56 protein-coding genes and 1 pseudogene (2 of these 57 running past the window's edge) are annotated in these 55954 nt (G+C 62.6%); 16 read left to right on the top strand and 41 right to left on the bottom strand.

The window, feature by feature from the left end; genetic code table 11:
• The 9 genes from arcC to hemA form a co-directional block, all read right to left on the bottom strand.
• Positions 1-877 carry the 5' portion of a carbamate kinase gene (arcC, locus tag MJ8_RS23440; protein ID WP_201411076.1) on the bottom strand. The gene continues 26 nt to the left of window position 1, outside the view, so 877 of the gene's 903 nt are visible here — the first part of the coding sequence; it begins with the start codon at positions 875-877; the stop codon falls past the left edge of the window.
• A gap of 1 nt (position 878) precedes the next feature.
• The gene (argF, locus tag MJ8_RS23435; protein ID WP_201411075.1) at positions 879-1880 is read right to left on the bottom strand and encodes an ornithine carbamoyltransferase; all 1002 of its coding nucleotides are present in this window, start codon (positions 1878-1880) and stop codon (positions 879-881) included.
• Between the two features lie 11 nt (positions 1881-1891).
• Positions 1892-3106, bottom strand: coding sequence for an arginine deiminase (locus tag MJ8_RS23430; RefSeq protein ID WP_201411074.1), 1215 nt, complete (start codon positions 3104-3106; stop codon positions 1892-1894).
• Positions 3107-3117: 11 nt separating this feature from the next.
• Entirely contained in the window at positions 3118-4587 is a 1470-nt protein-coding gene (arcD, locus tag MJ8_RS23425) for an arginine-ornithine antiporter (protein WP_201411073.1), read from the bottom strand.
• Positions 4588-4699: 112 nt separating this feature from the next.
• Entirely contained in the window at positions 4700-5944 is a 1245-nt protein-coding gene (locus tag MJ8_RS23420) for an MgtC/SapB family protein (RefSeq protein WP_201411072.1), read from the bottom strand.
• A gap of 88 nt (positions 5945-6032) precedes the next feature.
• Positions 6033-6482 carry a pyridoxamine 5'-phosphate oxidase family protein gene (locus MJ8_RS23415; protein WP_201411071.1) on the bottom strand — a complete coding sequence of 150 codons (450 nt, stop codon included), beginning with the start codon at positions 6480-6482 and terminating at the stop codon, positions 6033-6035.
• A gap of 11 nt (positions 6483-6493) precedes the next feature.
• Positions 6494-7207 carry a phosphoribosyltransferase gene (locus MJ8_RS23410; RefSeq protein ID WP_201411070.1) on the bottom strand — a complete coding sequence of 238 codons (714 nt, stop codon included), beginning with the start codon at positions 7205-7207 and terminating at the stop codon, positions 6494-6496.
• Between the two features lie 3 nt (positions 7208-7210).
• A complete protein-coding gene (locus MJ8_RS23405) occupies positions 7211-7675 on the bottom strand; it encodes a DUF2267 domain-containing protein (protein ID WP_225248007.1) in 465 nt (154 codons plus the stop codon).
• A gap of 39 nt (positions 7676-7714) precedes the next feature.
• Positions 7715-8992: a 5-aminolevulinate synthase gene (hemA, locus tag MJ8_RS23400; protein ID WP_201411069.1), complete on the bottom strand. Its 1278-nt coding sequence runs from the start codon at positions 8990-8992 to the stop codon at positions 7715-7717.
• A 249-nt stretch (positions 8993-9241) separates the two neighbouring features.
• Between hemA and MJ8_RS23395 the strand changes: the two genes are divergently transcribed.
• Positions 9242-9436 (top strand): hypothetical protein, encoded by a 195-nt coding sequence (locus tag MJ8_RS23395; RefSeq protein WP_201411068.1) that lies wholly within the window; start codon positions 9242-9244, stop codon positions 9434-9436.
• Positions 9437-9496: 60 nt separating this feature from the next.
• On the opposite strand, the gene MJ8_RS23390 is transcribed toward MJ8_RS23395, so the two are convergent.
• Positions 9497-10039, bottom strand: a complete 543-nt coding sequence (locus MJ8_RS23390) for an Hsp20/alpha crystallin family protein (protein ID WP_201415555.1) — start codon at positions 10037-10039, stop codon at positions 9497-9499.
• A 379-nt stretch (positions 10040-10418) separates the two neighbouring features.
• On the opposite strand from MJ8_RS23390, the gene MJ8_RS23385 reads away from it, so the two are divergent.
• Complete coding sequence (locus MJ8_RS23385) at positions 10419-11171, top strand: SDR family NAD(P)-dependent oxidoreductase (protein WP_201411067.1); 753 nt, start codon at positions 10419-10421, stop codon at positions 11169-11171.
• Positions 11172-11497: 326 nt separating this feature from the next.
• Here MJ8_RS23385 and fixJ read toward each other — a convergent pair whose 3' ends face one another.
• A complete protein-coding gene (gene fixJ / locus MJ8_RS23380; RefSeq protein WP_201411066.1) occupies positions 11498-12109 on the bottom strand; it encodes a response regulator FixJ in 612 nt (203 codons plus the stop codon).
• Positions 12099-13586: a PAS domain S-box protein gene (locus MJ8_RS23375; RefSeq protein ID WP_412177126.1), complete on the bottom strand. Its 1488-nt coding sequence runs from the start codon at positions 13584-13586 to the stop codon at positions 12099-12101. Before MJ8_RS23375 ends, fixJ begins: the two co-directional genes overlap by 11 nt.
• 264 nt (positions 13587-13850) lie before the next feature.
• On the opposite strand from MJ8_RS23375, the gene MJ8_RS23370 reads away from it, so the two are divergent.
• Together MJ8_RS23370 and mgtA are read left to right on the top strand one after the other, a co-directional pair.
• Positions 13851-14660: a universal stress protein gene (locus MJ8_RS23370; RefSeq protein WP_201411064.1), complete on the top strand. Its 810-nt coding sequence runs from the start codon at positions 13851-13853 to the stop codon at positions 14658-14660.
• A gap of 50 nt (positions 14661-14710) precedes the next feature.
• Complete coding sequence (mgtA, locus tag MJ8_RS23365; RefSeq protein WP_412177125.1) at positions 14711-17335, top strand: magnesium-translocating P-type ATPase; 2625 nt, start codon at positions 14711-14713, stop codon at positions 17333-17335.
• Positions 17336-17386: 51 nt separating this feature from the next.
• Here mgtA and MJ8_RS23360 read toward each other — a convergent pair whose 3' ends face one another.
• Complete coding sequence (locus MJ8_RS23360; protein ID WP_201411062.1) at positions 17387-17854, bottom strand: DUF2231 domain-containing protein; 468 nt, start codon at positions 17852-17854, stop codon at positions 17387-17389.
• Positions 17855-17907: 53 nt separating this feature from the next.
• Positions 17908-18174 (bottom strand): hypothetical protein, encoded by a 267-nt coding sequence (locus tag MJ8_RS23355; protein ID WP_201411061.1) that lies wholly within the window; start codon positions 18172-18174, stop codon positions 17908-17910.
• 137 nt (positions 18175-18311) lie between these two features.
• Between MJ8_RS23355 and MJ8_RS23350 the strand changes: the two genes are divergently transcribed.
• Genes MJ8_RS23350 through MJ8_RS23340 form a run of 3 tightly spaced genes read left to right on the top strand, consistent with a single transcriptional unit; the run spans position 18312 to position 20631 of the window.
• Positions 18312-18629, top strand: a complete 318-nt coding sequence (locus MJ8_RS23350) for a PepSY domain-containing protein (RefSeq protein WP_225248324.1) — start codon at positions 18312-18314, stop codon at positions 18627-18629.
• On the top strand, positions 18626-19291 hold the full coding sequence (locus tag MJ8_RS23345; RefSeq protein ID WP_201411059.1) for a response regulator transcription factor: 666 nt from the start codon (positions 18626-18628) through the stop codon (positions 19289-19291). The genes MJ8_RS23350 and MJ8_RS23345 overlap by 4 nt, the downstream gene beginning before the upstream one ends.
• On the top strand, positions 19291-20631 hold the full coding sequence (locus tag MJ8_RS23340; protein ID WP_201411058.1) for a sensor histidine kinase: 1341 nt from the start codon (positions 19291-19293) through the stop codon (positions 20629-20631). Before MJ8_RS23345 ends, MJ8_RS23340 begins: the two co-directional genes overlap by 1 nt.
• 3 nt (positions 20632-20634) lie before the next feature.
• Here the strand turns inward: MJ8_RS23340 and MJ8_RS23335 are convergent, their stop codons facing one another.
• The 3 genes from MJ8_RS23335 to MJ8_RS23325 are packed head-to-tail and all read right to left on the bottom strand — an operon-like array spanning position 20635 to position 23661.
• A complete protein-coding gene (locus MJ8_RS23335; protein ID WP_201411057.1) occupies positions 20635-22146 on the bottom strand; it encodes an FAD-dependent oxidoreductase in 1512 nt (503 codons plus the stop codon).
• Complete coding sequence (locus MJ8_RS23330) at positions 22143-22862, bottom strand: FAD:protein FMN transferase (protein ID WP_225248006.1); 720 nt, start codon at positions 22860-22862, stop codon at positions 22143-22145. Before MJ8_RS23330 ends, MJ8_RS23335 begins: the two co-directional genes overlap by 4 nt.
• Before the next feature lie 25 nt (positions 22863-22887).
• Complete coding sequence (locus MJ8_RS23325; protein ID WP_201411055.1) at positions 22888-23661, bottom strand: FMN-binding protein; 774 nt, start codon at positions 23659-23661, stop codon at positions 22888-22890.
• Between the two features lie 258 nt (positions 23662-23919).
• Here MJ8_RS23325 and MJ8_RS23320 point away from each other — a divergent pair, with 258 nt between their 5' ends.
• Positions 23920-24615, top strand: coding sequence for a VIT family protein (locus tag MJ8_RS23320; RefSeq protein ID WP_201415554.1), 696 nt, complete (start codon positions 23920-23922; stop codon positions 24613-24615).
• A gap of 128 nt (positions 24616-24743) precedes the next feature.
• Positions 24744-25004, top strand: a complete 261-nt coding sequence (locus tag MJ8_RS23315) for a DUF6455 family protein (RefSeq protein WP_201411054.1) — start codon at positions 24744-24746, stop codon at positions 25002-25004.
• Between the two features lie 177 nt (positions 25005-25181).
• Here the strand turns inward: MJ8_RS23315 and MJ8_RS23310 are convergent, their stop codons facing one another.
• From MJ8_RS23310 to MJ8_RS23265, 10 genes and pseudogenes are all read right to left on the bottom strand, one after another.
• The gene (locus MJ8_RS23310; protein ID WP_201411053.1) at positions 25182-25883 is read right to left on the bottom strand and encodes a CBS domain-containing protein; all 702 of its coding nucleotides are present in this window, start codon (positions 25881-25883) and stop codon (positions 25182-25184) included.
• A 65-nt stretch (positions 25884-25948) separates the two neighbouring features.
• Positions 25949-26116, bottom strand: coding sequence for a cbb3-type cytochrome oxidase assembly protein CcoS (gene ccoS / locus MJ8_RS23305; protein WP_201411052.1), 168 nt, complete (start codon positions 26114-26116; stop codon positions 25949-25951).
• The gene (locus MJ8_RS23300) at positions 26113-28392 is read right to left on the bottom strand and encodes a cation-translocating P-type ATPase (RefSeq protein WP_201411051.1); all 2280 of its coding nucleotides are present in this window, start codon (positions 28390-28392) and stop codon (positions 26113-26115) included. Before MJ8_RS23300 ends, ccoS begins: the two co-directional genes overlap by 4 nt.
• Positions 28389-28904 (bottom strand): FixH family protein, encoded by a 516-nt coding sequence (locus MJ8_RS23295; protein ID WP_201411050.1) that lies wholly within the window; start codon positions 28902-28904, stop codon positions 28389-28391. The genes MJ8_RS23300 and MJ8_RS23295 overlap by 4 nt, the downstream gene beginning before the upstream one ends.
• Complete coding sequence (gene ccoG / locus MJ8_RS23290; protein ID WP_201411049.1) at positions 28901-30460, bottom strand: cytochrome c oxidase accessory protein CcoG; 1560 nt, start codon at positions 30458-30460, stop codon at positions 28901-28903. The genes MJ8_RS23295 and ccoG overlap by 4 nt, the downstream gene beginning before the upstream one ends.
• 169 nt (positions 30461-30629) lie before the next feature.
• Entirely contained in the window at positions 30630-31493 is an 864-nt protein-coding gene (gene ccoP / locus MJ8_RS23285; RefSeq protein WP_201411048.1) for a cytochrome-c oxidase, cbb3-type subunit III, read from the bottom strand.
• A 2-nt stretch (positions 31494-31495) separates the two neighbouring features.
• Positions 31496-31645, bottom strand: coding sequence for a CcoQ/FixQ family Cbb3-type cytochrome c oxidase assembly chaperone (locus tag MJ8_RS23280; protein ID WP_041005791.1), 150 nt, complete (start codon positions 31643-31645; stop codon positions 31496-31498).
• A 13-nt stretch (positions 31646-31658) separates the two neighbouring features.
• Positions 31659-32390: a cytochrome-c oxidase, cbb3-type subunit II gene (gene ccoO / locus MJ8_RS23275; protein ID WP_201411047.1), complete on the bottom strand. Its 732-nt coding sequence runs from the start codon at positions 32388-32390 to the stop codon at positions 31659-31661.
• Between the two features lie 10 nt (positions 32391-32400).
• Positions 32401-34011: a cytochrome-c oxidase, cbb3-type subunit I gene (gene ccoN / locus MJ8_RS23270; RefSeq protein ID WP_201411046.1), complete on the bottom strand. Its 1611-nt coding sequence runs from the start codon at positions 34009-34011 to the stop codon at positions 32401-32403.
• 248 nt (positions 34012-34259) lie between these two features.
• Positions 34260-34973: pseudogene (locus MJ8_RS23265) on the bottom strand (Crp/Fnr family transcriptional regulator).
• A gap of 106 nt (positions 34974-35079) precedes the next feature.
• Here MJ8_RS23265 and hemN point away from each other — a divergent pair.
• The gene (gene hemN, locus MJ8_RS23260; RefSeq protein WP_201411045.1) at positions 35080-36456 is read left to right on the top strand and encodes an oxygen-independent coproporphyrinogen III oxidase; all 1377 of its coding nucleotides are present in this window, start codon (positions 35080-35082) and stop codon (positions 36454-36456) included.
• A gap of 15 nt (positions 36457-36471) precedes the next feature.
• Here the strand turns inward: hemN and MJ8_RS23255 are convergent, their stop codons facing one another.
• The 5 genes from MJ8_RS23255 to MJ8_RS23235 all read right to left on the bottom strand — a co-directional run bounded on the left by MJ8_RS23255 (position 36472) and on the right by MJ8_RS23235 (position 40203).
• A complete protein-coding gene (locus tag MJ8_RS23255) occupies positions 36472-36903 on the bottom strand; it encodes a potassium channel family protein (protein ID WP_201411044.1) in 432 nt (143 codons plus the stop codon).
• 92 nt (positions 36904-36995) lie between these two features.
• The gene (locus MJ8_RS23250) at positions 36996-37436 is read right to left on the bottom strand and encodes a group III truncated hemoglobin (protein ID WP_225248005.1); all 441 of its coding nucleotides are present in this window, start codon (positions 37434-37436) and stop codon (positions 36996-36998) included.
• A gap of 22 nt (positions 37437-37458) precedes the next feature.
• The gene (locus tag MJ8_RS23245; protein ID WP_201411043.1) at positions 37459-38322 is read right to left on the bottom strand and encodes an SUMF1/EgtB/PvdO family nonheme iron enzyme; all 864 of its coding nucleotides are present in this window, start codon (positions 38320-38322) and stop codon (positions 37459-37461) included.
• 70 nt (positions 38323-38392) lie between these two features.
• Entirely contained in the window at positions 38393-39496 is a 1104-nt protein-coding gene (nirK, locus tag MJ8_RS23240) for a copper-containing nitrite reductase (RefSeq protein WP_201411042.1), read from the bottom strand.
• Positions 39497-39756: 260 nt separating this feature from the next.
• Positions 39757-40203: a pseudoazurin gene (locus MJ8_RS23235; RefSeq protein ID WP_201411041.1), complete on the bottom strand. Its 447-nt coding sequence runs from the start codon at positions 40201-40203 to the stop codon at positions 39757-39759.
• Positions 40204-40425: 222 nt separating this feature from the next.
• Here MJ8_RS23235 and MJ8_RS23230 point away from each other — a divergent pair, with 222 nt between their 5' ends.
• Positions 40426-41130, top strand: a complete 705-nt coding sequence (locus tag MJ8_RS23230; protein WP_201411040.1) for a Crp/Fnr family transcriptional regulator — start codon at positions 40426-40428, stop codon at positions 41128-41130.
• Here MJ8_RS23230 and MJ8_RS23225 read toward each other — a convergent pair.
• Positions 41127-41411, bottom strand: a complete 285-nt coding sequence (locus tag MJ8_RS23225; protein ID WP_318528190.1) for a DUF1858 domain-containing protein — start codon at positions 41409-41411, stop codon at positions 41127-41129. The genes MJ8_RS23230 and MJ8_RS23225 overlap by 4 nt on opposite strands.
• A 212-nt stretch (positions 41412-41623) precedes the next feature.
• Here MJ8_RS23225 and MJ8_RS23220 point away from each other — a divergent pair, with 212 nt between their 5' ends.
• The 3 genes from MJ8_RS23220 (at position 41624) to MJ8_RS23210 (ending at position 45779) form a co-directional block, all read left to right on the top strand.
• On the top strand, positions 41624-44005 hold the full coding sequence (locus tag MJ8_RS23220) for a phosphoketolase (RefSeq protein ID WP_201411039.1): 2382 nt from the start codon (positions 41624-41626) through the stop codon (positions 44003-44005).
• A gap of 62 nt (positions 44006-44067) precedes the next feature.
• A complete protein-coding gene (locus MJ8_RS23215) occupies positions 44068-45243 on the top strand; it encodes an acetate/propionate family kinase (protein WP_201411038.1) in 1176 nt (391 codons plus the stop codon).
• A gap of 140 nt (positions 45244-45383) precedes the next feature.
• On the top strand, positions 45384-45779 hold the full coding sequence (locus tag MJ8_RS23210) for a response regulator (RefSeq protein WP_201411037.1): 396 nt from the start codon (positions 45384-45386) through the stop codon (positions 45777-45779).
• A gap of 95 nt (positions 45780-45874) precedes the next feature.
• On the opposite strand, the gene MJ8_RS23205 is transcribed toward MJ8_RS23210, so the two are convergent.
• Together MJ8_RS23205 and MJ8_RS23200 are read right to left on the bottom strand one after the other, a co-directional pair.
• Entirely contained in the window at positions 45875-46390 is a 516-nt protein-coding gene (locus MJ8_RS23205; RefSeq protein WP_201411036.1) for a GNAT family N-acetyltransferase, read from the bottom strand.
• Positions 46391-46434: 44 nt separating this feature from the next.
• Entirely contained in the window at positions 46435-47073 is a 639-nt protein-coding gene (locus tag MJ8_RS23200) for a helix-turn-helix domain-containing protein (protein WP_201411035.1), read from the bottom strand.
• A gap of 550 nt (positions 47074-47623) precedes the next feature.
• On the opposite strand from MJ8_RS23200, the gene MJ8_RS23195 reads away from it, so the two are divergent.
• Positions 47624-48607 (top strand): zinc-dependent alcohol dehydrogenase family protein, encoded by a 984-nt coding sequence (locus MJ8_RS23195; RefSeq protein WP_201411034.1) that lies wholly within the window; start codon positions 47624-47626, stop codon positions 48605-48607.
• A 21-nt stretch (positions 48608-48628) separates the two neighbouring features.
• Here MJ8_RS23195 and MJ8_RS23190 read toward each other — a convergent pair whose 3' ends face one another.
• From MJ8_RS23190 to MJ8_RS23170, 5 genes are all read right to left on the bottom strand, one after another.
• Complete coding sequence (locus MJ8_RS23190; RefSeq protein ID WP_201411033.1) at positions 48629-49219, bottom strand: NAD(P)H-dependent oxidoreductase; 591 nt, start codon at positions 49217-49219, stop codon at positions 48629-48631.
• A gap of 30 nt (positions 49220-49249) precedes the next feature.
• A complete protein-coding gene (locus MJ8_RS23185; protein WP_201411032.1) occupies positions 49250-49636 on the bottom strand; it encodes a hypothetical protein in 387 nt (128 codons plus the stop codon).
• 81 nt (positions 49637-49717) lie between these two features.
• Positions 49718-50167, bottom strand: a complete 450-nt coding sequence (trxC, locus tag MJ8_RS23180) for a thioredoxin TrxC (protein ID WP_201411031.1) — start codon at positions 50165-50167, stop codon at positions 49718-49720.
• A 5-nt stretch (positions 50168-50172) separates the two neighbouring features.
• The gene (locus MJ8_RS23175) at positions 50173-52041 is read right to left on the bottom strand and encodes a heavy metal translocating P-type ATPase (RefSeq protein ID WP_201411030.1); all 1869 of its coding nucleotides are present in this window, start codon (positions 52039-52041) and stop codon (positions 50173-50175) included.
• A gap of 11 nt (positions 52042-52052) precedes the next feature.
• Positions 52053-52439, bottom strand: a complete 387-nt coding sequence (locus MJ8_RS23170) for a DUF302 domain-containing protein (protein WP_201411029.1) — start codon at positions 52437-52439, stop codon at positions 52053-52055.
• 149 nt (positions 52440-52588) lie between these two features.
• On the opposite strand from MJ8_RS23170, the gene MJ8_RS23165 reads away from it, so the two are divergent.
• On the top strand, positions 52589-55270 hold the full coding sequence (locus MJ8_RS23165) for a bifunctional acetate--CoA ligase family protein/GNAT family N-acetyltransferase (RefSeq protein ID WP_201411028.1): 2682 nt from the start codon (positions 52589-52591) through the stop codon (positions 55268-55270).
• 14 nt (positions 55271-55284) lie between these two features.
• Here MJ8_RS23165 and MJ8_RS23160 read toward each other — a convergent pair whose 3' ends face one another.
• Positions 55285-55954: the 3' portion of an AAA family ATPase gene (locus tag MJ8_RS23160; protein WP_201415551.1), read on the bottom strand. The gene runs 890 nt beyond the window's last position; the window shows 670 of its 1560 coding nt (coding positions 891-1560); its start codon lies beyond the right edge, outside the window; the stop codon is at positions 55285-55287.

The raw sequence follows: 55954 nt of genomic DNA, 5'->3' as shown, positions 1-55954 counted from the left end.
GGCCTTTGACGATTTCCACCGCGTCCTCCAGCCGGCCGATCGCCGCCGGATTGCCGGTCGCCTCCACGAACTCGGTCGCGGCACTGATCTTGGGCCCCATCGAGCCGGCGGGGAAATCCTTTCCCGCGAGCTCCGTCGCTCCGACATTGCGCAGCGCGCGGGCATGCGGCGTGCCGTAGCTCGCATAAACCGCATCCACATCCGTGAGCATCAGCAACATGTCGGCCTTCAACTGCCGCGCTAGCAGCGAGCTGGCCAGGTCCTTGTCGATGACGGCTTCGACGCCAATCAGGCTGTCGTCCTCACCTGCGACGACCGGGATGCCGCCGCCACCACCGCAGATGACGACGACGTTGCGGTCCACGAGAAATGAAATGACGGATGCTTCCAGAATCTCGGTGGGCCGCGGCGAGGCGACGACACGGCGCCACTTGTCGCCGTCGCGGGCGATTGCCCAACCTCTCTTTGCTGCCAGTTGCCGTGCAGTCTCCTCATCATAGACCGGGCCGATTGGTTTCGTCGGCTGCGCGAAGGCTGGGTCGCTTGGGTCGACCTTTACCTGCGTCAGCAATGTTGCGAACAGTCTCGAACTGATAAGGTTGCGGAGCTCCTGCTCGATCACATAGCCAATCATCCCGGCACTTTCTGCGCCGAGCACGTCGAGCGGAAATGCGCTGCCATTCATTGCGCTGGCCTGTAGCGCCAGCAGGCCGACCTGCGGACCGTTGCCATGCGTGATCACGAGCGAATGGCCTTCGCCGGTCAGCGCGGCGAGGGCGGACGCGGCGCGCTTGACGTTGTTGCGCTGGTTTTCGGCGGTCATGGGCTCGCCGCGCCGCAACAGCGCGTTCCCGCCGAGGGCCGTCACGATCAGCATGTCAGTTGCCGATCGTGGCGACGAGCAGCGCCTTGATCGTGTGCATGCGGTTCTCCGCCTGGTCGAAGACGATCGAGGCGCCGGACTCGAACACCTCGTCGGTCACCTCCATACAGTCGATGCCGAATTCGCGCGCTATATAAGCGCCAACCTCGGTTTCGGTGTCGTGGAATGCCGGCAGGCAGTGCATGAATTTCACATGCGGATTGCCGCTGGCCGCCATCACGTCTTTCGTCACCCGATAGGGCGTCAGAAGGCGGATGCGCTCCGGCCAGCCGGACTTGTCCTCGCCCATGGACATCCAGACGTCGGTGTAGATGAAGTCGGCATCCTGGACGCAATCTTTGATGTCTTCGTCGAGCCGGAAGCGGCCCCCGCTGCGCTTCGCGAGTTCCTTGATATGATTACAGAATTCCTGGTCTGGCCAGAGCTCCTTCGGCGAGGCAATGCGCATGTCCATGCCGACCTTGGCGGCCCCCAGTGCCAGCGACTGGGCGACATTGTCGCGTCCCTCGCCGACGAACGCGACCGTCATGCCCGACAGATGCTTGTGCGTGAACTCGCGCATCGTCATGAAATCGGCGAGGATCTGCGTCGGGTGCGCTTCATCCGTCAGGCCGTTGTAAACAGGAACGCCGGCGTGCGCCGCCACCATTTCGGCCTGGTGCTGGGCAAAGCCGCGATATTCGATCGCGTCATACATCCGCCCGAGCACGCGCGCGGTGTCCTTCATGGATTCCTTGTGACCGATATGGCTGCCGGAAGGACCGAAATAAGTGACATGGGCGCCCTGATCGTAGGCCGCCACCTCGAAGCCGGTGCGTGTGCGCGTCGAATCCTTTTCGAAGATGAGGGCGACGTTCTTGCGAACCAGGCGGGGTATCTCGTGACCCGCCTGCTTGGCGGCCTTCAGATCGGCCGCCAGCTTCAGGAGAAAGCGGATTTCTTCGGCCGAAAGGTCATCCAGTGAAAGCACAGAGCGGCCGTGAAGGTTGATCGACATTGGATGTCCTTTCAGATGGGATCGCGGGCGACCGGGCAGGTCATGCAGTGACCGCCGCCGCGGCCGCGGCTTAGCTCGGCGCCCTCGACGGTGATCACCTCGATACCGGCGCGCCGCAGAAGCGTGTTGGTGTAGACGTTGCGGTCGTAGCCGATGACGACGCCCGGCTCGACCGCGACAACATTGTTGCCGTCGTCCCATTGCTCGCGCTCGGCCTCGTAGCGGTCGCCGCCGGTGGCGATGATGCGCAGCGATTTAAGGCCGAGAGCCTCCGCCACGACCTTTGTGAAGGGGGCGTTCTCTTCCCTGACCGAGACCGCCGCATCGTCGTCTCCGGGCCGGATCGAGAAGGTGCGCAGCCTGTCGACCACGGGCGGATACATGGTTGCAAGGTCACGGTCGCAGAAGGTGAAAACGGTGTCGAGATGCATGAAGGAGCGGTCGCGCGGCATCAGCGCCGCGAGCACATGTGTGGCTTCACCGGCGGCGAATAGGCTGCGGGCGAGATCGCCGACCGCTTGCGGCGTCGTGCGTTCTCCCATTCCGACCAGAACGACGCCCCCGCCGACAGGCATGACGTCGCCGCCTTCCAGGCTGATACCGGTTCCTGCCTGAGGCGATACGAACGGAATGCCGCTGTCGCGGAAGCGCGGGTGGAAACGATAGACCGCCTCGACATTTGCGGCTTCGGGTCGTCGCGCTGGCCAATACATCGGGTTGACCGACACGGAGCGATAAATCCAGCAGGAGCTGTCACGGGTGAAGAGCTGGTTGGGCAATGGCGGCAGGACGAAGTCCTGAGGCGCGAGCGTTCTTCCGGTGAGCCCCTTGGGCTCGAACGGCAGCTCGGCGCGGGCGATACCGCCGACCAGGCATGTTGCCAGCAGGCCGGCCGACATCTCGTTCAGCCAGCCTCGCATCTCGTCGACCATATCAAGGCCGACCACTCCGGCGTGCACCCGGCGGTCAAGCAGCCAGTCGCGCGCCTTGCCGACCCCCATGGTCTCGGCAAGCAGTTCGCCGAACGAATGAACCACCACGCCGCGCTCACGCAGGGCATCGACGAAGACATCGTGCTCCTGGCGGGCCCGTTTCACCCACAACACGTCGTCGAACAGCAGCGACTTGCAGTTATCAGGCGTCAGCCTGCGCAGGCTGAGATCAGGCCGGTGGACCATCACCTCGCGCAGGCGGCCGACTTCCGAATGAACCCCCAGATTTGCCATGGGACCGCCTCTCAAAGCGCGCGGACGGCGCCGGTCCACATCTCGTAGGCGGCAAGGATTGCGACGGCGACGAGCGCGACGGCTATGAGGGCCTCCACCGGGTTGAAGGCGCGCTGATTGGCCTCGCGGCGGGCCCAGACGTAGAAGACGATGCCCGGTGCATAAAGGATCGCGCACATGAACAGATACGCTGGTCCCGCCGCATAGACGAGCCACAGCCCGTAGATCGTTGCCAGCACGCCAGCGAAAAGTGGGCCGGAACGCCGCTCGCCGCTCTCATAGCTCTCCCCGGTCATTGCAAGCTTCGCGGCAAAGGCGCCGGAGAAGATGTAGGGAACGAGAATTGCCGCCGAAGCGATGTAGAACAGCGCCTGGTATGTGCTCTGGGCAAAGAGTGTGATCACCAGGAAGGCCTGGACAAGCAGGTTGGTGATCAGCAGGGAGGTCGAGGGGACGCCGCGTTCGCTCTCGTGGCCGAAGAATCTCGGCATCGTCCCGTCCTTGCCGGCGACATGCGGGATTTCGGCGGCAAGCAGGGTCCAACTGAGGAAAGCGCCGACGACCGAGACGACAAGCGCAACATTGATGAGCACCGCCCCCCACGGCCCGACGACCGCCTCCAGCACGCCCGCCATGGATGGGTTCTTCAGGGCGGCGAGGTCGGGTTGGCTCAGAATGCCGAGCGAAAGCAGCGAGACCAGCGCGTAAAGCCCAAGGCAGGTGAAGAAACCGAGTACGGTTGCCGTCGCGATGTCCTTGCGCCGCTCGGCTCGCGCAGAGAAAACGCTGGCGCCTTCGATACCGATGAAGACCCACAACGTCACCAGCATCGTGCTCTTGACCTGAGCCGCGATGGTACCGAGCGAGGCATTGCCAAGACCCGTGAAGTCGAGCGACCAGACTTTGAGCCTGAAGGCAACGGCGACAACGCCGACAAAGAGAACGACCGGAGCAATCTTGGCCACGGTCACGAGGGTGTTGACGACTGCAGCCTGGCGAATGCCCGCGAGGATCAGAAAGTGGATGGCCCACAGCAGGATCGAGGCGCCGAGCACCGCCTGCCAGGTGTTCCCGTCACCGAAAGCAGGGAAGAAATAGGACAGCGCGCTGAACACGACCACCGCGTAGGAGACGTTGCCGACCCATGCGCTGATCCAATAGCCCCAGGCGCTGTTGAAGCCGATGAAGGGACCGAAGCCGGCTTTGGCGTAAGCGTAGGGGCCGGCATCGAGCTCCGGCCGGCGCACCGCCAGCGACTGGTAGACGAACACGAGTGCCAGCATGCCGACCGCGGTGATGGCCCAGCCGATCAGGATTGCAAGCGGGCCAGCGCCGGCCGCCATGTTCTGGGGCAGGCTGAAGACGCCCGAGCCGACCATGGAGCCGACCACGAGCGCTGTCAGGGAGCCCAATCGCAGCTTGGCCGTAGCCGGGCTGGCAGCTTCTGCCCGGGCAGGGAAATTGATGTCTGTCGTGGCCATGAGGCCCTCCCACCTTTGGAACGATGGGAGCAGTTCAACAGGAATTAGGCTTGCCAGCCTTGACGGCGGTCAAATCTGAAGTGACGCTGGAGCCGACCGCCAATCGAGCTCCCTAAAGGAGCTGCATGGTGCAGTAGCCTGCAGTCGCGGCGATCAAGGTCGTGCCGGCCAGTGGCAGCCAGAATTTCACCGGACCTGCGAATGCCGCCAGGGACAGGCGTCCGATCGCGTTGGCCATCAACGCGGCCAGCACGGCATGCCCAATGGTTTCGATGGAAATCGAGTGCCCGGCCAGCCGCACGGCGCTAAGCACCGAGGCATCGACATCAAATGCTCCCGCAATCGCGGAACTCGCCAGCAGACCTTGTTCCTGAAACTGGGAGGCCAACGCAGCGCTTGCCGTCGAGGCGGATGCGAACATCAATGCAAAGATTATCAGCGGTATGACTTCGAACGGATTTCTTGAGGGCGTGGCATTGTCCTCTTTCCCGCCCGCGACTGCCAACATGATCGCTGCGCAGGCCGCAAACGCGACCGCAGCAAAAAGTGCCGGCATGGCGATGAATGCCGCAACGTCGGGCGCCAGCAGCAGGACCACGAGGCAGACACGCAGGATTGATACCATCGCGGCCAGGGAGGCTGAGCCCGATAGCGACAAGGAATTGTTCGACGCGGCGGCAATACGAGCCAGTGACAGGGTGACAGCAGTTGATGACACCACGGCGCCGGCAAGGGCGCTCACAATCAAACCACGAGCGTTGCCGAGGATGCGCACGGCGACGTAGCCAGCGAAAGAAATCGAGGCCATCAGAACCGTGAGCAGCCAGATCTCGCGTGGATTAAAACCACCCCAGGGATCATAGGCGCGGTCAGGCAGCAGGGGCAGGACTATGGCGGTCATCGCTGCCAGGACCAATGCCGAGCGAAGCTCGATCCAAGTGAGGCGCTTCAACAGACCATGCAGGATTTCGCGGCTGGCAAGGAGCGCCGCCAGCGCCGCGCCGCCTGCGGCTGCAACGCGGAAATCGCCTGCTACGCATAGCGCTCCAAGCACAAAGACAGCCAAGCCGGCAATGACCGTGGTGACGCTGAAATCCTCGTCATGCACGGCTTCACGCGCCTTGTACCATGCAAGGATGCCGGCAAATGCGAGGAAGCCGGCGATCAATACGGAAATCTCATTGAGCGCTTCGGCCAACGCCGTGCTGACGCCGCCGAGAAGCCCCGCAATGCCGAACGTCCGGATGCCCGCCGTGCGGCTATGAGCCGCCGCGTCGCGCTCCTGCCAACCACGCTCCAGCCCGACGAGCAACCCGATCGCCAAAGCGACGCTAAGTTGAAGGATGAGCGCGTCCATGTGGGCTTGCCTTTGACCGGGATTGCGGATGCGTCCACCGGGAGTCGACCTGTGGCGTTGCAACCTGCTTTGCGGCACCGCGCCTCAGTCAAGTCTCCATCGCCTCGCGGCCCGACACTTCCGCGATGAATATCCTGAAGAACACATGCGGGCGATGCTCGGCGACCGAGGACGTTGCCGGCTTGAGCGCGCCAGGCTCCCACCAGTCGGTGTGCCTGCTCAGCAACGACCAAGCGTGATCGAGCTGCACCTTGTGTCCGATCCGATCTGGAAGCTCCTCGTAACGGCCATTGACGATGACGCTCTTCCAACCTCGGTTAGTACCACGCTCGTCGACTTGCACCGAGACCAGGGGGTTGGCGCGCATCCAGTCGATCTTCTTGCCCAGCATGGAAAAAGCGTAAAGGTGATTGTCGGCATGGGCATAGTAGAATGGCACGATATAGGGTTGCCCGTCCTTCGCGCAGGCCAGCCGGCCGACCCTGTTGGCCGTCAGAAGTTTCGTGCATTCCAGAGTGGAAAGCGTGCGGATCTCCATGGCTAAAACTCCTAAGTTCCGGCTTCGTGCCGTGATTTGCTTGCGGCGTTTGTGCCGGAGCTTCTTCTTTCGAAGGCAGGATGGCGATCCTGGCGAATCTGCGCCATCACATCGAGCACATCCTTGTCGGAAAGCTGCGGAAAGCTGCCATAGTAATAGCTGAGCGCCCGGAAGCGCGCCGGCTGGTTGAGACAGATCGTCAAATCCGCTTCTTGTGCAAGTTCGTCCACTGTTTCCGGTGGGGCAACGGGGAGCGCCACGATGATCTTTCGGGGGGAACGCCGCTTCAACGCCCGGATGGCCACCTTCATCGTCGTTCCGGTTGCCGCCCCGTCGTCAACGACAATCACCGTTTTGCCGGCCACCGACTGGGGCGGCTCCTTGCCGCGATATAATGCCCGCCGCCGCTCCAGTTCCGGCCGTTCCTGCGCGATCAAAACACGAAGGGCGCCATCATCGAGAGCATAGGCCTCCACGATCTCACGGTTAAGAACGACGTCCGGCGGATCGCCGTCCACGATGGCGGCCACGGCAAGTTCCGGATTGCCAGGTGCTCCGACTTTTCGGACGATGACCAGATCCAGGGCTGCCTGGAGAACCTTGGCCACTTCGGCCGCTACAGGAACGCCGCCCCGCGGCAAGGCGAGTACAATTGGATCCTGCAGCTGGAGGCGCTCCAGCGAGGTACCGAGCTTCTGTCCGGCATCCTGGCGATCGCGAAACATCGGTCATCCCTCCGGCCAGAGCTGGCGCAGCGACTTCTTCATCGAGTTTCGGACCTGGACGATCTCGCCGTGGGAGATGTGACGGTCGAGAAGCCGGAACACTGCTCCAATAGCCTTGTCGACGTCGATCTCCGGTTCGTAGCCAAAGCGGTTGCGCACGCAAATGACGAAGTCGCGCTTCTTGCGCTCCCGGGCCGGTTCGGCCGGGTTCCAGCCTTCGAAGTAGATGCCTCTGATCAGCGTCGGCAGCTGTGCGGACAGATCGGCCACTTCTTCGGGCGAGAGCCAGTCACGCAAAGTGTGCAAGACCGCCTTCAACAGCCGGAACGCACTTTGTTCGTTCCAATCCAGATCCTTGGCGAGCTCGTTTACCCATTGCTGCGCCTGCTCGGCGGCATGTGTGATTGAAGTATGCGAGACGGAGTGTGTCATGGCTGCAATCCCTGAACGTGTTTCCTTTTCCTCCATGGAAGCGCGGCGCGTTGCGTCGGATCTGGGGCCCTCGATTCAGCCCCCTGACGTCGCCGCCAGCAGCGGGATGATCCGGTCGGTCTTGGCGACGGCGGGACGGCCGGAGCTGGCATAGGGAATGCCGAGCGCGTCCCAGGTCTCGACCAGCGCGTCCTGCAATTCGGCGATCAGCGCGTCGGAATGGAAGGGCGTGGGAGTGATGCGCAGCCGCTCGGTGCCGCGCGGCACCGTCGGATAGTTGATCGGCTGGATGTAGATGCCGTGCACGCCAAGCAGCCGGTCACTCGCCATCTTGCAAAGCTCGGGATCGCCGACCAGCACCGGCACGATATGGGTGGCCGATTCCATCACCGGCAGGCCGGCCGCGGCAAGCACCTGCTTGGTGCGGGCTGCCTGGCGCTGCTGCGCGTCGCGCTCGGCCTGCGAGCGCTTCAGATGCCTGATCGAGGTGGTGGCGGCAGCCGCGATCGCCGGCGGCAGCGCGGTGGTGAAGATGAAGCCCGGCGCATAGGAGCGTACGGCATCGATCACGGCACTTGTGGCGGTGATATAGCCGCCCAGCGTGCCGAAGGCCTTCGCCAGCGTGCCCTCGATGATGTCGATGCGGTCGGCCAGGCCTTCGCGCTCGGTAATGCCGCCGCCGCGCGGGCCGTACATGCCCACCGCATGGACCTCATCGATATAGGTCATGGCGTTGTAGCGCTCGGCGAGCTCGACGATCTCCTTGATCGGCGCGATGTCGCCATCCATCGAATAGACGCTTTCGAAGACGATCAGCTTGGCGCGTTCGCGGCCCGCCGCCTGCAGCAGGCTTTCCAGATGCGCGACGTCGTTGTGGCGGAAGATCTTCTTCTCCGCGCCCGAGCGCCGCACGCCTTCGATCATCGAGGCATGGTTGAGCTCGTCCGAGATGATCAGGCAGTTGGGCAAAAGCCTGGCAATGGTCGAGATCGAGGCCTCGTTGGAGACGAAGCCGGAGGTGAAGACAAGGGCTGCTTCCTTGTCGTGCAGGTCGGCGAGCTCATGCTCCAGTTCGACCACCGGGTTGGAGGTGCCGGAGATGTTGCGGGTGCCGCCGGCGCCCGAGCCCATCTTGCCGGCAGCATTCTGGAAGGCGGCGATGACATCGGCGTTCTGGCCCATGCCGAGATAGTCGTTGGAGCACCAGACGGTGATTTCCTGGGCGCGGCCGTTGGAACGCCAGATGGCGCGCGGGAACTTGCCCACCATGCGCTCGAGGTCGGCGAAAACGCGGTAGCGACGCTCGGCGTGAAGCTGGTCGATCGCATCTTCGAAGAACCACTGGTAATTCATGTCCGAATCCTGTTCGAGAAACCGGGGCAGATCCTTCAGTTGCTTTTGCCGCGGGAGCGTCGCCCTCACATTGAGCCAGATCAAATTCCCATGCGCAGGCCGAGATGGCGATCGCTCCCGGCGCTGCGCCAACGCTCGAGCGGGCACGGGAAGTGAACAAGCTGGGGGTAGGACACAGGTCACGTCCGATGTAGAATGAAAGCGTCGTAGCGACATTCGAGGGGTCGTAGCGACATTCGAGGGATTGTCGTGGACCGGTACATCGCAAGGGCGAACATCGCCCATTTCGAGGATTTGCTCGCCCGGGAGACCGATCCGGAAAAGCGGCGGGTCATCGAAGGCTTGCTTGCGCGCGAGCGGCAGAAACTCGAAATCGCGGAACGTCAGGCCGACACAGAAACGAAGCCGAATAACGCTCAGAAGCCCAACGAACGGTCAATTTGAACCCGACGAGACTGGACCCCAGCGCTTGCGGCACAGGGGCCCGTTCATTCCCTCAGGCCCTCAGGCGGCTTTGACACTGATCTTCTTTTCGGCCTTCTGCGCTTCGGCCGTCTTGGGCATCTTCACGGTCAGTACGCCCTTGGAGAAGCTGGCGTCGATCTTGTCGGCGTCCACGCCCTCGGGCAATTGGAACGAGCGCTGGAAGGAGCCGTAGCGCCGCTCAGAGAGATAATAGTCCTTCTCCTTCTCTTCTTTTTCCTCGTTCTTCTCGCCCTTGATGGTCAGGACGTTGTTGGCGAGCTTGATATCGACGTTCTTTTCGTCGATACCCGGGAGCTCAGCGGTGATTTCGAACCTGTCGGCCTTTTCGACCAGGTCCATCGCCGGCGCTATCGACCAGGCCGCGCCGCGGAACACGGGCAGGTTGCGGCCAAAAAACGAGCGGGTGGACGGCAATCGCAAGTCGAAGGGATGAAAGTCATCGAAAAGCCGATCGACCTCGCGCCGCAAGCTCTCGAACGGCGTGGTCCAGTTGTCGGATCTCGGCGACGTAGGAGCGGCTTTTTCGGTTTTCACGGGCAGTTTGGTGGCAGCTTCGGCCATGATTCTCTCCATAAAACAGCTTTGATCGGCAGGTGCCGCTGCCTCCGCTCTTCCCACCAGGATTGCCACGAGGCGTAGAGCCGAGGCCAGCGGACCCGCTCGGCAGGCAGCCATGCGAAACTGGTCCATCACTTCGCAATTTCCGCGTTTGGCGCGGATCGTCGCGCCCGCGTGGCCAATCATGCTCGACCTGTCGAGGCCTGCATCAAAGCACCGTTGTGGACGGCGGTCTTTGACCCGCGTCAAAAAGCGCGAAGATGGCTTCCAGGGGACTGAGACCGCATGATGCACGGCAAACGACCGTGATCTCATTTGACGGCAGTCAAGGCAAAGCGCGACGGCGATCGCTATTGGCTGCTCCATCAACGGAGTCACGACCATGGATTTCAAAGGCAAAACGGCGATCGTCACCGGAGCTGGATCCGGAATCGGCGCAACGATTGCCCTCGATTTGGCCAGCCGTGGAGCGCATGTCGTCGTCGCGGATGTCGACCGTTCTTCAGCGGTCGATACCGTTACGCGGATCGCATCTACGCTCGGAAGCGCGCTCGCTTTCGAAGTTGATGTCGCGGACGCCACCTCGGTAAAAAAGATGGTCGACTTCGCCGTACAGAAGTTCGGCGGGTTGCATCTTGCGGTCAACAATGCCGGCATCGGCGGACCAAGCGAAACCACAGCCGATTATCCGCTGGAGGACTGGCACAAGATCATCGATGTCAATCTCAACGGTGTCTTCCATGGCCTGAAATACGAGATTGCCGCCATGCTCGAGACGGGAGAGGGCGGGGCCATCGTCAACATGTCGTCGATCCTGGGTTCGGTCGGATGGCCGAAGGCTTGTGCGTACGTGGCGTCCAAACATGCGCTGATAGGCTTGACGAAGGTTGCGGCGATGGAATTCGCCGAGCGGAACATCCGGGTCAATGCCGTCGGTCCTGCGTTCATCAACACGCCGCTGTTGACCAAGAATCTGGAGCCCGAGGTGATCGAAAGCCTTGCAGAACTGCACCCCATTGGCCGGCTGGGCACACCCGCCGAAGTTTCCGCGCTTACCTGCTTTTTGCTTTCAAGCCAGGCGAGCTTCATAACCGGCAGCTACCACCTGGTTGACGGCGGATACACCGCAAGATGATCCGCCGAAAGCCCGTGCACTGCAGAACCGACGCGCGGCGGAAAGCGGCGCCGTCCGAAAAATGATTCAAGTCAAAGCGCTGAACCCTGCACTGGATCAGACTGGTCCAATGTGGAATCCCATCGCGAGCGCGCCGTTCGGCGCCAGCCTTCAACTGGCCGTATTTGATCAGGACGGTGTGCACGTGCTTGTCTTCCCGTGCAGGAAAGAGCCGATGGGTTGGAAAAATGTCGCGACCGGCGCCCGCGTCGATGTCCATCCCACCCACTGGCGGCCTTGGGATCCCGAGAATAGCGAGTGGGATCCAATGCGAAATTCACGTTAAATTAGCCTTTCAGGTCGGCAATCAAAGCCATGCGCACCAGGTGCGACAGGCTCCCGGCGCCCATCTTGCTCATCACGTTCGCGCGATGGATTTCCACGGTGCGCGGACTGATGCCGAGGTCATAGGCGATCGTTTTGTTCGGCAATCCGGAGACAAGACCGTCGAGTACCTGGCGCTCGCGCTCCGAGAGCTTGGACAGATTTGCGCGGATGTCCGCTGCTTGCGGATGTGTGACAACAGCTTGACTGCGATTGTGCACGGCCGATCGGATGGCCTCGATCAGGACCTCGTCGTCGAACGGTTTCTCGATGAAGTCGGCAGCTCCCTCCTTCATCGCCTGGACCGCTAGGGCAACGTCCGCATGGCCTGTCATCACGATAACCGGAACGGCATGCCCGCGTGCTCTCAGTTGCCTTAGGAACTCGATGCCGTCTATGCCTGGCATCCGCACATCGGTGACGACGCAACCCTCAATTTCCTTCGGCGCTGACGCCAGAAATGCAGTAGCGGATTCGTGGAGGCGCACGGCAAAGTCGGCTGTCGCAAGCAGGAAACCCAGCGACCTGCGCACATCGACATCGTCGTCGACCACATGCACGACATCACTGGCCACGGGTAACCTCTTCCTTTCCGACGGCGCGCAACGTGAACCGGAACGCGGTACCTCCGCCGGGAACCGCCTCAGCCCAGATATGCCCACCGTGAGACTCCACGATAGTGCGACAAATGGACAGCCCCACGCCCATTCCTTGTTTCTTGGTGGTCACGAAGGGCTGGAAGAGTTGGGCTGATACCTCCGGCGCCAGGCCCGGACCGGTGTCGACGACGCCAACTTCAGCCATGCCATCTTGGCGGGCCGCCGTGACGATGTGCAACTCGCGGCGCGGCGCGCCCTGCATGGCCTCCACCGCGTTTCTCATCAGATTCAGCAACACCTGTTCAATCTGGATACGATCGGTCAAAACGAGTTCGGCGGCCGGGTCGAGCTCGTAGGTGACGCGCACATCCGCTTCCCGGGCGCCCACCAGTGCAAGCGAGGAGGCGTCTTCGATCAAGGACGGAAGGCGTTCGACCTGGCGCTCGCTCTCGCCGCGCGCGACAAAATCCCTGAGACGACGAATAACGTCGCCGGCGCGCAAGGCTTGCTCCGCCGCTTTTTCGACCGCGTCCCTAAGCAGGGCCGCATTCTGATCATTGCTCTTTTCCAAGAGGCGCCGGCTGCCCTTCAGGTAGTTCGTAATAGCCGTCAGCGGCTGGTTTATCTCATGGGCCAGTGTCGAGGCCATTTCGCCAAGCGCGGTGAAGCGCGCCATATGCAGCAATTCCTGCTGCTGCTCCTGCATCCTGGCTTCGGTTCTGTGGCGTTCCGTCAGGTCGCGGCAGAAGCCAGTGAAGAAGCGGCCTGTTCCCGGATGCATTTCGCCGACACTGAGCTCCATCGGAAAAGTCGATCCGTCCTTGCGCATACCGGTTACCGTACGGCCGAGTCCTATGATGCGGCGTTCTCCGGTCGTCAGGTAACGCTGCATGTAGGTGTCGTGCTCTTCTCGATATGGTGAGGGCATCAGGATCTTGACGTTTTGGCCAATGACCTCGCCAGCCTTGTAGCCAAACAATGTCTCGGCTGCCGTGCTGAAGGACTGGATGTTCGCGCTCTCGTCGATGACGACCATCGCATCGGGAACTGTCGCCAGGATCGAACGCAGGTGATCCTCGCGCAGCTGCAGCGCGGCGTTAGCGAAGGACAGCTCGCTGACATCCGTCCCTTGGACGAATATAGCCGTGATTCGGCCATCCTTCGCTCTAATGGGCTGATAGACGAAATCTAGGATGCGTTCTTCCGCACCGCCCGTCTCTGCGTTGCGGTACACGACCTTGACGCTTCGGCCCACATAGGGTTCGCCCGTCTCGTAGACGCGATCCAGCAATTCGAAGAAGCCTTGGCCTTCGAGATCGGGAAAGGCCTCGCGCATCGATCTGCCGATGACGTTTCGCTGGCCGACCATTTGCTTATAGGCGGCATTTGCGAGCTCGAACACATGCCCGGGCTCTCTTAGCAAGGTCATGAAACCCGGTGCCTGCTCGAACATCAATGCAAGCAACTCATGGTCCGGCAAATCGTCACTTCGCGACGAGCCGCCTGGCGAGGCGAGCGCGTCAGCGATGATTTCGGCGGACACTGGGTTCTTCTGGGTCACATCCGTTCTGCATCAGGAGGAAGACTGGCGATCGCTGGTTTAGCATCCATGCAGGCGTTCGCAAACATAGAGCTATCCCAGTTTGATCAGCATCAAGGTCATGCACCCCGCGCAATGGCACTCGTCAGTCGGTCATCATGTCCTGAAGGTGCCCGCATGTCCTACAAAACGATTGTCGTCAACTTGGCCGCCGACGCGGAGCCTGGGCCAATCGTGAAGCTCGCGGCGGAAATGGCGCATCGCTTCAATGCTCACCTCATCGGTTTCGCTGCCGCGGACGTCCCGCCCTTGGTGTCCACCGGTGAAGGCCTGGTCTATGAAGGCGAGGTCATGCAGGTCAAACGCCAGGAGATCGAGAAGCGTCTTGCCGAACTGCGCGACAGCTTCGAGAAGTTCGTTCCCCACTCCATCAGCAGCCAATGGAGACAATATATTTGCGGTCCGACCCGTGCTCTGGGGCTGGTGGCCCGTTCCGCTGATCTCATCGTGACCGCCGATGGCGGCGAGGATGTCTTCCGCGCGCTCGACATAGGAAGCCTGGTGCTGGGGGCCGGCCGACCCGTCCTGGTCCTGGGGGGCAACGCCGAACACCTGGTTGGGAAAACCGTTCTGGTCGCTTGGAAGGACAGCCGGGAAGCAAGACGAGCCTTGTCGGATGCCTTGCCGCTCCTCGCCAAAGCCAAGGAGGTCGTCGTCGCCACAATGGAAGCCGGTTCGGGAACGGATGTTCAAGACAGCCTCGCCGACGTCGCGGTGTTTTTGGAGCAGCATGATATCAAGGCGCGGACGGAAATGGTCGCCGGCGCCGCCGACGGCGAGGGGCTCGTTGCGTTTGCTCGCGCGGTCCACGCCGATCTGATCGTTTCCGGGGCTTACGGCCACAGCCGGCTCAGGGAATGGGCCTTTGGCGGCATCACGCGATCGCTGATTGGTGAGAAATCCATCAGCCGCCTGTTTTCGAATTGACTGCGACCGTGGCGACCAGGACTGCAGATGGGCCGGACCGGCTGCAGGTCATTCCAGGTGACGAGCGGCCGGCCAACCACTTTTCCAGCCATGTCGAGCCCGCATACTGGTCGCTCGAAACGGGGGAACTGATCGGCCGGTTGGAGACCTCCACTTCCGGCCTGCTCAGCGTCGATGCGGCAGTCCGGCTGGCCAAATTCGGTCGCAATGAACTGGCGCCCCGGTCCGGCGGAACGGCGCTAAGCGTGTTCGCGCGGCAGTTTCGCAGCCCGTTGGTCTTGATCCTGGTCTTTGCTGCTGCCGTTTCGGCGTTCGTCGGAGAGGGGCATGAGGCTGCAATCATCGGCGTGATCGTGCTTGCCAGCTGCGTTCTCAGCTTCACTCAGGAATATGGCGCCTCGCGAGCGATGGAGGCGCTGCGGAACCGAATCTCCCGAAAGGCGACCGTGCTTCGGGACGGCTTCGAACGCGCCGTCAATGTCGAGGAGATCGTTCCCGGCGACGTCGTCTGGCTGTCGGCTGGCAATCTGATCCCCGTCGACGGCGTCATCCTGGAGTCGCGGGATCTCAATGTCAGCGAATCCGTTCTGACCGGCGAGACTTTTCCCGTCGTGAAGTCCGCCGGCCGCTCCGCGCCCGAAGCCGGCATCGCGCAACGTAGCAACGCCGTGTTCACCGGCACCTCCGTTCGCAGCGGAACGGCAAAGGTGCTGGCCGTCGCTACGGGGGTGCGGACCGAATTCGCATCGATCGCCGAGGCATTGGAGCGACGGATACCTGAGACCGAGTTTGCCCGCGGCATCAGGATGTTCGGATATTTGATGACCGAGATCATGCTTGTGATCGTCATCCTGGTGTTCTTCGCCAACGTGATGCTCAGCCGGCCCTTCATCGAATCGCTGTTGTTTTCATTGGCGCTGGCTGTTGGTCTGACGCCGGAACTGCTTCCGGCGATCATCAGCGTGACCCTGGCCCGGGGCGCCCGGACGATGGCCGCCGGCGGTGTCATTGTGCGCCGTCTCGACGCGATCGAGAATCTCGGCAGCATGGACCTGCTGTGCACCGACAAGACCGGGACGCTGACTGAGGGCGTCATTCACCTCGATGGATGGTTCGACATCGAGGGCAATTCGTCGACCGACGTCCTGCTTTTCGCCCGGCTCAACGCGACTTTGCAGACGGGCCTGAAGAATCCACTCGACGAGGCGATTGCGAGCGCACCACAAGAGGATTTGTTCGGGTTCATCAAGATCGATGAGATCCCCTACGATTTTGTGCGCAAGCGCCTGTCGATCGCCGTGCAGGACAGCAAGCGCGAACAAATCCTTATCACCAAGGGAGCCGTGCAGAACGTTCTCGATGCTTGCGGCTTCGTGCAGGGTTCGCATAGCTTGACGCCCCTCGGCGCGACCGAACGCGAGGCGATCGACGAACGATTCAGAAGCTGGAGCGCGCAAGGCTATCGTGTTCTCGGCCTGGCGACACGGCGATTTCAAGGCAAGGCGGGCTTCAGCCGTGACGACGAGACCGAAATGGCGTTCGCGGGATTCCTGCTGTTTCTCGATCCGCCAAAGGAAGGGGTGCGGGAGACGCTGTCGGCGCTTGCCGACCGAGGCATCGGCGTGAAGGTCATCTCCGGAGACAACCGCTACGTCGCCGCTCATCTGGCCGAAGCGGTGGGCCTGCGGGCCGACCGGATCATGACCGGCGAGGATCTGTCGAAGCTGACGAAGAACGGGCTTCTCGCTGGCGTCCGCAACACCGATCTCTTCGTCGAGATCGATCCGAACCAGAAAGAACGTATCGTCGAGGCGTTGCGCCGGAACGGCCACGTGGTCGGCTATCTAGGCGATGGTATCAACGACGCGCCGGCGCTTCATGAGGCAGACATCGGCATTTCAGTCGATACCGCCGTCGATGTGGCGCGCGAGGCCGCGGACATCATCTTGCTCAAGCGCGACCTGGGCGTGCTGGTGAGGGGCGTCGACGATGGCCGCAAGACCTTCGCCAACACGATGAAGTATATTTCCATCACGACGAGCGCCAATTTCGGCAACATGATCAGCATGGCCGCCGCCTCGCTTTACCTGCCGTTTCTGCCGCTGCTGGCCAAGCAGATCCTGCTGAACAATTTCCTGTCCGACATTCCATCGCTGGCGATCGCCGGCGACAATGTCGACGTTGAACAACTGCGCAGACCGCGGCACTGGGACATCCATTTCGTCAGACGTTTCATGGTCAGTTTCGGACTGGTGAGCTCCGCGTTCGACTTCGCGACCTTCGCCTTCCTGCTGCTGGCAGCCCATGCCGAAGCAGCCACGTTTCAGACGGCCTGGTTCATCGAATCTGTGCTGACCCAACTTGCCATCCTGTTCATCGTGCGCACCCGTATGAGGCCATGGAACAGCCGTCCCAGCCGCGTGCTTGCGGGCCTCGCCCTCTGTGTCGGCGTTATCGCTATTGCCATTCCTTACGCCCCCTTCGCCAATTGGTTCGGATTTGGACCCTTGGCAGGATCGGTGCTGACCGGGCTCGTTGCGATCACGGCGCTGTATGTGATTGTCTCCGAGATTACCAAGGGCCTGCTTTTCGATCACGGCAGCCGCGGCAAGCCCGGAAGAAGAGTTCCGGGCTCGAATCCGCGCCGGGCCGCGTCAATCCGCATCCCGGGCTGAGCCGAAGGATGCGGTTCGATGCGCGGCGGCTCAAGGTCCAAGTTTGCGACGTCAACCACCAGCGGCGGCCTTGGCGACGTTCACACCAAGGTCATAGACCAGCTGGCCTCCATAATAGCCGGTTGCCGTGACCAGGGCCGCGCCGGCTACTTCAATGACTGGAATGGCAAAGCGCAGCGTTCCGAGTTCGCGATTTCGTACCCACAGCGCGAGCCGGATGACGCCCCAGCCCAAAAAGGTAAAGGCGCTGATCGTGCCCAGGCTCTCATGTATTTCGGCTATTTCGCTGCTGAAGCCCGCGGCCTCGGCGTAATCAAGGGCCATCCCGCCGAAGAGCCAGGTGACGACGGCGAACAACCCCGCGGCGACGGCAACGAAGGTCGAAATCGTTCCTACGCCGGAGCGCATCGTAACGGCGTTGCGGCCGGTAAGCGCGGCGATATCGATAATCACCAGCGTGTAAATGAGCACAATGGGGAAATGCACCAGAATGGGATGGACGTGCTGAATCGCAGGCATCGGAAATTCTCTCCAGGAACAGTGAAAGGGGCAGCGTCAAACGTTCAGATCCGTCAGTCGTCGCTGTCGTCCAAACCTTCGTCTTCCCGATCTGCGCGAGCGCCGGACAAGGATTTGCCGCCCTCACACTCGTCGTCGCCGACCCCTTTGACCGACTTGGGGCCGGCAGCGCTCATCATCGGGATAGCCTGTAGGTCGATGGTTGTCGCGGAACCGGCCGGTGCGGCCGCGCATAATGCCTGGCTGGATTCAGCGGCAGCGGGTATGGCGAAAGCGGTGAGACCCCCGAGGGCGACAAACAACAAAGGAAAATTGCGCATGATGTTCGTATCCTTTTCTGCGCACCCAGCATCGGGCGCGGAGGTTCTTGATAGAGACCCCGCGCTTGCCGCCGGCTGACGATGACTGACAGCGTTTTGACAGCTTTCGCGTGCGACAGCTCTCTGCCATGAGAACCGTGTTGACGCGCCTGGCAATTCTGGGGGTGGCCGTGCTTGTACTGGCCAGTCCCCTCGCGGCCCGCGCACAGGACGACGACGACGATCATGATCGGGCTCGCGACCTCCATGAGCGCGGCGAGATCGAGGGCCTCGCCGATATCCTGGCCGTCGTCCGCGCCAAGGCTCCCGGTGAGATCGTTGCGGTCGATCTCATACGGACAGGGGGCAAGTGGGTCTATCGGTTCCAGGTGATCGCTGCCGACGGCAGGCGAAGGATCGTTGACGTCGATGCCGGGGTGGGCGGCGTCTCGAGTGGCGAAGGCGACCGCAAATGAAAATACTCCTGGCCGAGGACGAACCGCGCATCGCGGCCGATATCGCGGCAGTCCTGAAGGCGTCGGGCATGGCCGTCGATATCGTGACCGACGGAGAAGCGGCCTGGTTTGCCGGCGATGTCGAGAACTACGACGCAGCGATCCTCGATTTGGGATTGCCGAAGCTCGACGGCCTCACCGTGCTGAAGCGCTGGCGCGGCAATGGCCGGCGTTTTCCGGTGCTGATCCTGACGGCGCGGGGCCTATGGACCGAGCGCGTGGAAGGCATCAACGCCGGCGCCGACGATTACCTTCCGAAGCCGTTCGAAATGGAGGAACTGCTGGCGCGGCTGCGCGCCATCCTGCGCCGGTCAAGCGGGCAAGCAGCGCCGGTGCTGAAATCCGGCCCTTTGCTGCTCGACACGCGGCAGATGCGCATCTCGCTGCGCGGCGTCCCTATGGCGCTTTCGCCGCTGGAGTATCGCCTCCTCGCCTTTCTCATGCATCATGCCGGCCGTGTGGTCGCGCCGACCGAGCTGGCGGAGCATCTGTACAGCTCCGACAACGACCGCGACCCGAATACGATTGAAGTTATCGTTGCGCGTCTGCGGCGGAAGCTCGGCAGCGATGTGATCGAGACACGACGCGGGTTTGGATACCTCGTGCCCGACGGACCTGACTGATGCGCAATTCGATCCGGTTCAGGCTGTGGTCGGCCGCGGCCATATCGATCGTGATCGCGCTTGGCATAGCCGGCGTTGGGCTGCGTTATCTGTTCGAGCTGAATGTCGAGCGTCGCGTTGTCAGCGAGCTGACCGTCGACCTAAACGAGCTGATCGGCGCGACGAGCTTCACGGCCGATGGCCGCCTGTCGGTCGCGTCGACGATATCCGACCAGCGCTTCGCCATTCCGCTGTCCGGGCACTACTGGCAAGTGGAGGACCTGGCCACGCACAACCTCGTCCGATCCCGCTCGCTGTGGGATGCCACGCTCGCCCTGCCTGACCAGGCGACCGGTGGCGAGCTGCGCAAGGCGGAACTCACCGGGCCGGGCGGTGAGCTCACTGTTGCCGTCTCGCGCACGATCACCGATACCGACGGGCGGGCGTTCCGCGCCGTCGTGGCGGAAGACCATCGCAACGTGGAGGTCTCGGTGGGCGAATATGTCCGTGATCTGGCGCCAGCGCTCATGGTCCTCGCGCTCGCGCTGATGGGAGCCTTCTTCATCCAGATCACCGTCGGTTTGGCGCCGCTGGAAGGCTTGCGGGTCGCCGTCAGAAACGTGATCGCGCAGCGCGCCGCTCGGCTCGACGTGGCCGCACCGGCCGAGGTGCAGCCACTCGCCGACGAAATAAATCGCCTGCTCGATGCGCAGGAGAAGGCCCTCTCGCGCGCCCGCTCGCGCGCCACCGATCTCGCGCACGGCCTCAAGACCCCTCTTCAGGTGCTGTCCGCCGATATTCGAACCCTGCGCAAAAAAGGCGAAACCGAGCTTGCCGACGAGATCGAAAGGAGCACCGGCGCCATCCGCCGCCATGTCGAGCGGGAATTGGCACGCGCCCGTCTGGCGCCCGGAGTCTCCGGCAAGGCCGCATGCCGGGTCCGGGAGGTGGCGGCTGGCGTGGTCGCCGTCGTCAAACGCACGCCACAGGGCAAGCAGCTCTCGTTCGAGATTGAGAGTCCTGAGGATTTCATGGCGCCTATCGACGAAGGCGACCTGTCGGAGATCCTTGGCAACCTGGTGGAAAATGCCGCGCGGTTCGCGAAATCCTTCGTCCGCGTCAGCGCATCCGCAACCGCTCGCGAGGTGATGGTTGCCGTTGTCGACGATGGCGCCGGGATCCCCGAGGCCGCGCGGCATGCCGCCCTGGCCCGCGGCGTGCAGCTCGACAGCAGGGGCGGCGGCAGCGGTCTCGGCCTGGCGATCGTCTCGGATATCGTCGAGGCATATGGCGGTCGCCTTGCGATGGCAAACGCCAGCCCTGGCCTGGCGGTAACGATCCACCTGCCTCGGCATGGTTGAGCGTCAGGCAAAACCAGGAAAGTAGTCGACCTTTATCCTCGAACGGCTGACGCCCATGGCCACAAGCTTCTGGCGCAACGCCTTGACCATCGCCTGGGGGCCGGAGACGTAGAAGGTGCGCTCGAGATAGTCGGGCATGGTGAGGCGCACCAGGCGGGCGTCTATGTAGCCGGGATACTGGCCGCGTACGGCGCCTTTGGCCACCGCGTGGTAGGTCCTTATGCCCAGCTCGCGTCTCGCGGATGCGAGCACGTGTCGATAAGCGATGTCTTCCTGGCCTTCTGTTCCATAGAGAACGACGATAGGTCGCGCTTCCTGGCGATCGATGAGATATTGCAGCATCGAGCGGAACGGCGTGATGCCGATGCCGCCCGCCAGGAAGGCGATCTTGGTTTTCGGATCGGACGGCAGCGTGAAATCGCCGGCCAGTTGCGAAGCGTGGATCGTGGCGCCGGGCTTCATAGCGCCCAGGGCCCGCTTGAAAGCGCTCGATTGCGGATAGAACTTGACGCCAAGCCGCACCGATTGCTCGGTAGGCGATGAGGCGACGGTGAAATAACGCCGGTTACCGCGATTGTCGGAACAGTCGAGGCTCAGCGTCCACTCCAGATACTGGCCCGCCCGGAAGGCAAGCCTTCGCGACGGTCTGAAGACGAAGTCGTAGCTGTCGACGGCGATTTGCTCGATGCGTTCCAAAGTCAACACGAACCGGCCCTTGGGGCTCACGGCGTAAGCGAAGAGGTTACCCGCCAGGAGAGCGAGTTCGGGCGTGAAGTAGAACGAGCCGATATGGATGTTGGGCGCGAACAGGAAGCCGACGATGACGGCAAAGGCGATCCGCGGCCAGCGCTGTGCAGGGGCCGTCAGCGGCTCGGTCAGCATCACGAAAGCGAAGAAAAATAGCGGCGATGAGCCCAGCGTTTCCTTGATGGCCGCACCATATTGCGCCGGATCTGTTGTTGCCAGGACGGCGGCCAGGGCCACGACCAGAAATGCCGCGACAAGATCCAGACGGCGCAGCTTCCGCACGACCAGAACCCCGCCGACGAGGACGAAGGGAAGCAGCCATGGATTGCCTCCGACCCACCAGGTGGCGGGCTGGTTCAGCAACAGCGCCGACAGCGCGACGCCGAGTGCCGCTGGATTGAAAAGGTGTTTTCGGCCGACGGCCAGGATGTATTTCGACGAAATCGCCCAAACAGAGGCGAAAGCGACAGCCCCGATACCCTTCAAGTCCGTGAATGCGACCGGATCGAGGATGAGCGTGAGTATGAGGGCGGTGATATAGACGGATTCGCTGTTTGCCGGAACCTCGAAGACCAGCGCGAAGGCCATGTTGGTGATCCAGCAGGTAGCGACTGTGAGGGCAGCGGTGAAAGCGAGCGCAAGCGGATCATGCGGCACCAGCTTGACGAAGCAGAAGGCGAACGCCGCGCTCAGCAGCGCCATCAGATAGTAGAGCACCAGCCGGTACATGGTCACGTGATCGAGGAATCGGTCGACTGCCTTGATCATGGTTCGCAAAGGTCTCCGAATCCGCTTGTCGGCGTGGCACGGCCATTGACGTCGACGACATACCCTTCCAGCCCGGAAGTCTGCTCGATGAAGAGGATGCCGTCCCGGCCCATGGCGAAGGCTGCCGTGGCGAAGCGATCGGCTTCGAGCACATCGGATCCGATGACCGTCAGGCTGACGATGTCGGCGATAGTCTCCGAAGGCTCATGGGGATTGTAGATGTGCTGGCCGCGCGCATAAGTGCCGGACGTGGCGACGCCGCGACCGCGCGGATAGATGATCTTGATGATCTCGTCCTTCTTGAAGGGGTTGCGAACGCCGACGCTCCAGTCTCCGCCGGAGGCATTCCTGCCGCAGGACTGAATGTCGCCACCCGCCTCGATGAAGAAATCGCCGATGCCGGCTCCACGGATGAGGGCGGCGGCATTGCGGATCGCCCAGCCTTTCACGATCCCGGACGGGTCAAGCGAGCCGTCGACCCTGCGGATGTCGAAATATCCGTTCGTCTCGTTTCTTGTCCGCTCTGCGAGCGCAAGCACTTCCATCATCTCGCCGCTCCAATCCTTGACCGGAACGTCACCCCGGTTGATGGCGGAAATCTCACTGTCGCTCCTGTAGGTGCTGAAGCGCCGGTCGATCCGCTCGAAATAGTCGAACACGGACTCGACCAGCGAGCTGCCGGCGCCTCCGACATCGATCGTGATGGGCATTCCCATCAGAATTCGGGTTTCGCGCATCGAGTCAGGAAGAAGCCTTCTTCAGGGCTCCGCCGAGCGACTGGATGAAGGCCTTGCTGGTCAGCGTCGCACCCGAGATGATGTCCACATCGGCGCTCTGCGCGCTGATCGCTTCGTCACGCAGCATCGGCAGCGCCTGCCGGTTGATGCTGACGGAGGTGCGGCGGTCATTGGGGTATTTCAGCACCTTGAGTGCCGTTACGCGGCCCCCTTGGACAAGTGCCTGGATCTGAATGATGCCGTAGTAGGCGTCGGCCGGAGGACCGGTGTAGACCCCGTCGGTGTAGCCGTGCGCCGCGAGCTTCATGCCTGCATGGATAATGCGCGCTGGAGGATAATCCGGTCGCGGCTGCGGAATGGGAATGTAGACGGCGGGCGTCACCGCGAATGACCGTGCCTGCAGCGGTGCGGCATCCGCCCGTGGGAGTTCCGCTTTTGGCGCTGATGGCGGCGGAGGCTGTGTGGTTTCCGGCTGGCTGTCAGCAAAGGTGGACTGTGGTGCGGGCGTCGCAATCGTCGAGTGGACCCTGGCTTCGAGCGTTGCGCGTGGCGCCAGGGTTCTTGGTACATCCAACCGAGAAACTGCCGGCAGGGTCGAGGCCGGCACTGGAACCGGATCGGCAGGAGGCGGCGGAGCCACAGGGGGCAAGGTCTGCTCTGTCGCATTGGTGGCCCCTTGTGTATCGAGCAGATCATTGTCGGCAAGCTTGCCCGCCTGATCCCAGACATAGGCTCCCGACGAGGCGATCACGAAGAGAGACAGAGCGATCTGTTTCATGAACACAGTTCCGGTTTTGAGCGCGGCCCGGCCCGAGCCGTTCCCTGCAGGTTGGAGCAATATCTCACGAGCTAGCTGACAACTGGCTGTCAGCGCTCCGGCTTGCGAAAAATGGCGGATCGACGGGCCGGGTGTCGCCGATTGACTTCGATCAAGGCATTTGTTCGGATCCAAGGGCAATCAACGGGCGGGCTGCCCTCCCGGCTTGCCGATGCGGACGCAAGCCATGATCAAACCGACAACTTTCCTTTTGCTCAGATGAGTCGCCTTCATACCGAAAACCACCTGGTGTCACGCGTCGGCTGGTTGCGCGCCGCGGTGCTCGGCGCCAACGACGGCATCGTCTCGACCGCCAGCCTGATCATTGGTGTTGCAAGCGCCAATGCCACCACCGCCAGCGTGCTGGTCGCCGGCGTCGCCGGCCTGGTAGCTGGCGCCATGTCGATGGCCGCCGGCGAATATGTGTCCGTCAGTTCACAGGCCGATACCGAGCACGCCGATCTCGCGCGCGAGCGAAAAGAACTTGCGAGCCAACCCGAATTCGAGAGGCACGAGCTTGCCCAGATCTACATCGACCGAGGCGTGGAGCCTCAATTGGCGTTGCAGGTGGCTGACCAGTTGATGGCCAAGGACGCCCTTGGCGCACATGCCCGCGACGAACTTGGTATTTCCGAGGTGACTGCTGCACGACCGATAATGGCTGCGCTCGCTTCGGCGGCGGCGTTTTCAATAGGCGCGATCATGCCTTTGGCAATGGTGCTGCTTTCACCGCCCTCCCGACTTGTTGCCGTGGTTTCGATTGCGTCGCTGCTGTTCCTCGCGGTGCTCGGTGCGATCGGCGCGAGGGCTGGCGGCGCTAATGCATGGAGGGCCACCATTCGGGTTACCTTTTGGGGAGCGCTGGCAATGGCGCTTACCGCGGGTATCGGTGCGATATTCGGTACCGCAGGCTAGGTTCATGGGCGAGACAATCGATCCCTTTGGCGAAAGCAAGTTCACGAAATGGACAGCGCTCCTTGATTGAGATCAACGTCGCGCGCCGCTTGAGATGGCAATGAATTGTCATCTGAGGAGTGTGCCACATGAGCTTTCTCGAATATCTGATCGGGGCTGACGCCAGAACTGCCTTGATGGAACGCATGATGCAGAAGATGGGCGTCGACAGGCAGCTGAAGGTTGTGGCGGATCACGCAGCCGTCACCAGTCGTGCCGTCGACCGGTGCCGGTCTTGCGGCCACCAGGACGAATGCGCAGCCTGGCTCGACGAAACCGCGCGTGCCGACCATCCGCCGGCCTATTGCCGCAACAGCGACCTGATCACTCGATTGCAGTCCATCCGTTGATTGAACCTTGACGCTTGGCGCAACGAGCTGCATGGCGAGCGGCCGGCAAGCAAGCTCGGCCGGGCACATGGCGGCTCACATCCGGCTATGGGAGCACGGCGGTTTCCGGCTTTGTCGCGTCTGCGCTGCATCCCAGGCTCGGGGCGAGCTTCGAGCGATACGCGCCGCGCTCGCTCATCACGAGACGAGCACGACCGACAACGGTCCGGCGTAGAAGAGATGGTCAGTTACTTTCTTGACCCCTGCGACGTTCTCCGCTGCAACGACAGCGGCCTTTCGCTGGCGCTCGTCGAAAATGGCGCCATTCAGTTCGACCTCTCCTTTTTTGACAGTGACGCCGATAAGGTCGCCGCCAACGCTCCAGGACTGCCCTCGCAGCTCGGCAAGGATGTTCCTGCGGATGACCTCGTCGTCGACAGTCGCGGAGCCTGACTTGGGCAGGGTGCGAAGCAGGATGCGCATCAGATCGGAGCGGCTGACGATGCCGACGATCTTCCCCGCGTCGAGAATCGGCACGTTCTTGATGTCGTGGGTTGCCATGAGATCCACGATCTCGGCGAGCGAGGCGCCTGGCGCTGCCGAAACGACGCCGGTCGTCATAACCTCGCCCACCCGGCGGCTGCTCGAACGGACATACTCCTCGGCGAGCTTGCCCGGACCGAGAAGAAATTCGAGCCAGCGAGGCCGCGCCCGTCTGGTGCCGAGTTCGCCCCGGCGCAGGAAATCGCCTTCGCTGACGACGCCGGCCAGTGATCCATCCTCTCCCAGGACCGGCAGGCAGCGGATGTTCCTGGTCAGCATCAGATCGGCCGCTTCGGCGACCGAGGCGGAGGCGCCGATCGTGACCACCGGCGTCGTCATGATGTCGCGAGCGTGCATCGAAATCTCCCGCTTTCGTCAGCCTTATTTTTGGGACGTCGAGAACAACGGTGCCTTGATTTACGTCAGTTTTGCCGACCTTCGCCGTCTCGCTGATCAGGCTCGATCAGTATTCGCTCGGCAGCTCCATCGAGATCCTCGTACTGGCCGCTGCGCAAAGCCCATAGGAAGCCGGATAAACCGAGCGCTCCCAGAAACAGAGCCACGGGAATGAGATAAACGAGCGTGGTCATGGACGGGCCGCTTCGATGACATCGGTGCGGCGCCGGGCCAGCGGAGCTTCAGGCGCCGCTTTCGCCGTTGCGTCAAGCCGCATCGCATTTCCAATCACGATCAGCGAAGAGGCGCTCATTGCGATCGCCGCGATGAGCGGCGTCACGTGGCCCAGAACGGCGATCGGAACGGCAAAGGCGTTGTAGGCGATGGCGATCGCGATGTTCTGGCGGATGAGCCGGCCGGCCCTGCGCGAGACATCCATTGCCAGCGGGACCGCAAGCAGGCTTTCGCGCAGGAAGACGAAATCGGCGGCCTGGCGGCCGATGTCGGCCGCGGTCGCCGGAGCCATCGAAACATGCGCTGCCCGCAATGCCGGTGTGTCGTTGAAGCCGTCGCCCACCATCAGCACCTTGTGTCCGGCGCGGGTGAGCGCTTCGATCCACTCGACCTTCCCGGAAGGCAGCAGAGCCGGCGCGAAACTTGCGATCCCCAACGATTTGGCAACCTCGCTGCAGGCCTTGGCGGTATCCCCGGATAGCATATCGACCGAAAGCCCGGCGTCCTTCAACTGGCAGATCGCTGCCTTGGCATCTTGCCGAAGCGCGTCCTCGAAAGCGAAGCAGGCGACGATGTTTCCGTTCTTGGAGAGCACGGTGCCGCCATAGCCGCCGGGTTTGCCTTCGCCGCCGGTGCGAGCCTTCCAGCCCGCCCATCCGCGCCTGCCGAGCCGCCACGTATTCCCTTGGGTTACGGCCTCGATGCCGAAGCCCGGATGCTCGGTGACGGATCCGACGCTGGGCTGGCCGCAATACCCCGCATAACTGGCGATTGCCCTCGAGAACGGATGGCGGGAATGAGCCGCCATGTCCGCCGCGATCGCAAGCATGGTCGGATCGATAGACGACGCATTCACGAGTTTTGGGCGCCCGAGCGTCAGCGTTCCGGTCTTGTCGAAGACAGCCGTGTCGATCCCCGCAAGACGCTCCATCGCTGAGCCATCCTTGACCATGACGCCGGCCTCGAAGAGGCGCCGGGCCGCGACGATCTGGACGATCGGCACCGCGAGGCCGAGCGCGCAAGGGCAGGTGATGATGAGCACGGCGATAGCGATGGTCATGGCGCGATGCCAATCGCCGGAGGCGGCCATCCAGCCGAGAAATGTGACAAAGGCGGCAAGATGGACCACGGGCGCGTAGAGTGCCGATACCCTGTCGGCGATCCGCCTGTAGCGCGAGCGGCCACCCTCGGCGGCTTCCATCAGCCGAACCATTTCCGCCAGGAAGGAATCCTTCGCGGCGGCAGTCGCCTGCATCGTCAACGGGCCCGTGAGGTTGAGCGTGCCGGCCTGCACATGGGCGCCTGCACTAACGGTTTTGGGCTCGGTTTCACCGGAGACGATCGAGCAATCGAGATCGGAGTTCCCGCTGACGATATCGCCGTCGACCGGTATCCGTTCTCCGGCCACGATGAGCAGGCGCAGCCCAGGCACAAGTTCGGCGACGGGCAGGTATTCGCGTGTTCCATCCTCACGCAGGACAAGCGAACCTCTTGATGCGAGCCGTGAGAGGCCATTGACGGCGGTTCGCGCCCGCTCCCGCATGACATGGTCGAGCGTGCGGCCGATCAGCAGGAAGAAGAGCAGCGACACCGAGGCATCGAAATAGGCGTGCTCGCCGTGATCGATCGTCTCGTAAAGACTCATCGCGTAGGCGAGCGATATGCCCACCGCGATCGGCACATCCATGTTCATGCGGCCATGGCGCAGCGCATTCGCCGCGGAGCGGAAGAAAATTCTGCCGGCGAAGGCGAGAGCCGGAATGGCGATCAGCGCGGACAGCCAGTGAAACAGATCGCGCGTCGCGCCCTCGGCGCCTGACCAGACCGATACCGACAGCAGCATGATGTTGCCTGCTGCAAAGCCCGCCACGGCGACGGCGCGGATCAGCTCCGAGAGCGTCCTGTCCTTCTCGTCAATTTCGGTGTCGAACAGATGCGCCTGATAGCCGAGACGGCCGAGCACGGCGAAGAATGGCGGGACACTGTCGCCATGCCAGCGTATCGACACTCGTTTCGTCGACAGGTTGACGCGCGCGGACTCGATGTTCTCGACCTTGCAGAGAGCGGTCTCGATCGCTTGAATGCAAGCCCCGCAATGAGCCGTCGGAACCGACAGGTCGGTCTGGTGCATGTCGCCACCCAGAGAACGGCTGGCCAGCTTGATCTCCTCGCTCGACGGCGGTGCCGAGGCAGCCATCTCCAATGCCATCTCAGCGCCTGGCGCGCAGCAGCTCATTGCAGGGCTCCGTTTGAAATCATGATGCGGCGGACGTCGCGAAACGGTGACCTAAGCCCGGCGTCTGCATCGATCTCCACGATCCAGACGCCGTTTTTCGGGGTGTGGCGAACAGCGAACGTGTCTGTGTTTCCGGGAGCATCTCGGGACACTGCGGCAAGTGTCAGGGCCTCGTCCTCGGCTTCGTAGGCCGGGTGGCGGAACAGTATCCTGACGCCATGCAGCGGCACCGGCTTTCCTTTGCTGTCGACAAGGCTGTAACGGACTTCGCCGGAAGCGACGGTCAGCTTGCCTGTCCAGCCAAGCGCCGCCTGCGCTCGTCCTTTTCTTGCTTCTTCGTTGAACTGCTGGCTTGCAACATAGGTGTTCTCTACGACCAGCCCGGTCCAGCTCTTTTGGGCGAGCGTCGCCATCGTCACGTTCACCCCGATCACCACCGCGAAGAAGCTGACGATGACGATCAACATGTGCTTGCCGCTGAAGCCGCCTGGCTTTTGCGTTTCGGCGCTCATCTGCTGTTCTCCGGGGCATTGAAAGTGGCCGTGTATTCGGCGGTTTCGGAACTTGCCTTGTCGGCGATGCGGAATTCGAAACTCTGGGCCGGCTTTCTGATCCGATCGGCCGGTTGCCTGACGAAGATTTTGAGCGTCTTCAATCGGTCCGGCTCGACCGGGATGAAGAACGAGCGACTTGCGGGCTGATCGATGCCGACGATGCTCATCTCGCCGCCGTCGAGACCCTGCAACGTGACCTCGATCATCCTGGGCTCCGGTATCATGTTGAGCAGCTTGACTGTATAGCCGTTACGGATCGAGCCGTCGGAGAGCGTCACGAATTGCGGATTGCGGTCGTGCAGGACGTTCAGTTCGAGCCGTTCGCGCGTCAGCAGCGAATAGACCAACGCCAAGCCGATCGCCGACCATACGCCGAGATAGATGTAGGTGCGCAACCGGAAGATCTTGCCCAGATGGAAGTGCGCCAAGCCGTCGGCGAAGCCGCCGCTCGGCGTCCTCACCAGCGCCGGATTGACGGGGGCGGTGCCCCCGGAGGTGGCCATCGCCATGTTGGCGTTGTAGTCCGCCAGCGTCGCATAGGAAATCAGCCCGCGCTCCCGGCCAAGCTTGTCCATGACGCTGTCGCAAGCGTCGATGCAGAGCGCGCAGGTGATGCATTCCAGTTGCTGGCCATCCCGGATGTCGATCCCCATGGGGCAGACGGCGACACAGGCGTTGCAGTCGACACAGTCGCCGACCGATTGCCCGGCGGCCGAGGCCTTCTTGGCATGTCGCGAACGCGGCTCGCCGCGCCAGTCATTGTAGGTCACCGTCAGCGAGTTTTCGTCGAGCATGGCTGCCTGGATGCGCGGCCACGGGCACATGTAGGTGCAGACCTGTTCGCGCATCAGCCCGCCGAAGACGTAGGTAGTGCCGGTGAGCACGGCGATGGTGGCATAGGCGACAGGCGCCGCCGTTCCAGTGACGACCTCGCCGAGCAGTTTCGGCGCATCGGCGAAGTAGAAGATCCAGGCGCCGCCGGTGGCGACCGCGATGACCAGCCAGACGGCGTGCTTGCTCATGCGCAAGAACAGCTTGCGGGGGCTCCAGGGAGAGGCGTCCAGCTTCATGCGGGCATTGCGGTCGCCTTCGATCGCCCCTTCCACGACAAGGAACAGGTCGACCCAGACGGTCTGCGGGCAGGTGTATCCGCACCAGGCCCGCCCAACGGTCGACGTGATCAGGAAAAGGCCGACGCCCGCCATCATGAGCAGGCCGGCAACGTAATAGAATTCCTGTGGCCAGATCTCGATGAAGAAGAAATAGAAGCGCCGGTTTGCCAGGTCGACGAGAACGGCCTGGTCGGGTGCGAAGGGGCCGCGCTCCCAGCGCAGCCAGGGGGTCAGGTAGTAGATGCCGAGCGTGATCGCCATCACCAGCCATTTGAATTGGCGAAAACGGCCCGAGGCACGCTTCGGGAAGATCTTCCTGCGCGCTGCGTAGAGCGGCTGTCGCGTCTTTGCGGAGTTGACCGCTTCGGCCTCGAGCCGTTCTACCTGCGTCTGATCCAGCACGATTTTCTCCAATCGCTGCGAAGCGGCGCCGCCTCTGCCGGGCAGTCTTGCAATCGCTCAAGCCGCGTCGCGTTGATGCAGGTCAAATTGAGGGATCAAAACAAGTCGAGGCCCGGCATGGCCGGGCCTCGTCGCTTGAACGGCCGAGGGCCGAGAATAGGCCCCGCTCCTATTCTCCGCCGCCAAGCGAATGGACATAGACAGCCAGTTCCTTGACCGTCGTCTCGCCGAGACGACCGACCCAGGCAGGCATCACTCCGTTCTTCGGGGCCCGCACCTGAGAAGCAATCGCGGCTTCGCCGGAACCATGGAGCCAGATCGCATCCGTCAGATCGGGTGCTCCGAGATCCCTGTTGCCCTTCGCGTTCTCGCCATGGCAGGCAACGCAATTGTCCGCGAAAATTTTGGCGCCGGGCTCGATCAGACTCTTGTCCCGCACCGGCCCCGAAAGGCTGGCCACAAAAGCGCTGACCTCAGCGATCTGCTCCGGCTTGAGCACGTCGGCAAAGGCAGGCATTTCCGACTGGCGGGTATCGGCGTCCGCGGCGAAGCGAATGCCGTGCGTGATCGTCTGCTGGATCTGCTCCGCCTTGCCGCCCCAGAGCCAATCGTCATCGTTGAGGTTCGGAAAGTCTATCGATCCTTGCGCGCCGGCACCGTGGCACTGCACGCAGTTGACCCTGAATGCGGCGCCGCCGGCAGCGACGGCGAACTCGCGCAAGGCGTCGTCGGCAGCAATTTCCGAAACGGTTTTGGTCTGTATCGCCGCGACGTATTTGGCCTTGGCGGCCTCGGCCGCCGCCATTTCGTTCTTGACGTCGTTGCGGCTGGAAAAGCCCAGGACGCCCTTGGTCGCGGAACTCAACATCGGCCAGGCGGGGTAGGCAATCGTGTAGGCGAGTGCCCAGGCAATGGTGACGTAGAAGGTTATTACCCACCAGCGCGGCAGGGGATTGTTGAGTTCCTTGATACCGTCCCACTCATGACCGGTCGTCGTCACGCCGGAGATTTCGTCGACATGCTCGCTGCTCATGATCAATCGTCCTTGAGAGGTATCTGTGCGGCGTGGTCCGCATGCGCCTTGCCACCGGGGCGAAGCGCGAATGCGATGCAGCCTACGAAGAACAGGGCCATGGCAAGCAGGCCCCAACTGTCGGCGAATTCCCGCATCAAATTGTATTCCATCGGTCTGCGCTCCTCAGCGGTAGCCGGCGGCTTCGTCGTAGTTCTTGAAATCGACGAGCGTGCCGAGCATCTGGAGGTAAGCCACCAGGGCGTCCATCTCGGTGACCTGTTGCGGGTTGCCGTCGAAGTCGCCGACCTTGGCCTTCGGGTATCTTTTTTCCAGGCCTGACGTGTCGGCATTGGGATTCGCCTGCGCCATCAGATCCGCATTGGCATTGGCGATCATGTCGTCGGAGTAGGGGACACCGATACGCCGGTTGGCGACGAGATGCGTCGAGAAGTCCTTCACCTCGATCTGCTTCTCCTTCAGGAACGCGTAGCTCGGCATGATCGACTCCGGCACGACGGAGCGTGGATCGCTGAGATGCTGGACGTGCCAGCTGTTGGAGTAGCGGTCGCCGACGCGGGCGAGATCGGGTCCCGTTCGCTTGGATCCCCACTGGAACGGGTGATCGTACATCGACTCGGCCGCCAGGCTGTAGTGGCCGTAGCGTTCCACCTCGTCCCGGAACGGCCTGATCATCTGGCTGTGGCAGAGGTAGCATCCCTCGCGCACATAGATATTGCGGCCGGCGAGCTCGAGCGGCGAGTAAGGCCGCATGCCCTCGACCTTCTCGATCGTATTGTCGAGATAGAAGAGCGGCGCGATCTCGACGATGCCGCCGACAGTCACCACCAGCAGGGATCCGACAAGAAGCAGCGTGGCGTTCTTCTCGATCAGTGCGTGTCTATCCATCAGGCCCATGTCTGGCTCCTTATTCGGCAGGCTGGAGTGCGGGGGCGGAACCCGGCAAAGGCTGCTCGCTGCGCTGGTAGCCACGAATGGTCATGGTGACGTTCCAGGCCATGATCAGCATGCCGGCGAGATACATGGCGCCGCCCGCGGCGCGCATGAGATAGTAAGGATGCATGGCAGCGACGGTCTCGGCGAAGGAGTAGACGAGGAATCCCTGCTCGTCGTACTCGCGCCACATGAGCCCCTGCATGATGCCCGAGACCCACATCACAGCCGCGTAGACGACGATGCCGAGCGTCGCCAGCCAGAAGTGCCAGGTGACGAGCCGTAGCGAATAAAGCCGTTCGCGATTCCAGAGCTTGGGCACCATGTAGTAGATTGCGCCGAAGGTGATGAGGCCGACCCAGCCGAGCGCGCCCGAATGGACGTGGCCGATTGTCCAATCCGTATAGTGCGAGAGCGAATTGACGGTCTTGATCGACATCATCGGACCTTCGAAGGTCGACATGCCGTAGAAGGCGATGGCCGCGACCATCATGCGCACGATCGGGTCCGTCCGGATCTTGTCCCAGGCGCCGGAAAGGGTCATGAGGCCGTTGATCATGCCGCCCCAGGACGGCATCCACAGCATCACCGAGAACACCATGCCGAGCGTCTGCGCCCAGTCGGGCAGCGCGGTGTAGTGAAGGTGATGCGGCCCCGCCCAGATGTAGAGAAAGATCAAAGCCCAGAAGTGGATGATCGACAGGCGGTAGGAATAGACCGGCCGGTTAACCTGCTTGGGCACGAAATAATACATCATGCCCAGGAAGCCGGCCGTCAGGAAGAAGCCTACCGCATTATGCCCGTACCACCACTGCGTCAGCGCGTCCTGGACGCCCGAGAAGGCGGAATAGCTTTTGGAGCCAAGGAAGGAGGCGGGCATCGACAGGTTGTTGACGACATGCAGCATCGCGATGGTCACGATGAAGGAGAGGTAGAACCAGTTGGCGACGTAGATATGCGGTTCCTTGCGCTTCAGAATGGTGCCAAGGAAAAGGATCAGGTAGGCGACCCAGACGATCGTCAGCCAGATGTCGACATACCATTCCGGCTCTGCATATTCGCGGCTTTCGGTGATGCCGAGGAGATAGCCGGTCGCGGCCATGACGATGAAGAGCTGGTAACCCCAGAAGACGAACCAGGCCAGGTTGCCGCCGAACAGCCGTGCGCGGCAGGTGCGCTGGACGACGTAGAGCGACGTGCAAAGCAGGGCGTTGCCGCCGAAGGCGAAGACGACGCCGGATGTGTGCAGCGGACGCAGACGGCCGAAGTTGAACCAGGGTGGGATGTTAAGATCGGGGAAGGCGAGCTGAAGCGCGATAACGACGCCGACCAGCATGCCGACGACGCCCCAGAACACGGTTGCGATGGCACCGTAGCGGATCGGACCGTCCATGTAGGTGGAGGGGTCGATCGGCGCCGCGGGCTTGAAATCCGAATTGCGCAGCAGGATCGCGGTGAAGCCAACTACCGCGACGAAAAGAACCCACATGTGCTGGCGGAAGGGTTCATCCACGCCAAAGCCGGCGGCCACAAGGGCACCAAAAGCAAACAGGCTTAAAAGGACGATCTCCGTGCCAAATTTCATCGCAAGTCCCCGATCTCGTCTCGAAAGTTCCGGCGGAATGCCCGCTCGGGGCACCATTTCGGGATTCTCCGTCCGCCGGCCTTGATTCAAGTCAAACGTGACGAGCTTTTGTTTTGGCGAGGGTTGCAGCGACCGCCGGAGCACAGCTTCGGCAATGAGGTGAACAGGCAAAAAGCGCCATGAAATAATCTGGAGGGCCGAAGTCAGCAGCTCCGGAAGGCCGAAGCCGAATGACGGTTGGACGGCGACTAGTCTCCGCAGCGCTCCTCGAGCTGAGCTATGCTCTCGAGGGTAATGTGTCGCTTGTTTACGATCCGGATCACGCCGTCCACTCGCAGCCGGGAGAATTCCCGGCTTACCGTCTCGATGGTCAACCCAAGAAAATCGGCGATATCCGCACGGTGTCAGCGGCAGGTCGAAGCTTATCGAGCTTGCCGGATGGCGTGCGCGATCGATGTTTCCGGCGACCATGAGAAGGAAGCTTGCGACCTTTTCGGAGGCGGTTTTGCGTCCCAGCGCAGCCAACCAGTCGCGTGCGTCGTCAAGTTCGTTCAGCGCATGCCTCAGCAGCTGGCGCGCGAGCTCAGGCGCCTCGTCGATCATTCGATCGATCGTTGTCCCTGGAAACGAGCAGAGCTCCACAGTCGTCAGGGCTTCGGCCTTGATCGGCCTTTTCGCCTCGAAAGGCCGCCCAGGAAATCAGGCGCGAAATGAAATCCGACGATCTGCTGGCGACCGTCAGACAGGTTCCTGGTGAGCTTGATTACACCGGACAACAGGTTCGAGTAGGTTCCATCGTCGGACAGCTCCATCCCTGCCGGAATCTCATGCCTCGACGAAGCTGCAGCCAGCTCGGCGAGCTGGCGGGGCTTGAGCACGCCGCATAATCCGTCCCGCCGCGCTTCGCAGGATCTGCAAATCGCGGGAATGTCGGCCTGCTGAGCATCCTGTGTGGCGGTCATCGCGACGCCCGTGATCAATAGCGCCGGCAGCTTGCGCCGGTCGCGCCCTCGATCGCCTTGATCCAGATCAAGGTTTTGCCGGCATCGTTCGGGCAGTTTGCCCGGTATGAGCCCTCACGCCGCCGTCCATGCCACGCACCCAAGCGCTGTTGCGAACGTTGCCGACAACGTACCGCGTTACACGAGCTATCCGACGGCGCCGCACTTTCATCCGGGCGTCGATGCGGTGACGGTTCGCGGGTGGATGGATGCGCTCGAAGGCGACGACGAGATATCGCTCTATCTGCACATCCCCTATTGCGACCGGTTGTGCTGGTTCTGCGCCTGCCACACCAAGCAGACACGTCACTATACGCCCGTGGCCGCCTTCCTGCGCTCGCTCCACAAGGAGATCGAAACGGTCGGCGGCCTTGTGCACGGCCGGGGCAGGATCCGCGCCGTCCATTTCGGCGGCGGCTCTCCGACGATGCTCAAGCCCGATGACATACTCATGCTGGGAGAAGCATTGCGGGATCGGTTCGACTTTCTCGACGATGCCAGCCTCAGCGTCGAGATCGATCCCAACGACATGGATGACGGCCGGATCGATGCCTTTGCGGCAATCGGCATGGCCAGGGCGAGCCTCGGCGTTCAGGACTTCGATCCCAAGGTGCAGAAGGCGATCAACCGCGAGCAGAGCTTTGCGCTCACCAAAAGCATTGTCGATGCGGTCCGCGCGCGAGGCGTTCAATCCGTCAACCTGGACCTTCTCTACGGCCTGCCGCATCAGACCCGCGAAAGTGTCGCGGCGACGGTCGTCCAGGCGCTGACGCTGGAGCCGGACCGGCTTGCCCTATTCGGCTACGCGCATGTGCCATGGTTCAAGAAGCACCAGACGATGATCGATGAAGCCTGGCTGCCCGACTCCGCCGCACGCCTGGCGCAGTCACGGCTTGCCGCGCAACTGATCGTCGATGCCGGCTACGAGGCCTTGGGGCTGGATCATTTTGCAAAACCGCAGGATGCGCTGGCGGTTGCGGCCCGTGCCGGCAAGATCCGTCGCAACTTCCAGGGTTATACCGAGGATCAGTGCGACACCCTGATCGGTCTTGGTCCGTCCTCGATCAGTCGGTTCCGCCAGGGCTATGCACAAAACATTGTCGCGACCGGCGAGTACGAAAAAGCCGTCGATGCCGGTGGGCTGGCGACAGCGCGCGGCATTGAGCTCAGCGTCGATGATCAGGCGAGGGCCTGGCTCATCGAACGCCTGATGTGCAGCTTCGCCTTCTCGGCGATAGAACTTGTCGAACGCTTTGGAGCGGTGGGACAAACGGTGCTCTGCGAAGCGAGCCGGTTGGCCATCGGCGGCGCCGGCCATCTCCTTCGGCTCGACCGCGAAAACTTCATCGTGCCGGAGGAAAGCCGTCCGCTCGTCAGGACTGTGGCGGCCAGGTTCGACAAATATCTCAACAATGGAACCGGCAGGCACTCGCCGGCGGTCTGAGGCCGAAACCACGGTTCAGAAGTGCTCGCCGATCCTGAAGGGGCCGACACGGGTGCCGGCCGCGATAAGGTAGGCGGTCGACCAGCCGATCAGCAGAAACCCGTTGATGCCCTCCAGCGCGGCCAGCACGCGCCAGCCCTGGGCGGGAACGACGTCTCCATAGCCGACTGTCGAGAAGGTTATGGTCGAGAAGTAAAGCGCCGTCTCGAAGTCACCCAGGATTCCAAGCAGCCTGTAGATTCCGGCCCACAGCCAGACCTCCGTCGTCATGACCGCGAAAAATCCCATAACCACAGTGATCATGGCGATGACCCGGCTGCGCCGCCCGTGCATGCGAAAGAGCGCGACGAGCCGTGCCATCGCGTGAGTGATCGCGATGAGGCCGAAAGTATGGATCAGGACCGTCAGACTGATGACGATCGTACCGACGCAAAGATTAAGGATCATCGGCGGAGACTACGAACCCTGACAGCCGCGGTCCTTGCGCAAAATCAAGCCTGTTATCAGCCCGACGAATTCCCACGCCGGCGGGATTGCACCTAATCACTGGCTGAGGAGCCGAGACGGAAGAACATGGCAAGCTTCAGACTTGCCGCTATCCGTTCGGCCCGCTCAACGAAGACAGCCGCGATCTCAGGGGTGAAGAGCTCGGACGCCGTCTTGCTGAAGAGGGCCAACCAGATACTGAAGTCGGCCTCGGTGACGTCCTTGAGCTTCAGGTGAGCTGGCACCGGCCGTCCATGATAGTCGCCGCTCTTCAATATCACCGAGCACCAGAAGTCGGTCATCTTCTCCAGATGAGGCTCCCAATCGCCAGTGATTTCCCGGGCGAAGATGGGTCCAAGTCGCTCATCCTTTCGTACGCCGGAATAGAATTCGCGAACCAGCAATCCAATTGAAGCCCGGTCGACGCCAGGGCGGGCCAGGGGCTGTTCGGCGACAGGGCGAACCCTGTCGGGAAAGACCGGCTTTGAAGTCATTCGGTGTTCCTTTTGAGAGCAGTCAGGTCAAGCCAAGGCGGCGAAGCGCCGCCTGCAGGAGGCCGGCGCGACCATGGACCAGGCGAAATCCGAGATTGTCCGGCGGAGTGCCGACCGCGCAGCCGCCGCTTTTGCCGTCACGGATGAAGTTCGACATGTAGGTCCGGTGGAAACCTTCCACAACGTGGACGCCGCAATTGCCGAGCGACCTGGCAACGCCATCGCTGGACATCGTCACATGAGCGTAGCAGGTCGATGTCCATTCCCAGACATTGCCGGCGATATCCGCAACGCCCTTCGAATTGGTCCCAAATGCCCCGAGAGGGCGAGGCTCGGGATCGGCTTGACGGCCGAGCGCCGCCTCGTTGCGATATTGGGCGAGCCATCGCCTCGCGGGATTGGCAGAGTCGCCGTCGCCCTCGATGTCGGCCCGAAACCGCTCGCCGGCGGCATAGGCCCACTCCACATCGGTCGGGAGCCGCCAGGTCTCGTCCGTTTTCGCCGACAGCCAATTCGCGTAAGCCTGCGCATCGAGGAAGCTGACGCCCGTCACCGGAACGTTGCCGACAATGCTTGAATCAGCAGGCTTGCAGGCGCCGTCCGAAACGCAGCGGTCATAGTCGGATGCGGTCACCTGGAATTTCATGATTTCCAGAGGCGCGTCGATGGTTTCCTTCGCCACGGGTGCGGGTGCGGGATGGTTGTCCCTGAGGAACTCGCCAGGCTGTGGGTGTTCGAATGACCCGGGCTTCAGGGCTACCAGCTCTGCAGCCGCAGCTGGAACCCGGGACCGAGCGGATGTCCCGTCGATCGCATTGCTGACGCCCAGTCCGATGAGGGCGGCGGCCGCAATCGTTCCAAATGTGAAGACAGGATCGAAGGACATGTTGGAAAATCCGCCTGCAGGTTCGACCCGCCGGCCGCGCCGGCAGGTCGTGGTAGACCGTCTTTCCGGTTTACGAGGCAATCGCCTTGGGAGCCTCGACCTGCATCATCAGATCGTCGTCCCAGGTTCCATCGACGGTGAAGTGCGCGGTGGCGCCGAGCTCGACGGCCTCGATCAGGTTGTGATTGACATAGGCGTAGACGCCAGGCTGCCGGAAAGTATAGAGCGCCGCGCCCGCCGAACCGCCGCGAACGAACCAGGTTTCCATATCCTTGGCGGGCGGGTTCGCGAACTTGCCGCCTTCCCAGACGAAGTCGCCGTGGCCGCCGATCAGATGCGGACGGGTGTCGCGATTGGCCTGCGAGTGGACGATCAGCACCGTTTCCCCAACCTTGGCCTTCATCGCGTTTTCGCCGGTCAGCGATCCAGCCTTGCCGTTGAATACGACATGCGTCGGGATCAGGCCGCGCATCACCTTCACGGTGTCGTCGTAGTTGTCGCCGGCCGAGTCGTACTTCTTGAATTTCCCCTGCTCATCGCGCGGGATATAGAAGTCGTTTTCGCCGACATAGTAGATGCGGTCATAGCGGACAGGCTTGCCCTTGTCGTCCTTCAGTCCGTCGCGCGGCAGGACCATCACCGCGCCGCTCATCCCCGACACGACATGCCACGGGATCATCGCGCCGCCAGGGGCGCAATGGTAGACGAATGTGCCCGACCTGGTCGCCTTGAAGCGCAACGTCACCTGCTCGCCCGGGTTGATCAGCGTCAGCGCGCCGCCGCCGAGCCCGCCGGTCGCCGCATGGAAATCGATATTGTGGGCGAGCGTGTTGGTGTCGGGATTGATCAGCGTGAGCTCGAGATAGTCACCTTCATGCACGACCATGAGGGGGCCCGGGATCGAACCGTTGTAGGTCATGGCGTTGAGCTGCGTGCCGTCGGCGTCGATGACCAGCGGCTTCTCCTCGATCGTCACGGTGAACTCGACGACCTTGGGGCCACCCTTGGCCACCTGGTCGTGGGCGTGCACGAAAGGCGGCGCGACGAGGGTCACCTTTTCGCGGGGCAGCCCAGCCACATCCTTGGCGGCGGCCATTACCGGCCCAGAGCCGATGGCAGCGACGGCGGCGGCGGTCAGAACAGAACCCAACAAAGCTTCGCGTCTCGTAAGCATTTTCATCTCCTCAACTTCACCATTTCGATGAAGCGAGGATAATATCTTTGCGCGGCGCTTCTTTGCGTTTGCGCAAATCTGAGCCAAATGGATTTTGGTTTTGGGATGATTGGCGAAAGCAACTCGCGTCATGACAACTGTGGCTGCGGTAGGATACCAAATCGCAAAAATGAAAATGGCCGGGTCAGACCTCTCCCCAGGTCTGCCCGGCCAGTGCTTCCGGCTCGCCACCGCCGGAGGCAATCTCACATGCTGTCGGATCAGTTCGAAGCGGCCTTGGTCGCCTCGGCGAACAGTTCGGCGAAGACCGGTTTTGCCTTGCCGATCTGCTTGACGGTCTCGGCCGCGTCCAGGTTGACGGGCTTGCCGACGACGATCAGCGCCACCATACCCATGCCGTAGTGTGGCGCGCACTTCACGCCATAGACGCCTTCCTTGGTGAGGGTGACCGTGACCTCCTCGCTCGGCTTGCCCTTGAACGCTTCGGCACCGTCCGGGATCATGCCCTTGATGATCTCGGCGTTATGAGTCTTGTCGGTCGGCACGAACTTGATGGTGTCGCCGGGAGCGGCGCGGACGAAGTCGGGCTGGAAGACCATCGAGCCCTTCTCACCCTTGTTCAGCATCTGCACGACATGTTCTTCGGCATTTGCAGTGCCGGCAAGTGAGAGCAGGGCTATCGCCGCGGCAATCAGGGGCAGTTTCATTCCAAGTTCCTTTCTTTGGGTTCACCACGGCATCAACCGTTGCGCCCTTGTAGATCGCCGGACGGCCTGCCGATTTGCGCTGGCGCAAATTGCAAGAGGAAAAATGACGGACGAACAGTGGAGGAGACGAGGGAGGCTTCACTTGTCGGCAACGGGTCGTCCGTGACAAAGTTCGGCCGAGGCCCGAGCGCGGTGCGCAGTTGAGTTGGGGAGGGAAGGCAGTTGGCAAGCCTTGATCGGTCGTTGATTGCCGGTCTGTCCGTCTTAGAGGGGATCGCCGCAGCGGACCTCGATCGTATCATCAGCCAGGCGAGATCCGTTCGCATTGCCAAGGATCAGCCGGTATTCGAGCAGGAACAGGAGGCACATTCATTCTTCCTCTTGCTCGACGGCCATGTGCGCGTGGTGAAGTCGACTCCGGACGGACACGAGGTGACCGTGCGATATATAAGCCCAGGCGAGTTGATGGGGATCGCCAGCGCGCTGGGCCGGACGACCTATCCGGCAAATGCCGTGGCGGCCGCCGATTGCGTGGTGCTTGCTTGGCCAAGCCAACTGTGGTCCACCTTCGCCACGAGCTACCCCAGCTTTAGCGCCAATACCTACAAGGTTGTCGGATCCAGACTCCAGGACGCCCACACGCGCGTTATCGAGATGTCCACCGAGCAGGTGGAGCAGCGCGTCGCGCACGCGTTGCTCAAGCTGATCAAGCAGTCGGGGAAAAAGACCGAACAAGGGATTCTGATCGACTTCCCGATTTCGCGCCAGGACGTCGCGGAAATGACGGGCACCACGCTCCACACGGTAAGCCGGCTGCTTTCCGCATGGGAGGACCAAGGGCTGGTCAAGAGCGGACGCCAGAGGGTCGTCGTGGTCGAGCCGCATCGGCTGCTTGTCATTGCCGAAGGCCGCGCTGCAAAAAGCTAGTCCACGTTGCCGGCGTCGATCGCCGCCTGCAGGTCACGACGAAGCCTGTCCTCGTCCAGCTCATGCTCGTGCGCCGCTTCTGAAACGGTGTGAAAGGTGGCGATCGGGCAGCCGACGCAGAGCATCCCATACTGGAGAACGACTCGGATCGCCGCCGGCGTCTGGCGCATGATCCCGTCCATCGTCGTATCGTCGTTCAATTTGTGTTTCATCGCATTGGCCCGCATTTGCAAGCCGGCATCCTGCCCGAGCCAGCCAGGACGTTCGTTGTTCTGAAGCAAAGACTTTGCTCTCCTGCTCCTCGCAGAAGCCGCAGCCCGACCCTGCGATTTAGAGCTGCCCTAGACCGGCATTTGCGATGGATCAAAGCTCGACCGTTCTTCGCCGGATAGATCGGTGATGTCGGTCTTGACACGGACCGGTCATGAACCGGTGGCAGCGTCGATGCGTTGTGCCTCAGCCGGATCGGCCAAACCAGCGAAGGAGTCGGAAAATGACCGAGCGTCCCAGCGTCAATCGCTTGTCCGCCCAGGAACTGCACGACATCGATGCCTACTGGCGCGCCGCCAACTACCTGACCATCGGGCAGATCTATCTGCTCGACAATCCGCTGCTTCGCGAGCCGCTTCGGCTGGAGCATGTCAAGCCGCGGCTACTCGGCCATTGGGGAACGTCGCCTGGGCTCAGTTTCATCTACGCGCATCTCAACCGCGTCATTCGGCAACGTGACGCCAACGCCATTTATGTTTGCGGCCCGGGCCACGGCGGACCTGCGATAGTGGCCAACACCTATCTCGAAGGCACCTACAGCGAGATCAATCCGGATATCTCGTTGGATGAAGCTGGAATGAAGAAGCTGTTTCGGCAGTTCTCGTTTCCAGGCGGCATCCCAAGCCATGCCGCTCCCGACGTGCCCGGCTCGATCCATGAAGGCGGCGAACTTGGCTATGCGCTCTCGCATGCCTATGGCGCGGCCTTCGACAACCCGGATCTTATCGTCGCCTGCGTCGTTGGCGACGGCGAGGCGGAAACCGGGCCGCTTGCAACCTCCTGGCATTCCAACAAGTTCCTCAACCCCGCGCTTGACGGCGCGGTGCTGCCGATCCTGCATCTCAACGGCTACAAGATCGCCAATCCCACAATTCTCGCCCGCATCCCCGAAGATGAGCTTCGCGCGCTGTTCGTCGGTTACGGCTACGAGCCGCTGTTCGTCGAGGGCGACGATCCGGCCTCGATGCATGAGCGAATGGCGGTCGTGCTCGACGACGCGTTCGACCGCATCCGGGCGATTCAGGAGGCGGCTCGCAGCGGCGCAAAGACTGTGCGGTCTCGGCCGAGATGGCCGATGATCGTACTGCGCACCCCGAAGGGCTGGACCGGCCCCAAGGAGGTCGACGGACTGAAGACCGAGGGGTTCTGGCGGGCCCACCAGGTTCCGCTCTCCGGCCTCACCGAGAACCCGGCGCATCTGAAGATGCTCGAGGAATGGATGAGAAGCTACCGGCCCGAAGAGCTCTTCGATGCCGCTGGCTCGCCTGTGGCCCTGATCCGCGCCACCGCGCCGCAAGGTGATAGGCGCATGAGCGCCAATCCGCATGCCAATGGCGGCCTGCTGCGCCGGTCTCTCGACCTACCCGCCCTTCATGAGCACGCCGTTCCGGTCGAGCGGCCGGGCAGCGTCAAGGCGGAGTCGACCCGCGTAATGGGCAGTTTCCTGCGCGACGTTTTGACGTTGAACCGAGGCAGCCGGAACTTCCGCATCGTCGGTCCGGACGAGACCGCGTCGAACCGGCTGCAGGACGTCTTCGAGGTTACGGAGCGCGCCTGGATGGAGAAGATATTGCCCGAGGATGTCCATCTTGGCCGAGAGGGCAGGGTGCTCGAGATTCTGTCCGAGCATACCTGTCAGGGTTGGCTGGAAGGATATTTGCTCACGGGGCGCCACGGCTTCTTCTCCTGCTACGAGGCCTTCACGCACATCGTCGATTCCATGTTCAACCAGCATGCAAAATGGCTGGATGCCTGCCGCAAGCTTGCTTGGCGGCGACCGATCGCCTCCCTGAACTATCTGTTGTCCAGCCATGTGTGGCAGCAGGAGCACAATGGCTTCAGCCATCAGGATCCAGGTTTCATCGACGTGGCGCTGAACAAAAAGGCGGATGTCGTGCGCGTCTACCTGCCGGCGGACGCCAACAGCCTGCTTTGCGTGACCGACCATGTGCTGCGGACATGGAACCGCATCAACGTGATCGTCGCCGGCAAAGCCAATTCCTGGCAGTGGCTCTCCATCGACGAGGCGAAAGTCCACTGCAACGCCGGCATCGGCATATGGGAGTGGGCGTCGACCGACGGCGGAGCCGAGCCGGATGTGGTGATGGCCTGCGCCGGCGATGTGCCGACGCTCGAGACGCTGGCTGCGGTTCAAATCCTGAGACGCCACATTCCCGACCTCAAGGTCCGGGTGGTCAACATCGTCGATCTGATGACCCTGCAGCCAAAGGAACACCATCCCCACGGCCTGTCGGATCGCGAGTTCGACGCGTTGTTCACCAGGGACAAGCCCATCATCTTCGCCTATCATGGCTATCCTTGGACCATCCATCGCCTGACCTATCGGCGGACCAACCACGACGACATTCACGTGCGCGGTTACAACGAGGAAGGGACGACGACCACGCCCTTCGACATGACCGTGCTGAATGGGCTCGACCGCTATCATCTGGTGCTCGGCGTGCTCGACCGTATTCCCGAGCCGGCCGGCGCGCATATCCAGCTGAAGCAGGCCATGGAAGGCAAGCTGATCGAGCACGGGACCTATATCCGCGATCACGGGCAGGACATGCCCGAGATACTCGGCTGGAAATGGGAACGGTAACCGATGACGAAGCGCAAGGCTGAGAGCTCCCGACCTGCAAAGGCGGCCGGAGTCAGTCGGCCATGACGGATGTCATTCTTGTCCTCAATGGCGGCTCATCGAGCCTGAAGTTCGCCGCCTTTCAAGGGCGCGACGAGCTTCATCTTTTGGTGCGTGGCAGCGTCTCGTCGATCGGCGAGCGGCCTCGGCTCCACGTCGCGCCCACGGCAACGACGCCGCCGTTCGACAGGAGCCTCGGCGAACAGCCGATCACCATCGACAAGGCGTTCGAAGCCGTTGCTTCCTACCTGGCGGAGCGTGGCCTGTTGCGCCGGGTGCGCAGCGTCGGGCACCGGATCGTGCATGGCGGCCGGGAGTTTGCCCGCGCGACGCTGCTCGATGGAGGCACGCTCGATGCCCTGCGCAAGCTCGAGCCGCTCGCTCCGATTCATCAGGCGATCAATCTGGAACTGGTCGACCTTGCCAGCCGCCTTCTGCTCGGTGCCGTCCAGGTCGGCTGTTTCGATACGGCCTTTCACGCCACGCAGCCCGAACTCGCAAGGCGCTACGGCCTGCCGCACGAGATATCTGAGCAAGGCATCGTGTCCTACGGTTTCCACGGGCTCTCCTACAGCCACGTCGCCAGCGAGCTCCGCAACCGTTATGGCGCCGCCGCCGGCGGCAAAACGATCGTTGCCCACCTTGGCAGCGGCGCGAGCCTTTGCGCGATGAAGGCGGGCGCAAGCCAAGCCACCACCATGGGTTTCTCGACGCTTGACGGCCTCGTCATGAGCACGCGCTGCGGGGCGATCGATCCCGGCGTCCTCCTGCACCTCCTGCAAGAGCGGAAGCTGTCGTCCGATGAGCTGACCGACTTGCTTTACGAGAAATCCGGTCTGCTCGGCGTATCCGGCATCTCCGGGAACATGCAGACGCTGCTGGCCTCGAAAGACCCGGCGGCAGTGCGCGCTGTTGATCTGTTCGTTTATCGGGTCGGGCGCGAAATCGGATCGCTGGCTGCGGCGCTGGGCGGGCTCGACACGCTGGTGTTCACAGCGGGCATCGGCGAGCATGCGCCGGCGATCCGGCGACGGATATGCGAGGCTGCCGCATGGCTGGGTGTGGCCATGGATGACGGCTTGAATCACAGAGGGGAGGGCCTTGTGAGCGCCCCGGATTCTTGCGTCAATGTGCTTGTCATGCAGGCCGACGAAGAACGCGCGGTTGCTGCGGAATTGCTCAGCCTCGAACCGACTTGAACCGCGCTGATCGAGTCAAGGAAGCCGAATAGCCCACCGGTTCACGGCCCCTTGCAAGAAGCGTGCTATCACGTCTGACCAATATTGGCGGGAACTAAAGTTTCGGTTGCACGTTGTGAGTACCCTCGGGGTCTCCAGCAATGAGCAATGGTGCGGTTCTGGTCGTTGAAGACGAGACCATGATCTTGCTGGATTTGGAGTCGGCATTGGAAGAAGCTGGATTCGAAGTCGTGTCGGCCGGCAATGCGGCAGACGCTATGGCCCTATTCGACGCCGATCCGGCCAAGTTCAAGGCTTTGCTTTCCGACATACGCCTAGGTCCGGGCCCATCAGGATGGGAGATAGCTCGCCACGTCAGACAGGCCAACATTACTATTCCCATCGTCTACATAAGCGGCGACAGCGCCGGACAGTGGGGTGTGGAAGGCGTACCAAATAGCATCATGATAACAAAGCCGTTCTTCCTCCCACAGGTCATCACTGCAATATCGACGCTGCTCAACCAGCAGACGCTGCTCGAGCCTCCGACCGGCTAGAAGCCGACGCCGAATGGTCGATCGTCAAGGAGTGCAGCCATTTGCTTGCCCGCTACCGGTCTCCACGGCCTTGGTAGCGGGCTTCCCAGGTGCCCTTACCTCGCCAACTTGGCGCCTAGCTTCCGTTGAACCAGGACAAGCGTCGGATCGTCAGGATCCGTCGTGACGGTGAAGCCCATTTCGCGCTCGAGTTCGATCGCCGCGCGGTTTTCGCGGCTCTCGATCGACTCGATGGTCTCGATGTCATGGTCGTCGGCGTAACGCGCTATATAGCCGAGAAACTCCCAGCCGACGCCGAGATGCTTGCGATCCTCGCGGATGCAAATGGCGACTTCGCCGCGACGGTCGGCCGGATCGGCTGCGAGCGTCGCCACCGCGATCAGCATTCCGTCGGTCGAAAAGGCGAGAAAGTTATGGATGTGGGGATCATCGGAACGGGTCATCGCCAACAGGCGCTCATGCGATACTTCCCGCACGGCCCCGAGGAAACGGAAGCGCAAATCCTCCGGCGTCACATGTTTGAAGAACTCGGCGACGAGTGGCTCGTCATCAGACCGGGCGCGCCGCACCTCGAACCGAAATCCGGTGTGCGTGATGAGCGTGCTTTTCATTGTCGTCCCTTCCAGGATGGATGCGTGGAACTGGCTAGAATGGCTCATTCCCCCATCGCCAGCAGCGTGTCCCGCTTGAGGATCTCGATGCTGCGAAGGCTGAGCAGACGGATCACGCCCTTCTCCTTCAGGCGGGTGAAGACTCGCGAGACGGTTTCGATCGTGAGGCCGAGATAGTCGCCGATGTCGTTGCGCGACATAGGCAACTCCACCTGCCTCAACCCGCCTTGGCGCTCCGACATTTCGACGAGGAATGCCGCGACGCGCTCGATGGCGTTCTGGCGGCCGAGCACCAGGAGATGTTCCTGCGCCCGGGTCAGGCCTTTGAGGGCGAGAGGCAGGAGCTGGCGGGACATGTCCATGCCCGAGGGCGTGCGATAGACCCGGATGCCGGTCGCGTTGATGGCTTCAGCGAAGAAGTGGTGTGTGGCGTCGGCCTCGAAACCGAAGGTTTCTCCCGCCAGGTGGAACGCGCTTATCTGCCTGCGGCCGTCGGCGAGCAGGCGGTAGATGCGGACCGCGCCGAACTCGACCTGGTAGAGAGCGCCCGCCTTTTCGCCCTGGGCGTAGATTTCGGCCCCTGCCGGGAAGAAGGTGACCGGCGTTCTCGGCCCTTCGAAGACGGGTGCATCGCTCTGGAGGTAGGACGGCAGTTCGATCTTGGCGGAGGCTTGAGCGTACATGGCTGTGGTCCTGGTGAATTTGTGACAACAGCAGTCGCCCAAATCCCTCGATGCCGAAATTCGGTTATGTCCCTACGGGAAACTACGTAGAGCTGTCCCGAAACCAACAGATCGGGCGGGCCTCGCGGCGAGGCGTTTCATTTCATGCAATTGACCACGATCAAGGCCCGGACGAATTGGCTGGGTGATCATTCGGTTGAGCCAATCAGTCAACCTGAGGTGCCTGAACATGACTTCCGATATGATTGAGATCTGGGCCGGGCTGCTCGGCCTTGCCTATCTTGCCGCGGCAGGCCTTTATTTTGACATGCGTCCCGCCGGCAAGCGCAGCGACGCTTCGGCGGGCCACGGTTTCGGCCGTCGTGCACGGCCGCACCCGGCGAGAGTCAAGCACTCGCCGCGATAGGAACCGGCGCCGGACCAGCCGTTTGTTGTTTTGTTTGGGCGCAATTCCGGACGGAAAACCGCTTCACACTTTTCCTGGAATTGCTCGATCTTGCATTGCCGAGCGGCAGCGGGTCCGTCGCTTTCGAGAAGCCGGGGAAGCGTGATGAAGGCAATGGTGCTGGAAAAGCCCGGTGCGCCTTTGAACCTCGTCGAACGTCCCGACCCAATGCCGGGGCCGGGCGAGATCAGGCTCAAAGTGGAGGCGTGCGCCGTCTGCCGCACCGATCTGCATGTCGTGGACGGCGACCTGCCGCAGCTAAAGCTGCCGCTCGTGCCGGGCCATGAAATCGTCGGCATCGTCGACCTGGTTGGCGAGGGCGTGTCGCGGTCCCGGCTTGGTCAGAGGGTGGGAGTCCCTTGGCTCGGACACACATGCGGCCACTGTCCCTATTGCACCTCCGGCGCTGAAAACCTCTGCGACCAACCGCTCTTCACCGGCTACACGCGCGACGGCGGCTTCGCGAGCCATGTCGTCGCCGACGAGCGTTTCGCTTTCGAGCTCGATGCTGCCGCGGATCCGGTGTCGCTGGCGCCGCTCCTGTGCGCGGGACTGATCGGCTGGCGGTGCCTCAAGAAAGCCGGCGACGGCGGGCGGCTGGGCATCTACGGCTTCGGCGCCGCCGCGCATATCATCACGCAGGTCGCGATCTGGCAGGGACGTGAGATCTTCGCCATCACGCGGTCCGGCGACGTTCAGGCGCAGGAATTCGCGCGCTCGCTGGGCGTCGTCTGGGCAGGATCGTCCGAAGAACTGCCCGCCGCAGAGCTTGACGCGGCGATCATCTTCGCCCCGGTCGGCGACCTGGTGCCGGCGGCGTTGCGGGCGATACGCAAGGGCGGACGGGTGGTCTGCGGCGGTATCCACATGAGCGACATTCCATCGATGCCCTACCGGCTTCTCTGGGAAGAAAGAGAATTGGTTTCAGTCGCCAATCTTACTCGCCGCGACGCGGAGGAATTCTTTCCGGTAGCGAGACAGGCGCAGGTGCGGACGCATTCAAAGGCCTATCCGCTCGAGCAGGCCAACCAGGCGCTCGACGATTTGCGGATGGGAAGGCTGAGCGGCGCCGCTGTTCTGGTGCCGTGACGTCCCGGCAGACCGGATGAGCTAGATCCCGCGTTCGCCCAGCCGTTGCATCTGTTTGAGCCAGCTCACCCGTTTCGCCTCGCTGGCGCTTGCGACCATGCCGAACAGTGTCTCCCTCACCGGCCTGATGCCGACAAAATTGAGGATCCCGCGCCGCATGCCGGCAATCCCATGGCTAAGGAACCAGATGCGGTAGACGGCCGCCGGCATTCCCATCGTCACCACCAGTCGGGCGGAGCGGCCGCGCAGCAAGGATTTGGTGAAAGCTTCACCCTTGGCCGGGTAGGCGAACGCCGTGCCCGGCCGCATCACTTGCTCGAGGAAAGCCTTCGGCATGGCCGGTACTGTGCCCAGCCAAAGCGGGAAGACAAAGACGAAATGCTCCGCCCAGAGGACCGCCTCGGCCGCTCCCCTGAGACTGTCGGGTATCGACCCGTGCTCGAACTCCTGCATCGTCCGAAGCAGCGGAAACTCCAGCAGGGCCAGATCGATCTTGCGCACCTCATGGCCCGCCATTTCGGCGGCTTCGGCATATGCCGAAGCCAAGGCGCGGCAGAGCCGTTCAGGGGATGGGTCAGGGTGGCCGACGAGAACAAGTATGCGCCGCGACATGGGTCCCCTCTACCGGTCTCAACGGAGGTGCTATGGCTGCTCGACGCGGGCCACCTGATAAGTGTGCATCGTTCCGTTGCGCCTTATGGAGACATACTCGCCGGCGACGAAGCGTTCCTCGCCGAGGTGAAAGCCGATCTCGTCGTCACGGTCGCCTTCGGCATAATCGAAAAACCATTGTCCGCCCGGCTTCCGGCGCAAGCGGCCGACCAGATCGTCTTCGCCTGGGCGGAAACGGCGGACACGGCAGATCCCTTGGTGCGATTTCCATTCCTGCGCATCCAGGCGTCCTTCGCCCGTGAGCGGCGCAAGCACGTCATAGCCCTCGTCGCGGTCTCCCTCCGGATGGCCTTTCTCGCGCGCCAGAAGCAGGCGGATATTCCTGAATTTCGGGGTGAGGTCATGCAAGCTGGTCATGGCAAACTCCTTCGAGGCCATTCCTAGCGCGGCGGCTGGATGGGACCTTGATCAGAGTCAAACAAGCCCAGCTTCGACCACTCAGTTGGTACCCGTTGGCACGTGGCCGCGAACCCAGGCGACGATCTGGTTCGTCGTCATCGCCCCCGATATGCGCGCGATCTCCCGCCGGCGACGAAAAAGGATCATGGTGGGAATGCCGCGAATGCCCAGTCTCGCCGCGACGGCCTGCTCCTTGTCGGAATTCAGCTTGACCAGCCGGATGTGAGGCTCCAGCGCCCTGGCGGCGGCTTCGTAGGCCGGCGCCATCGCCTTGCAGGGGCCGCACCAAGGCGCCCAGACATCGACGAGGACAGGCAGGCTGCCGCGACCGATTTGACGATCGAAGTTCGCCGCGTCGATATCCTGCGGAAACCCTGGAAACAGCAGCGCGCCGCACTTTCCGCATTTGGCGTCGGCACCGTTCCGGCTAAGCGGCAGGCGGTTGACCACGCCGCATTTGGTGCAAACCACCAGATTTTCCTGGGTCATGACCGTCAGCTCTCCTGGTTTCGCTTGTGTGGCAAACGCCCCTCGCCAAGCGCCCGCAGCGCATTGAGTATGACGGCGATGTCTATCCCCTCCTGAAGCAACGCTCCCGCCACCGGCGTTATATGTCCTATGGCGGCCGCGATCATCGCGGCGCCCGAGAGCGCCAAGCCGACGATGATGCTCTGCGGGGCGATCCGGCGCGTGCGCCTGGCGATCCGTAATGCTTCCGCAACCGGCTGCAGGCTATCGGCGAGCACGACAACGTCAGCGGCCTCCGACGAAGCGGTACCGCCTCGAGCTCCCAGCGCGATGCCGACGGTCGCCGCGGCCAGCCCAGGAGCGTCGTTGGTGCCGTCGCCGACCATCATCGTCGGCGCCGTCGCCTTCTCGGCCTCGACCGTTCCGACCTTGTCCGCCGGCGTGGCATCGGCAAAGACGGCGTCAAGTCCGAGCGAAGCGGAAACTTTCTCGGCGGTCGTGCTATCGTCGCCGGTCAGCATGACTATCCGGGTGACGCCCGCCGAACGCAGGGCGCAAACCGTGTCGAGGGCATCCTCGCGTATGGCGTCTCCGAATGTGAATATAGCGGCAAGCCGGCCACCGAGCGCCAGAAACACCCTGAGCACCTGCGCGTCGTGGTACCGGCTCTCTCCACTTTCCGCCCACTCGGGCAGTGGTTCGTTCCCAAGAACGAGCGGCCTCGACCCGGCCGCGACGGAGATCCGGTCTATCCGGCCCTCAAGGCCTTCTCCACGATGCTCGCGAACTTCACAAGGTTGGGAAAGCATCAGCTTTCTATGACGGGCGACGCGGACGATCGAATCCGCAAGAACATGATGCGAAGCCTGTTCGAGCGAGGCCAGCAGCCGCAGCAGCTCATCGGCTTGCTCGCCCGGAGCGACGTCGATCTCGATCAGTTCGGCGCCGCCGAGCGTCAAGGTCCCGGTCTTGTCGAAGATAGCGGTGCGTATCTGGGCCAGCGCCTCCAGCGCGGCGCTGCCCTTCATGAGGATGCCGGCGCGGGCAGCGCGCGACACGCCCCCGATGAATGCAACGGGCGCCGCGAGGATCAGCGGACAGGGCGTGGCAACCACCAAGACCGCGAGGCCGCGGATCGGGTCGCCCGAAAGCCGCCAGGCGATGCCGGCGAGCAGCAGCGTGACCGGAAGCAGCAGCAGCGCGAAGCGATCGGCGATGCGTATGAACGGCGCCTTGGCGGTTTGCGCGGCGGTGACCATGCGCAGGATCGCGGCATAGGTGCTTTTGTCGGCGACAGCAGTGGCGCGCATGACAAACGCTTCGCCGGCATTGACGGTGCCGCTGCGCAAGATGTCGCCGGCGCCGCGCCGCTCCGGCAGGGGTTCACCGGTGACGGTCGATTCATCCAACACGGCCGAAGCGTCAATCAGGACGCCGTCCGCCGGCAGCAATTCGCCGGCGCGCACCAGAAGTTCGTCGCCGATCGCCACTTGCTCGATTGGCACCGTCTCGGTGCCCTGTGCCGATCTGCGATGCGCCACGCGCGGCGCCCTGTCGGTCAGCGCTTTGAGATTGCGTTCGGCCCTGCCGCGCGCAAAGTCTTCCAGCACCGTGCCGCCGGCATACATGATGGCGACAACCGCCGCTGCCAAAGCCTGCCCAAGCAACAGCGCCGCCGACATCGAAACCAGCGCGATCGCGTCGACGCCGATCCGGCCGATCCAGAAGTCCCGCAAGATGGAGATGGCGAGTGTGACGACGACGGGCAGGGTTGCCGCGGTCCAGATTGTGTCGGGCGAGAGGAGACCAAGACCGCTCCGCCAGACTTCAAGCCCAAGTGCCAGACCCACTATGGCGATGGTCAGCAGCAAGCGCCGCAATGCGGACTCGTCCATGGCGTCGGCCGTCAAAGCTCGCTGATCAATTCCTGCAGCAACAACCGGACATCGTTTGCTATTGCGGCAAGTGCCGGATTTTCGACCGCCCCCATCGCCGCGACCGGATCGACAGCGGCAACGTCGACTTTGCCTGGCGAGATCTCGGTCACAATCACGTTGGAGGGCAGCATCGCGCCAATCTTGTCCTCGGCCTGCAGCGCCCGCCATGCAAAATGCGGATTACAGGCGCCGAGGATCATGTAGGGCTTGAAGTCGACGCCCAACTTGACCTTCATCGTGTGCTGGACATCGATCCGCGTCAGGATGCCGAAGCCCTTGCCGGCAAGCCTTTTGGTGACATGTTCGATGGCCGCGGCAAACGGCATGTCGAGGTTTTTGCTGAAATAGTAACTCATGGGAGCCTCCTTCGACGGGATACCTTCGTCCGCAGAGCCGCTTGGTCGCAGCGCCGCTTTAGCTAGCCGCAGGAGGCCCGTGACGCTTTGATCCAGCGCAATGAATGCATGGCGCCTTCGGTGAATGTGGCGGCAAGGAGCTTTTCAGGATGACAATCCGAAACCTTGAGTACGCAGTCTCACCGAAGTCTGTCGCTGTCGTTGGAGCAAGCGAGCGCTTTGGCTCGGTCGGTCGCGTTGTCTTCAACAACATCATCGTCGGCGGTTTCGAGGGAGAGATTTGGCCGGTTAATCCCAAACACTCGCAGGTGGCCGGCCATCGCTGCTACGGCCGGATTGCCGACCTGCCGGGCATTCCCGATCTGGCGGTGATCGTTACGCCTCCCAACGCCGTCCCCGGTATCGTGCGCGAGCTGGGTGAGAAGGGAACGCGAGTAGCCGTCGTCATCACCGCGGGGCTCAATCACGGGAACGGTCTGCGCCAGGCAATGCTCGATGCCGCCAAACCGTCGCTCATGCGCATCATCGGGCCGAACACAGTCGGGTTGATGGTTCCCCCGGCGAAGCTCAACGCAAGTTTTGCCCACATGGCGGCCCGACCTGGGAACATCGCATTGATCTCGCACTCAGGCGCGATCGCGACATCGCTGATCGACTGGGCGGCCGAGAACAATGTCGGCTTTTCCCGGATCATCTCGCTTGGCGACATGGCGGATGTCGACGTCGGCGACTGCCTCGACATGCTGGCGGGCGATTTTCATACGCGCGCCATCGTGATGTATCTCGAAACCGTACCCGATCCGCGCAAGTTCATGTCGGCCGCGCGGGCGGCGGCGCGGCTCAAGCCGGTCATCGCGATCAAGCCCGGCCGCCACGAGCAGGCTGCGAGGGCGGCGGCGACCCACACCGGCGCGCTTTCCGGCGCGGACAGGGTGGTGGACGCCGCTTTGCGCAGGGCTGGGGTGCTGCGCGTGAAAGACCTCGCCGAATTGCTCGATGCGGCCGAAACGATCGGGCGCTATTCTCCGCTCGAGCGGGCGCGCGTCGGCATCGTCACCAATGGCGGCGGCGCAGGCGTTCTCGCGGTCGACAAGCTGATCGAACGCGGGGGTGCGTTGGCTGAGCTTGCGCCGTCGACGATCGAACAGCTCGACCGCGTGCTGCCGCCGACCTGGTCGCATGCTAACCCCGTCGATATCGTGGGTGATGCCGCCCCCGAACGGTATCGCGCGGCGCTCGGCACTCTGGCGGATGATCCGGAAACGGATGTCATCCTTGTCATGAACTGCCCGACTGGACTTGGCTCCTCGCGCGATGCCGCCAGGAAAGTGGCCGAGCTTGGCGACGAAGGCGAGATCGGAAGAAAACCGCTCCTTGCGTGCTGGCTCGGCGAGCACACGGCTCGCGAGGGCCGGCAGATCCTGACGCAAGCCGGTATCGCCAGTTTCGAAACGCCGGAGGATGCGGCGATCGCGGCGTCCTATCTCAGCGAATGGTCGCGTGCCCAACGGGCGCTCCTGCGGACTCCCTCAAGCCAGGGTGAAGACCAGGCCGATGGCAGGGCGTCGGCGCATGCCATCTTCCGGCGCGTGGCAAGCGAAGGACGGCGCATGCTGACGGAGCCGGAAGCAAAAGCGGCGATCGCCGCCTACGGCATCGCCGTGCCGAGAACCATTGTCGCCGGCTCCGTTGCGGACGTGGCGCGGGCAGCCGGTGAGCTTCTCGAAAGCTCGGAAAGAGTGGTCGTCAAATTGCTGTCGAAGGTGGTTTCGCACAAGTCGGATGTCGGCGGCGTGGTGCTCGACATCGCGACTGCCGAGAAGGCCGCGGAGGCTGCGCGGTCGATCGAGACACGCTTGCGCGCGCAGGCGGCGGGGTCGAGGCCGGACGGCTACACCGTGCAAGCCATGGTCGCGCGCAGGCATGCGCAGGAGCTCATTCTGGGCATGAGCGTGGACCCGATGTTCGGCCCGGTCATTCTGTTCGGGGCGGGCGGAACAGCGGTCGAGGTTGTGAATGACACCGCGATCGCCCTGCCGCCGCTTGACGACGTGCTGGCCGCAGACGCGATCGACGCGACCAGGATAGGCCGCCTGCTTGCCGGCTATCGCGACCGCAAGCCAGCCGATCGAGCCGCAATCATCGCCGCGCTGAATGGGCTGTCGCAAATGATCGTCGACTTTCCCTGCCTGGTCTCCCTCGACATCAACCCGCTGCTGGCCGATGCCGAGGGCGTGATTGCGCTCGATGCCCGCATCGAAATCGACCCGCGACGGGTGGATGAACCCGCGCCGAACCCGGCCCTTGCCATAAGGCCCTATCCATCAGGATGGAGCCGCGATCTTCGGCTGGACGGCATGACTTTTCACATCCGGCCAATCATGCCGGCGGACGTAGCGCTTTATCCCGCGTTCCTGGCAAGGATTTCCCCCGACGACCTCCGACTGCGGTTCCTGTCAGTGCGCAAGAACTTTCCGGACCAGATGCTGAAGCGGCTCACGCAACTCGACTACGATCGCGACATCGCCTTCGTCGCGCTTGAAAAGGACACGGGAGCGTTGGCCGGAATCGGCCGGCTTTCCTGCGATCCGGATCACAGGAGCGGCGAATATGCGCTGCTGGTGCGATCGGACCTGCAGGACCATGGCCTGGGATGGGAACTGCTGAACCAGGTCATCGACTATGCAAGGGCTGAACGCATCAGCCGCATCGAGGGCATAGTCCTCAACGAAAATCGCAAGATGCTCACGATGTGCCGGGAGTTCGGCTTCTCGCTGGCGCATCATCCCAGCGAGCCGGGCCTGTCCGTGGCCACCCTGGAGGTCAGCTGAAGCGCCGGTCGGCTCTATGTTCCCGTCTTCCTCAGGCTGATTGCGGAGGAAGCAGTGCCCTCGACCAAGGCCGCCATCTCGGCAGTGATTTCGGTTACCCTGCGGTCGGCATCGATCTCGCGCCAGGTCAATGGACCGGGATCGCGCTGCAATTGCCGCGACAGAATGTCGATGGTGGCATCCGAGGGACCGCCCTTGCGCTCGCTGACCCGACGGCAAAGCACCGAAGGATCGGCCGCCAGCCAAAATCCCGCGAATGGGGTATCTGTCTTGCTCGCGGCGCGTTCGATCCTGTCGCGGTCCTCCGGCTTGTCGAAGACAGCGTCGGCGACGACGGAACCGCCTTCGGCAAGGATCAATTCCGCGCGCCAGGCGATCTGGCGGTAAACGCGTTCCGATACACCGGGCCGGTAAGCCTTGTCCGGCAGCCTGGTCTCGGCCGGCAGGCAATGCATGGCCTTGCGGATGCGGTCGCTTTCAACGATCCGGGCGCCGGGTGGCGCGCCGATTTGAGCGGCGAGCGCTTCGGCGACTGTCGTCTTGCCCGAGCCGCTCAAACCGCCGATCGCGACAAGCCGGGGCGGCGTTTCGGCAAGCAGGGTCAGCGCAAGCTCGAAATAGGATCTCGCCTCAGCTATCAGTTTTGTGGAGTCCTGGCTGCCCTCCTCGACCTGCGTCGCGGTC

It is taken from the genome of Mesorhizobium sp. J8 (assembly GCF_016591715.1).
Lineage (GTDB): Bacteria > Pseudomonadota > Alphaproteobacteria > Rhizobiales > Rhizobiaceae > Mesorhizobium.
The sequence above is the reverse complement of the archived record's forward strand: the minus strand, read 5'-3'. Positions and strand labels throughout refer to the sequence as shown.

Bases quoted from the DNA above. Each gene is read 5' to 3' on its own strand.
- MJ8_RS23300 (WP_201411051.1), bottom strand. From the start codon at position 28,392: ATGAGCTGCTGCGCGCCAGGCGCTGAGATGGCATTGGAGATGGCTGCC.
- nirK (WP_201411042.1), bottom strand. From the start codon at position 39,496: ATGCTTACGAGACGCGAAGCTTTGTTGGGTTCTGTTCTGACCGCCGCC.
- ccoN (WP_201411046.1), bottom strand. From the start codon at position 34,011: ATGAAATTTGGCACGGAGATCGTCCTTTTAAGCCTGTTTGCTTTTGGT.
- hemA (WP_201411069.1), bottom strand. From the start codon at position 8,992: ATGAATTACCAGTGGTTCTTCGAAGATGCGATCGACCAGCTTCACGCC.
- MJ8_RS23255 (WP_201411044.1), bottom strand. From the start codon at position 36,903: ATGATCCTTAATCTTTGCGTCGGTACGATCGTCATCAGTCTGACGGTC.
- MJ8_RS23390 (WP_201415555.1), bottom strand. From the start codon at position 10,039: ATGGCCGAAGCTGCCACCAAACTGCCCGTGAAAACCGAAAAAGCCGCT.
- MJ8_RS23210 (WP_201411037.1), top strand. From the start codon at position 45,384: ATGAGCAATGGTGCGGTTCTGGTCGTTGAAGACGAGACCATGATCTTG.
- MJ8_RS23185 (WP_201411032.1), bottom strand. From the start codon at position 49,636: ATGACCAGCTTGCATGACCTCACCCCGAAATTCAGGAATATCCGCCTG.
- MJ8_RS23315 (WP_201411054.1), top strand. From the start codon at position 24,744: ATGAGCTTTCTCGAATATCTGATCGGGGCTGACGCCAGAACTGCCTTG.
- trxC (WP_201411031.1), bottom strand. From the start codon at position 50,167: ATGACCCAGGAAAATCTGGTGGTTTGCACCAAATGCGGCGTGGTCAAC.
- MJ8_RS23340 (WP_201411058.1), top strand. From the start codon at position 19,291: ATGCGCAATTCGATCCGGTTCAGGCTGTGGTCGGCCGCGGCCATATCG.
- argF (WP_201411075.1), bottom strand. From the start codon at position 1,880: ATGTCGATCAACCTTCACGGCCGCTCTGTGCTTTCACTGGATGACCTT.
- MJ8_RS23170 (WP_201411029.1), bottom strand. From the start codon at position 52,439: ATGAGTTACTATTTCAGCAAAAACCTCGACATGCCGTTTGCCGCGGCC.
- MJ8_RS23165 (WP_201411028.1), top strand. From the start codon at position 52,589: ATGACAATCCGAAACCTTGAGTACGCAGTCTCACCGAAGTCTGTCGCT.
- ccoS (WP_201411052.1), bottom strand. From the start codon at position 26,116: ATGACCACGCTCGTTTATCTCATTCCCGTGGCTCTGTTTCTGGGAGCG.
- MJ8_RS23220 (WP_201411039.1), top strand. From the start codon at position 41,624: ATGACCGAGCGTCCCAGCGTCAATCGCTTGTCCGCCCAGGAACTGCAC.
- MJ8_RS23335 (WP_201411057.1), bottom strand. From the start codon at position 22,146: ATGATCAAGGCAGTCGACCGATTCCTCGATCACGTGACCATGTACCGG.
- MJ8_RS23320 (WP_201415554.1), top strand. From the start codon at position 23,920: ATGAGTCGCCTTCATACCGAAAACCACCTGGTGTCACGCGTCGGCTGG.
- ccoO (WP_201411047.1), bottom strand. From the start codon at position 32,390: ATGGGCCTGATGGATAGACACGCACTGATCGAGAAGAACGCCACGCTG.
- MJ8_RS23360 (WP_201411062.1), bottom strand. From the start codon at position 17,854: ATGCCTGCGATTCAGCACGTCCATCCCATTCTGGTGCATTTCCCCATT.
- MJ8_RS23370 (WP_201411064.1), top strand. From the start codon at position 13,851: ATGTCCTACAAAACGATTGTCGTCAACTTGGCCGCCGACGCGGAGCCT.
- MJ8_RS23355 (WP_201411061.1), bottom strand. From the start codon at position 18,174: ATGCGCAATTTTCCTTTGTTGTTTGTCGCCCTCGGGGGTCTCACCGCT.
- MJ8_RS23410 (WP_201411070.1), bottom strand. From the start codon at position 7,207: ATGTTTCGCGATCGCCAGGATGCCGGACAGAAGCTCGGTACCTCGCTG.
- hemN (WP_201411045.1), top strand. From the start codon at position 35,080: ATGAGCCCTCACGCCGCCGTCCATGCCACGCACCCAAGCGCTGTTGCG.
- MJ8_RS23190 (WP_201411033.1), bottom strand. From the start codon at position 49,219: ATGTCGCGGCGCATACTTGTTCTCGTCGGCCACCCTGACCCATCCCCT.
- MJ8_RS23385 (WP_201411067.1), top strand. From the start codon at position 10,419: ATGGATTTCAAAGGCAAAACGGCGATCGTCACCGGAGCTGGATCCGGA.
- MJ8_RS23310 (WP_201411053.1), bottom strand. From the start codon at position 25,883: ATGCACGCTCGCGACATCATGACGACGCCGGTGGTCACGATCGGCGCC.
- MJ8_RS23215 (WP_201411038.1), top strand. From the start codon at position 44,068: ATGACGGATGTCATTCTTGTCCTCAATGGCGGCTCATCGAGCCTGAAG.
- MJ8_RS23280 (WP_041005791.1), bottom strand. From the start codon at position 31,645: ATGGAATACAATTTGATGCGGGAATTCGCCGACAGTTGGGGCCTGCTT.
- MJ8_RS23250 (WP_225248005.1), bottom strand. From the start codon at position 37,436: ATGACTTCAAAGCCGGTCTTTCCCGACAGGGTTCGCCCTGTCGCCGAA.
- MJ8_RS23325 (WP_201411055.1), bottom strand. From the start codon at position 23,661: ATGAAACAGATCGCTCTGTCTCTCTTCGTGATCGCCTCGTCGGGAGCC.
- MJ8_RS23330 (WP_225248006.1), bottom strand. From the start codon at position 22,862: ATGGGAATGCCCATCACGATCGATGTCGGAGGCGCCGGCAGCTCGCTG.
- MJ8_RS23415 (WP_201411071.1), bottom strand. From the start codon at position 6,482: ATGGAGATCCGCACGCTTTCCACTCTGGAATGCACGAAACTTCTGACG.
- arcD (WP_201411073.1), bottom strand. From the start codon at position 4,587: ATGGCCACGACAGACATCAATTTCCCTGCCCGGGCAGAAGCTGCCAGC.
- MJ8_RS23235 (WP_201411041.1), bottom strand. From the start codon at position 40,203: ATGAAACTGCCCCTGATTGCCGCGGCGATAGCCCTGCTCTCACTTGCC.
- MJ8_RS23345 (WP_201411059.1), top strand. From the start codon at position 18,626: ATGAAAATACTCCTGGCCGAGGACGAACCGCGCATCGCGGCCGATATC.
- MJ8_RS23375 (WP_412177126.1), bottom strand. From the start codon at position 13,586: ATGTTCGAGCAGGCACCGGGTTTCATGACCTTGCTAAGAGAGCCCGGG.
- MJ8_RS23195 (WP_201411034.1), top strand. From the start codon at position 47,624: ATGAAGGCAATGGTGCTGGAAAAGCCCGGTGCGCCTTTGAACCTCGTC.
- MJ8_RS23405 (WP_225248007.1), bottom strand. From the start codon at position 7,675: ATGGAGGAAAAGGAAACACGTTCAGGGATTGCAGCCATGACACACTCC.
- MJ8_RS23200 (WP_201411035.1), bottom strand. From the start codon at position 47,073: ATGTACGCTCAAGCCTCCGCCAAGATCGAACTGCCGTCCTACCTCCAG.
- MJ8_RS23420 (WP_201411072.1), bottom strand. From the start codon at position 5,944: ATGGACGCGCTCATCCTTCAACTTAGCGTCGCTTTGGCGATCGGGTTG.
- MJ8_RS23245 (WP_201411043.1), bottom strand. From the start codon at position 38,322: ATGTCCTTCGATCCTGTCTTCACATTTGGAACGATTGCGGCCGCCGCC.
- MJ8_RS23205 (WP_201411036.1), bottom strand. From the start codon at position 46,390: ATGAAAAGCACGCTCATCACGCACACCGGATTTCGGTTCGAGGTGCGG.
- ccoP (WP_201411048.1), bottom strand. From the start codon at position 31,493: ATGAGCAGCGAGCATGTCGACGAAATCTCCGGCGTGACGACGACCGGT.
- MJ8_RS23295 (WP_201411050.1), bottom strand. From the start codon at position 28,904: ATGAGCGCCGAAACGCAAAAGCCAGGCGGCTTCAGCGGCAAGCACATG.
- MJ8_RS23430 (WP_201411074.1), bottom strand. From the start codon at position 3,106: ATGGCAAATCTGGGGGTTCATTCGGAAGTCGGCCGCCTGCGCGAGGTG.
- MJ8_RS23175 (WP_201411030.1), bottom strand. From the start codon at position 52,041: ATGGACGAGTCCGCATTGCGGCGCTTGCTGCTGACCATCGCCATAGTG.